Source organism: Pseudoxanthomonas sp. LjRoot143, assembly GCF_964252945.1.
GTDB lineage: Bacteria > Pseudomonadota > Gammaproteobacteria > Xanthomonadales > Xanthomonadaceae > Pseudoxanthomonas_A.
The window spans coordinates 1-56,394 of record NZ_CAXUPM020000002.1; the positions used below are offsets into that span (position 1 = coordinate 1).

The 56,394-nt window shown below is 66.6% G+C and carries 52 protein-coding genes and 1 tRNA gene (1 of these 53 only partly in view); 29 read left to right on the forward strand and 24 right to left on the reverse strand.

The features are described 5' to 3' along the window. Positions 1–215: 215 nt before the first annotated feature. The gene (locus tag ACSQ1W_RS21035) at positions 216–1,190 is read left to right on the forward strand and encodes a hypothetical protein (RefSeq protein ID WP_436046291.1); all 975 of its coding nucleotides are present in this window, start codon (positions 216–218) and stop codon (positions 1,188–1,190) included. An 84-nt stretch (positions 1,191–1,274) separates the two neighbouring features. Further along, complete coding sequence (locus ACSQ1W_RS21040; protein ID WP_436046293.1) at positions 1,275–2,216, forward strand: 5'-nucleotidase; 942 nt, start codon at positions 1,275–1,277, stop codon at positions 2,214–2,216. A gap of 270 nt (positions 2,217–2,486) precedes the next feature. Here the strand turns inward: ACSQ1W_RS21040 and ACSQ1W_RS21045 are convergent. The 5 genes from ACSQ1W_RS21045 to dtd form a co-directional block, all read right to left on the reverse strand. Continuing rightward, a tRNA-Ile gene (locus ACSQ1W_RS21045) sits at positions 2,487–2,562 on the reverse strand. Next, entirely contained in the window at positions 2,525–4,498 is a 1,974-nt protein-coding gene (gene mdoH / locus ACSQ1W_RS21050) for a glucans biosynthesis glucosyltransferase MdoH (RefSeq protein WP_436046377.1), read from the reverse strand. Before mdoH ends, ACSQ1W_RS21045 begins: the two co-directional genes overlap by 38 nt. Next, the gene (locus ACSQ1W_RS21055) at positions 4,495–6,015 is read right to left on the reverse strand and encodes a glucan biosynthesis protein (protein WP_436046294.1); all 1,521 of its coding nucleotides are present in this window, start codon (positions 6,013–6,015) and stop codon (positions 4,495–4,497) included. Before ACSQ1W_RS21055 ends, mdoH begins: the two co-directional genes overlap by 4 nt. 170 nt (positions 6,016–6,185) lie before the next feature. Beyond that, the gene (gene rpoD / locus ACSQ1W_RS21060; protein WP_192271056.1) at positions 6,186–8,039 is read right to left on the reverse strand and encodes an RNA polymerase sigma factor RpoD; all 1,854 of its coding nucleotides are present in this window, start codon (positions 8,037–8,039) and stop codon (positions 6,186–6,188) included. Positions 8,040–8,139: 100 nt separating this feature from the next. After that, on the reverse strand, positions 8,140–8,580 hold the full coding sequence (gene dtd / locus ACSQ1W_RS21065) for a D-aminoacyl-tRNA deacylase (protein WP_436046296.1): 441 nt from the start codon (positions 8,578–8,580) through the stop codon (positions 8,140–8,142). Positions 8,581–8,671: 91 nt separating this feature from the next. Between dtd and ACSQ1W_RS21070 the strand changes: the two genes are divergently transcribed. Genes ACSQ1W_RS21070 through ACSQ1W_RS21095 form a run of 6 tightly spaced genes read left to right on the forward strand, consistent with a single transcriptional unit; the run spans position 8,672 to position 14,915 of the window. Then, entirely contained in the window at positions 8,672–9,571 is a 900-nt protein-coding gene (locus tag ACSQ1W_RS21070; RefSeq protein ID WP_436046298.1) for a lauroyl acyltransferase, read from the forward strand. A gap of 16 nt (positions 9,572–9,587) precedes the next feature. Next, positions 9,588–11,054, forward strand: a complete 1,467-nt coding sequence (locus ACSQ1W_RS21075) for a tetratricopeptide repeat protein (protein WP_436046299.1) — start codon at positions 9,588–9,590, stop codon at positions 11,052–11,054. After that, a complete protein-coding gene (locus tag ACSQ1W_RS21080; RefSeq protein WP_436046301.1) occupies positions 11,051–11,545 on the forward strand; it encodes a PH domain-containing protein in 495 nt (164 codons plus the stop codon). The genes ACSQ1W_RS21075 and ACSQ1W_RS21080 overlap by 4 nt, the downstream gene beginning before the upstream one ends. After that, on the forward strand, positions 11,545–13,077 hold the full coding sequence (locus ACSQ1W_RS21085) for a PH domain-containing protein (protein WP_436046303.1): 1,533 nt from the start codon (positions 11,545–11,547) through the stop codon (positions 13,075–13,077). Before ACSQ1W_RS21080 ends, ACSQ1W_RS21085 begins: the two co-directional genes overlap by 1 nt. A 27-nt stretch (positions 13,078–13,104) precedes the next feature. Beyond that, a complete protein-coding gene (locus ACSQ1W_RS21090) occupies positions 13,105–13,860 on the forward strand; it encodes a glycosyltransferase family 2 protein (RefSeq protein ID WP_436046304.1) in 756 nt (251 codons plus the stop codon). Positions 13,861–13,862: 2 nt separating this feature from the next. Further along, entirely contained in the window at positions 13,863–14,915 is a 1,053-nt protein-coding gene (locus tag ACSQ1W_RS21095) for a glycosyltransferase family 9 protein (protein ID WP_436046378.1), read from the forward strand. Positions 14,916–14,925: 10 nt separating this feature from the next. Here the strand turns inward: ACSQ1W_RS21095 and ACSQ1W_RS21100 are convergent, their stop codons facing one another. From ACSQ1W_RS21100 to ACSQ1W_RS21110, 3 genes are all read right to left on the reverse strand, one after another. After that, entirely contained in the window at positions 14,926–15,756 is an 831-nt protein-coding gene (locus ACSQ1W_RS21100; protein WP_436046306.1) for a glycosyltransferase family 2 protein, read from the reverse strand. Between the two features lie 108 nt (positions 15,757–15,864). After that, positions 15,865–16,893, reverse strand: a complete 1,029-nt coding sequence (locus ACSQ1W_RS21105; RefSeq protein WP_436046307.1) for a CDP-glycerol glycerophosphotransferase family protein — start codon at positions 16,891–16,893, stop codon at positions 15,865–15,867. Next, positions 16,893–17,708, reverse strand: coding sequence for a glycosyltransferase family 2 protein (locus tag ACSQ1W_RS21110; protein ID WP_192271082.1), 816 nt, complete (start codon positions 17,706–17,708; stop codon positions 16,893–16,895). Before ACSQ1W_RS21110 ends, ACSQ1W_RS21105 begins: the two co-directional genes overlap by 1 nt. A 330-nt stretch (positions 17,709–18,038) precedes the next feature. Here ACSQ1W_RS21110 and ACSQ1W_RS21115 point away from each other — a divergent pair, with 330 nt between their 5' ends. Then, positions 18,039–19,277, forward strand: a complete 1,239-nt coding sequence (locus ACSQ1W_RS21115; RefSeq protein WP_436046309.1) for a glycosyltransferase family 4 protein — start codon at positions 18,039–18,041, stop codon at positions 19,275–19,277. After that, complete coding sequence (locus ACSQ1W_RS21120) at positions 19,207–20,664, forward strand: glycosyltransferase family 4 protein (protein ID WP_436046311.1); 1,458 nt, start codon at positions 19,207–19,209, stop codon at positions 20,662–20,664. The genes ACSQ1W_RS21115 and ACSQ1W_RS21120 overlap by 71 nt, the downstream gene beginning before the upstream one ends. 223 nt (positions 20,665–20,887) lie before the next feature. Here the strand turns inward: ACSQ1W_RS21120 and ACSQ1W_RS21125 are convergent, their stop codons facing one another. The 4 genes from ACSQ1W_RS21125 to def all read right to left on the reverse strand — a co-directional run bounded on the left by ACSQ1W_RS21125 (position 20,888) and on the right by def (position 25,144). Beyond that, positions 20,888–22,165 carry an O-antigen ligase family protein gene (locus ACSQ1W_RS21125; protein ID WP_436046312.1) on the reverse strand — a complete coding sequence of 426 codons (1,278 nt, stop codon included), beginning with the start codon at positions 22,163–22,165 and terminating at the stop codon, positions 20,888–20,890. A gap of 178 nt (positions 22,166–22,343) precedes the next feature. After that, a complete protein-coding gene (rsmB, locus tag ACSQ1W_RS21130) occupies positions 22,344–23,639 on the reverse strand; it encodes a 16S rRNA (cytosine(967)-C(5))-methyltransferase RsmB (RefSeq protein ID WP_436046314.1) in 1,296 nt (431 codons plus the stop codon). Further along, positions 23,636–24,556, reverse strand: a complete 921-nt coding sequence (gene fmt / locus ACSQ1W_RS21135; RefSeq protein ID WP_436046316.1) for a methionyl-tRNA formyltransferase — start codon at positions 24,554–24,556, stop codon at positions 23,636–23,638. Before fmt ends, rsmB begins: the two co-directional genes overlap by 4 nt. Positions 24,557–24,631: 75 nt before the next feature. Then, positions 24,632–25,144 carry a peptide deformylase gene (gene def / locus ACSQ1W_RS21140; protein WP_436046318.1) on the reverse strand — a complete coding sequence of 171 codons (513 nt, stop codon included), beginning with the start codon at positions 25,142–25,144 and terminating at the stop codon, positions 24,632–24,634. A gap of 132 nt (positions 25,145–25,276) precedes the next feature. Between def and ACSQ1W_RS21145 the strand changes: the two genes are divergently transcribed. From ACSQ1W_RS21145 to ACSQ1W_RS21190, 10 genes are all read left to right on the forward strand, one after another. Then, entirely contained in the window at positions 25,277–26,401 is a 1,125-nt protein-coding gene (locus tag ACSQ1W_RS21145; RefSeq protein WP_436046320.1) for a LysM peptidoglycan-binding domain-containing protein, read from the forward strand. Between the two features lie 79 nt (positions 26,402–26,480). Further along, on the forward strand, positions 26,481–27,659 hold the full coding sequence (gene dprA, locus ACSQ1W_RS21150; protein WP_436046322.1) for a DNA-processing protein DprA: 1,179 nt from the start codon (positions 26,481–26,483) through the stop codon (positions 27,657–27,659). Further along, positions 27,656–28,129 (forward strand): DUF494 family protein, encoded by a 474-nt coding sequence (locus ACSQ1W_RS21155; RefSeq protein ID WP_055937630.1) that lies wholly within the window; start codon positions 27,656–27,658, stop codon positions 28,127–28,129. Before dprA ends, ACSQ1W_RS21155 begins: the two co-directional genes overlap by 4 nt. A 26-nt stretch (positions 28,130–28,155) precedes the next feature. Next, a complete protein-coding gene (locus ACSQ1W_RS21160; RefSeq protein WP_436046325.1) occupies positions 28,156–28,890 on the forward strand; it encodes a GYF domain-containing protein in 735 nt (244 codons plus the stop codon). 51 nt (positions 28,891–28,941) lie between these two features. Continuing rightward, on the forward strand, positions 28,942–29,835 hold the full coding sequence (locus tag ACSQ1W_RS21165) for an RDD family protein (RefSeq protein WP_436046327.1): 894 nt from the start codon (positions 28,942–28,944) through the stop codon (positions 29,833–29,835). Beyond that, positions 29,832–30,821, forward strand: coding sequence for an RDD family protein (locus tag ACSQ1W_RS21170; RefSeq protein WP_436046328.1), 990 nt, complete (start codon positions 29,832–29,834; stop codon positions 30,819–30,821). Before ACSQ1W_RS21165 ends, ACSQ1W_RS21170 begins: the two co-directional genes overlap by 4 nt. Before the next feature lie 209 nt (positions 30,822–31,030). Then, positions 31,031–33,541, forward strand: coding sequence for a DNA topoisomerase I (locus ACSQ1W_RS21175; protein ID WP_436046330.1), 2,511 nt, complete (start codon positions 31,031–31,033; stop codon positions 33,539–33,541). 22 nt (positions 33,542–33,563) lie between these two features. Next, the gene (locus ACSQ1W_RS21180) at positions 33,564–34,127 is read left to right on the forward strand and encodes an L-threonylcarbamoyladenylate synthase (RefSeq protein ID WP_436046331.1); all 564 of its coding nucleotides are present in this window, start codon (positions 33,564–33,566) and stop codon (positions 34,125–34,127) included. A gap of 60 nt (positions 34,128–34,187) precedes the next feature. Beyond that, a complete protein-coding gene (locus ACSQ1W_RS21185) occupies positions 34,188–34,907 on the forward strand; it encodes a DUF4124 domain-containing protein (RefSeq protein ID WP_436046332.1) in 720 nt (239 codons plus the stop codon). A 2-nt stretch (positions 34,908–34,909) separates the two neighbouring features. Then, positions 34,910–35,575 (forward strand): DUF4124 domain-containing protein, encoded by a 666-nt coding sequence (locus tag ACSQ1W_RS21190; protein WP_436046333.1) that lies wholly within the window; start codon positions 34,910–34,912, stop codon positions 35,573–35,575. A gap of 146 nt (positions 35,576–35,721) precedes the next feature. Here the strand turns inward: ACSQ1W_RS21190 and ACSQ1W_RS21195 are convergent, their stop codons facing one another. After that, on the reverse strand, positions 35,722–36,180 hold the full coding sequence (locus ACSQ1W_RS21195; RefSeq protein ID WP_436046334.1) for a hypothetical protein: 459 nt from the start codon (positions 36,178–36,180) through the stop codon (positions 35,722–35,724). Between the two features lie 104 nt (positions 36,181–36,284). Then, positions 36,285–37,064, reverse strand: a complete 780-nt coding sequence (locus ACSQ1W_RS21200; protein WP_436046335.1) for a hypothetical protein — start codon at positions 37,062–37,064, stop codon at positions 36,285–36,287. 478 nt (positions 37,065–37,542) lie between these two features. On the opposite strand from ACSQ1W_RS21200, the gene ACSQ1W_RS21205 reads away from it, so the two are divergent. Next, on the forward strand, positions 37,543–38,727 hold the full coding sequence (locus ACSQ1W_RS21205; protein ID WP_436046336.1) for a helix-turn-helix transcriptional regulator: 1,185 nt from the start codon (positions 37,543–37,545) through the stop codon (positions 38,725–38,727). A 14-nt stretch (positions 38,728–38,741) separates the two neighbouring features. Here ACSQ1W_RS21205 and ACSQ1W_RS21210 read toward each other — a convergent pair whose 3' ends face one another. Continuing rightward, the gene (locus tag ACSQ1W_RS21210) at positions 38,742–39,797 is read right to left on the reverse strand and encodes a type 1 glutamine amidotransferase domain-containing protein (protein WP_436046338.1); all 1,056 of its coding nucleotides are present in this window, start codon (positions 39,795–39,797) and stop codon (positions 38,742–38,744) included. A gap of 167 nt (positions 39,798–39,964) precedes the next feature. On the opposite strand from ACSQ1W_RS21210, the gene ACSQ1W_RS21215 reads away from it, so the two are divergent. Continuing rightward, on the forward strand, positions 39,965–40,624 hold the full coding sequence (locus tag ACSQ1W_RS21215; protein ID WP_192271126.1) for a hypothetical protein: 660 nt from the start codon (positions 39,965–39,967) through the stop codon (positions 40,622–40,624). Positions 40,625–40,757: 133 nt separating this feature from the next. Next, positions 40,758–41,960 carry a metallophosphoesterase gene (locus ACSQ1W_RS21220; RefSeq protein WP_436046339.1) on the forward strand — a complete coding sequence of 401 codons (1,203 nt, stop codon included), beginning with the start codon at positions 40,758–40,760 and terminating at the stop codon, positions 41,958–41,960. Between the two features lie 48 nt (positions 41,961–42,008). Here ACSQ1W_RS21220 and ACSQ1W_RS21225 read toward each other — a convergent pair whose 3' ends face one another. Both ACSQ1W_RS21225 and ACSQ1W_RS21230 read right to left on the reverse strand, forming a co-directional pair. Further along, the gene (locus tag ACSQ1W_RS21225) at positions 42,009–42,329 is read right to left on the reverse strand and encodes a hypothetical protein (RefSeq protein WP_436046340.1); all 321 of its coding nucleotides are present in this window, start codon (positions 42,327–42,329) and stop codon (positions 42,009–42,011) included. Between the two features lie 5 nt (positions 42,330–42,334). Continuing rightward, entirely contained in the window at positions 42,335–43,111 is a 777-nt protein-coding gene (locus ACSQ1W_RS21230) for an SDR family oxidoreductase (RefSeq protein WP_436046342.1), read from the reverse strand. A 58-nt stretch (positions 43,112–43,169) separates the two neighbouring features. Here ACSQ1W_RS21230 and ACSQ1W_RS21235 point away from each other — a divergent pair, with 58 nt between their 5' ends. Continuing rightward, positions 43,170–43,298, forward strand: a complete 129-nt coding sequence (locus ACSQ1W_RS21235) for a hypothetical protein (protein WP_436046343.1) — start codon at positions 43,170–43,172, stop codon at positions 43,296–43,298. Positions 43,299–43,376: 78 nt separating this feature from the next. Next, a complete protein-coding gene (locus tag ACSQ1W_RS21240; protein ID WP_436046344.1) occupies positions 43,377–43,871 on the forward strand; it encodes a hypothetical protein in 495 nt (164 codons plus the stop codon). A 17-nt stretch (positions 43,872–43,888) separates the two neighbouring features. On the opposite strand, the gene map is transcribed toward ACSQ1W_RS21240, so the two are convergent. The 4 genes from map to ACSQ1W_RS21260 form a co-directional block, all read right to left on the reverse strand. Further along, positions 43,889–44,665, reverse strand: coding sequence for a type I methionyl aminopeptidase (gene map, locus ACSQ1W_RS21245; protein WP_436046345.1), 777 nt, complete (start codon positions 44,663–44,665; stop codon positions 43,889–43,891). Beyond that, positions 44,662–44,874, reverse strand: coding sequence for a ParD-like family protein (locus ACSQ1W_RS21250; RefSeq protein ID WP_192271138.1), 213 nt, complete (start codon positions 44,872–44,874; stop codon positions 44,662–44,664). Before ACSQ1W_RS21250 ends, map begins: the two co-directional genes overlap by 4 nt. Before the next feature lie 701 nt (positions 44,875–45,575). Then, positions 45,576–47,483 (reverse strand): signal peptide peptidase SppA, encoded by a 1,908-nt coding sequence (sppA, locus tag ACSQ1W_RS21255; protein WP_436046347.1) that lies wholly within the window; start codon positions 47,481–47,483, stop codon positions 45,576–45,578. 49 nt (positions 47,484–47,532) lie between these two features. Then, positions 47,533–48,924, reverse strand: a complete 1,392-nt coding sequence (locus ACSQ1W_RS21260; RefSeq protein ID WP_436046349.1) for an MATE family efflux transporter — start codon at positions 48,922–48,924, stop codon at positions 47,533–47,535. A 102-nt stretch (positions 48,925–49,026) separates the two neighbouring features. Between ACSQ1W_RS21260 and ACSQ1W_RS21265 the strand changes: the two genes are divergently transcribed. Beyond that, positions 49,027–50,244, forward strand: coding sequence for a DUF3667 domain-containing protein (locus ACSQ1W_RS21265; RefSeq protein ID WP_436046351.1), 1,218 nt, complete (start codon positions 49,027–49,029; stop codon positions 50,242–50,244). Between the two features lie 17 nt (positions 50,245–50,261). Beyond that, a complete protein-coding gene (locus ACSQ1W_RS21270; RefSeq protein ID WP_436046353.1) occupies positions 50,262–50,732 on the forward strand; it encodes a hypothetical protein in 471 nt (156 codons plus the stop codon). Between the two features lie 51 nt (positions 50,733–50,783). Here ACSQ1W_RS21270 and ACSQ1W_RS21275 read toward each other — a convergent pair whose 3' ends face one another. Continuing rightward, positions 50,784–51,380, reverse strand: a complete 597-nt coding sequence (locus ACSQ1W_RS21275) for a DUF3106 domain-containing protein (RefSeq protein ID WP_436046355.1) — start codon at positions 51,378–51,380, stop codon at positions 50,784–50,786. Then, positions 51,367–52,383, reverse strand: coding sequence for a hypothetical protein (locus ACSQ1W_RS21280; protein ID WP_436046356.1), 1,017 nt, complete (start codon positions 52,381–52,383; stop codon positions 51,367–51,369). Before ACSQ1W_RS21280 ends, ACSQ1W_RS21275 begins: the two co-directional genes overlap by 14 nt. A 415-nt stretch (positions 52,384–52,798) precedes the next feature. Here ACSQ1W_RS21280 and ACSQ1W_RS21285 point away from each other — a divergent pair, with 415 nt between their 5' ends. Together ACSQ1W_RS21285 and ACSQ1W_RS21290 are read left to right on the forward strand one after the other, a co-directional pair. After that, positions 52,799–54,985 carry a primosomal protein N' gene (locus ACSQ1W_RS21285; RefSeq protein ID WP_436046357.1) on the forward strand — a complete coding sequence of 729 codons (2,187 nt, stop codon included), beginning with the start codon at positions 52,799–52,801 and terminating at the stop codon, positions 54,983–54,985. Beyond that, complete coding sequence (locus tag ACSQ1W_RS21290; RefSeq protein ID WP_436046358.1) at positions 54,985–56,304, forward strand: MFS transporter; 1,320 nt, start codon at positions 54,985–54,987, stop codon at positions 56,302–56,304. The genes ACSQ1W_RS21285 and ACSQ1W_RS21290 overlap by 1 nt, the downstream gene beginning before the upstream one ends. Positions 56,305–56,313: 9 nt before the next feature. Here ACSQ1W_RS21290 and ACSQ1W_RS21295 read toward each other — a convergent pair whose 3' ends face one another. Beyond that, positions 56,314–56,394 carry the 3' portion of a hypothetical protein gene (locus ACSQ1W_RS21295; RefSeq protein WP_436046359.1) on the reverse strand. Its footprint extends 87 nt past the window's final position, so 81 of the gene's 168 nt are visible here — the last part of the coding sequence; its start codon lies beyond the right edge, outside the window; it ends in the stop codon at positions 56,314–56,316.

Here is a 56,394-nt window from a genome sequence, read left to right on the forward strand (position 1 = left end):
ACCCAAAGCGGAAATCCGCCTGAGCGCACGCCCTGGCCCCTGCTGGGTCAGGTTATTCATCGGCTTGTTAGCCGGACCCGGGCGCTCTATGATCTTGCCGCATCAAGGGGATGGGCCGCCATACGGTGCGCTGTGGATAAGTCGCATAACCGGACCCAGGGATCCGGCTATTAGGTAGTTGGGTGCGCTGTAAGGATTGTCGCTATCATCCAGAGATGAAGTTCAAGAGTAGAAATCTCCGTGAACTCGCCGAGATGATCATCGGCGACGCCGATCACTTTCACTACAGATCGAGCAGCTACATCACACGATTCTTTGAAGAATGCGATCTTGATTTTGTACATGACGGATCAACTCGATGGAGTTGGACATCCTCAAAGCTTGAGGAACTGCTCCAGGAGCCACAGCCAGGCCCAAACTTGTTGCCGGATAGCTTCGTAAAGGTCTTTCAAGTTCTTATGGAGAGATCTGACGCAACGGATGAAGATCCTGACCGTTCCAAAGCCCTAAGCACCCTCAATAAAACATTGCATAGAGAAGGCTACGAGGCCTTCTACGGAGAAGATGGCCTTCTCTATTTCAAACACATCCGTACACAGTCCGTCTCTGCCGCACCCAATCCGCACCGCCCATTCACCACAGCGGAACTGAAGAAGCGCGACCACTTGTCCAACTACCTAGACAAGTGCTCTGAGGACGAGCTAATTGAGCGCGTACTGCTGCCCCTCTTTCGACAACTCGGCTATCACCGCATATCCGCAGCAGGCCACAAAGACAAAGCACTTGAGTACGGCAAAGATATCTGGATGCGCTACGTTCTACCAACCCAGCATGTTCTGTACTTCGGGTTACAAGCCAAGAAGGGAAAGTTGGACGCATCCGGCATGTCAAGAGCATCAAACGCGAACATCGCGGAGATCCACAATCAAGCCCTAATGATGCTTGGACACGAGATATTCGACCCCGAAACAAGCAAAAAAGTGCTAGTCGATCATGCCTTCATTGTCGCTGGCGGTGAAATTACCAAGCAGGCCAGAAACTGGCTTGGCGGAAAGCTTGACGCCTCTAAGCGGAGCCAGCTGCTTTTTATGGACCGTGAGGACATCTTGAACCTCTACACCGTGAGCAGCCTTCCTCTTCCTGAAGGCGCCATTCCCGTGACACCCTTTATTGATGAGATTCCGTTCTAGTCGCGGCGCACCTAAAACTTCATTCAAGCCGGCGCCGCTTCACGGCGCGGCTTAATTCAAGCGTTAGCAGTCACTGGAGGAATTGTGGCATACGAGTTGAAAGACAGGCTTGTGGTTGGCGTTGCATCAAGCGCCATGTTTGATCTGACTGAATCAGACAAGATTTTCAGGAGTCAGGGGGAGGAGCCGTATCGACAGTATCAAGAGGTTCATAAGAACAACCCGTTGAGTGAGGGGGTCGCCTTCTCATTCATCAAGCGACTGCTCACACTCAATGACCTAAGTCCAGCAGGTACAGGGCCATTGATAGAGGTTGTCTTGCTCTCTCGTAATGATCCAGACACGGGACTTCGCGTGATGAAGTCCATCGAACATCACGGATTAGGAATAACTCGTGCGATCTTTCAGCAAGGCGTGTCTCCATACGACTACATCCCAGCTCTGAATATTTCGTTGTTCCTTTCATCCAACCAGAGCGATGTTCTTGAAGCCATCGCCAAGGGCTTTCCAGCCGGCTACGTGATGGAATCAAAGAAGATTGATGACCCTCAAGACAAAACCTTGCGGATCGCATTCGACTTCGATGGCGTAGTGGCTGATGACACTGCTGAGACCGTTATGCAGCAGACGAAAGACGTCTTAAAGTTCCACGACCATGAGACTGCCAACGTAATGGAGCCACTCGGCGGTGGTCCACTCAAGGAATTTTTGCTTAAAGTGTCAAAGATACAGAAGGTCGAAGAAGAGAAGCGAAAAGCAGATCCAACCTATAAGAATCGTCTTCGCGTATCTATTGTCACGGCAAGGAATGCACCTTCCCATGAGCGGGCTATCAATACGTTGAAGAGTTGGGGAGTAATGGCGAATGATGCATTCTTTCTTGGAGGGGTAGAGAAGAAGCTTGTCTTGGACGTTCTACAACCGCATATCTTCTTTGACGACCAATCCGGGCATCTTGCGACCGCAAGCGAGGTAGCTCCATCAGTCCACATTCCTTTCGGCATCACGAACAAACCAAAAGATTGACTGCTAACAGTTCATTCAAGCCGACGCCTCTTCGCGGCGCGGCCTAGCTCAGGCATTGATGTCCGCTTCTGGCCGATTGCGGCCAACCGGACCGACAAGCCCACTTCCGGCAGGAGGAAAGCCAATCGCACCGGATGCGCCATCAGAGCGCCCCGCCCGGGATCATTTCGAAGGCAAGTCGTTGCAACTATTGCCTTTTTTTTCATCATAAGTTGAAACAATGTTTCAACTTATGGGTCCGGTACCACTTGCGCAGGCGATTGAAGCAATTGGTGGGCCCACCAGGACTCGAACCTGGAACCAAAGGATTATGAGTCCTCTGCTCTAACCATTGAGCTATAGGCCCCCAGCGGCAGAATTGTACCGGAGGCGTCACTCGTCGATGGCGTGCTGTCGTGCCGGGCGCGAAGTCCGAGGGCGCGGTCGAGCACGGGCGGCGGCGTGGTGTCCTCCGGCGTGCGGAACCAGCCCGCCGCGCACAGGCGGCTTCCCACCCGGGGCGAGGCGGTCAGGACATTGATCGGCACGGACAACACCATGCCCAGGATCACCGGCGCCATCCACGCAGCCAAGGCGGGAGACACCAGATAGGCGACGACGCCACTGAAGGCACCGAACAGGGTCAGTCCGGCGTATCGCCGCAGCAGGCTGCCGAGCGACACACTGCCATCGTCGCGGCGCTGCGTTTCCCAACCCGAATCACGGCCTGCGAGGACCTCGGCCACGCCGCGCGACTGCACATACATGGTGACGGGCGCCATCAGCGCCGCCATCGCCGTTTCCAGCAACGCACTGCCGGCGATCCGCGCGCCGCCGCCGCATTGCCGCCGCAGCGCGGGGTCCAGCATCGTGGCGACGCATCCCATCACTTTCGGGGCAAGCAACACCGCCATGGTGAAGTAGAAAACCCACAGGAACCGTTCCGGGTCGCCACCGCGCCAGTACAGCGCAGGGGTGAATCCCGCCAGGTGTGGCTGGTCCAGATGGAACCCCGCCTGCTGCAACGGGATCGCCAGGCCGACCAGCATCAGCATCGCCCACATCGGCGCGGTGAAGTAATGGCCGATGCCCACCAGCAGGTGCAGGCGGCTGATCCAGTGCAGGCCACGCGCGGGCAATACGGCGCCATGCTGCAGGTTGCCCTGGCACCAGCGACGGTCGCGCACGAGCATGTCGGTCAACGATGGCGGGCCCTCTTCGTAACTGCCGCCCAGCCCGGGCGCCATGTGCACCGCCCAGCCACCCCGGCGCAGCAACGCCGCCTCGACGAAGTCGTGGCTCAGCACCGCGCCCTCGAACGGCTTTCCGCCTCCGAGGTGCGGCAGACCCGCGTGCCGCGCGAACGCCGCGGTGCGGATGATGGCGTTGTGTCCCCAGTAGTTGCCTTCGGCACCATGCCACCACGCAATGCCATGTGCGACGACGGGCCCGTACACACGCCCGGCGAACTGCTGCATGCGCGCGAAGAACGTGCGCCCGTTGACGATCATCGGCAGCGTCTGCACGAGCGCCAGCATGGGCTGCCGCTCCATGGCCGCCGCCAGCCTGACCAAGGTGTCACCGGTCATCAGGCTGTCCGCATCCAGGATGAGGAAGTGCGGATAGGCGCCGCCGAAACGGCGGACCCAATCGGCGATGTTGCCGGCCTTCCGTTCGGTGTTCTTCTGGCGACGCCGGTAGAACACGCGCGCGCCACGTCCCAGCCGCTGCAACAGTTCCTGCACGGCCGCGAGTTCCTCCCGCTGCGTCTCCGGCCTGGTCGTATCGCTCAGGATGAAGAAGTCGAAGCGATCCCCCTGACCGCTCTCCCCCAGCGACTCGTGCATCGCCTGGACCCCCGCGAGGACCCGCCACGGATCTTCGTTGTAGGTCGGCACGAGAAGCGCGGTGCGCTGGGTCAGCGCGGGCAACGGCGCGTCCGGATCGATACCCAGCGGATGCGGACGTTTCGCGAGCAGCATGACGAAACCGGCCAGGGCACTGGAGAACGAGAGCGCGATCCAAGCGAACAGCGCGACGAACAGCACGAGCAGGATACCCTCGAGCACGTCGATGCCACCCCCGCGCAGTACCCACCACACCTGGTAGGTCGCGAAGAGCGTCAACATCGCCGCGATGCCCATCACCAGGGCACGACGTCCGCCGATCCCGGCGGGCGACGTGGGCAGCGGGCGTGACGAAAGACGTCCTGTGCGCAGTTCCTGCACCGGCATGGGCAGGGGCGATTCGAGGGGCAGCCACTCACTCTGCGGGGTGGTGGAAGGCGGGGTTCGGTCGTTCATTGCGGGCTCCAGCGGTACAGCCAGGTTTCGGACAGCGGCGTATGCCCCTCCAGCACGCGCGCATGCAGTTCCACATCATGTCCGTCCCCGTGGGGACGGAATTCGAAGCTCAGTCGCCATCCATCCGCTTCCGGATTCGGATACGCGACCGCATTCACGACGTCGCCATGGGCCGCCCAGACGTCGGGCGTCGGCGTCGTGTCATGGGCCATGGACGCCAGGCGCGTCCCCTCCAGATCGATCACCACCAGGCGTCGCGTTGCATCCGGGGCCGCGCCGATGCGGGTGGCGCCGACGGTGGCCAACGCAGGCTCCCATCGGTGCGTGTCGCACCAGTGCATGCGGTAGTCGAAGCGATACTCGCGGCCGGCACGCAGCGGTTGCTGCGGTCGCCAGAACGCCACGATGTTGTCGTGGTACTCGTCGGCGGTGGGAATCTCCACCAGCGTCACCGCGCCGTCTCCCCACTCGCCCACCGGTTCGATCCAGAGACTGGGGCGCTGGTGGTAGCGCGCCTCGGTGTCGGCGTAATCGGCGAAGCGACGCTTGCGCTGCAGTAGTCCGAAACCACGTGGCTGCCGGTCGACGAACCCGCTTGTGCGCACGCGCGGCGGATTTCCCAGCGGCCGCCAGATCTGCTCGCCTTTGCCGTTGAAGATCGCCAGTCCATCCGAGTCGTGCACGGCAGGCCGGTAGTCGTCGACCCCGGCGCGGTCGCCGGCGTCGAACTCGAACATGCTGGTCAACGGCGCGATACCCGCGCGGGCAAGATCCACGCGCGGATACAGGCGCGACTGCACATCGATGACCGTCTCTCCGCCGGGCCGGATCGCGAAACGGAAAGCGCCGGCGACACTCGGACTGTCGAGCAGGGCATGGACGATCAGATGATCCGCATCGGATGCGGGCTGTTCTATCCAGAAGGCGCGGAACACCGGAAACTCCTCGGCGCCGGGATCGCCGCTGCCCAGCGCCAGTCCGCGCGCGGAAAGGCCGTAGAGGTGTCCCTTGCCCAGCGCGCGGAAGTAACTCGCCCCCAGGAAGACGATCAGTTCGTCGTACACCGTCGCCCGGTTGAGCGGCGTATGCACACGGAATCCCGCAAAGCCGGTGTCCGCGCCCAGTTCCGCGCCGACCCCGGGCGGCAGCGAGAACATCGCGGGCGAGTAGACGAGCGGCGTGGCGGCTCCGTCATGCACCAGGTGAAGATCGATGCGCTGTTTGAACAGGAAACCGCGATGGAACATCTGCAGCTGGAACGGCAGGGCTTCGCGGCGCCAGATCGCCTGGCCCGGATCGAAACGCAGGTCGCGATACGCGTCGTAATCGGCCGCCAACGCCGCAGGCAGGCTGTCACCTGGCGCGCGGAAGGGCTGCTTCGCCATCGCCTGCGCGAGGCGTGGAACCGTTTCCAAGTCAAAGCGTGTGGAGGGTGCGGCGGTGTTCGCTGCTGTCGAAACCTGCGCCAGCGCGCGGGGCATGGTGCCCAGCAACGCCATGGCGAGGACGGATTTCACTGCATCCCGTCGCTGCACGCGGAAGTCTTGCTCGTGGGGTGCGCCCAGTCTAGGCATCCACGCGTGACGAAGATGAAAAGGCTGACGTCGTAAAACCTTCTCCCGTACGCCAAAAACAAACGCGGCCCATCGGGGCCGCGTTTATCTGATGCTTATGAAGCCTGGATGCGTCAGTCGATGTCGAGGAAGCTGCGCAGCTGCTCCGAACGCGACGGGTGACGCAGCTTGCGCAGCGCCTTGGCTTCGATCTGGCGGATACGCTCGCGGGTGACGTCGAACTGCTTGCCGACCTCTTCCAGCGTGTGGTCGGTATTCATGTCGATACCGAACCGCATGCGCAGCACCTTCGCTTCCCGCGGGGTCAGGCCGGCGAGCACGTCGCGGACCGTTTCCGACAGGTTGATGTTGGTGGTGTTCTCGATCGGGGACTCCACGTTGGTGTCCTCGATGAAGTCGCCCAGGTGGGAATCCTCATCGTCGCCGATCGGCGTTTCCATGGAGATCGGTTCCTTCGCGATCTTCATGACCTTGCGGATCTTGTCCTCGGGCATGTCCATTTCCTTGGCCAGCTCTTCCGGCGTGGCCTCTCGGCCGTACTGCTGGAGCATCTGGCGGGAAATGCGGTTGAGCTTGTTGATCGTCTCGATCATGTGCACCGGGATACGGATGGTGCGCGCCTGGTCGGCGATCGAGCGGGTGATCGCCTGGCGGATCCACCAGGTGGCGTAGGTCGAGAACTTGTAGCCGCGGCGGTATTCGAACTTGTCCACCGCCTTCATCAGGCCGATGTTGCCTTCCTGGATCAGGTCGAGGAACTGCAGGCCGCGGTTGGTGTACTTCTTGGCGATGGAGATGACCAGGCGCAGGTTGGCCTCGACCATTTCCTTCTTGGCCTTGCGCGCCTTGGCTTCGCCATAGGCCATCGCACGGCTGATTTCCTTGATGTCGGCCAGCGTCAGGTGCATCGCCTGCTCGACGGCGATGGTGGCTTCCTGCTCGGCGACGATCTGCTCGCGCACGTCGCGCAGGCCCGACGACCACTTCTGCTTGCGCTTCAGCACTTCGTCGACCCAGCCGAGGTTGGTCTGGTTGCCCTCCCAGGCGCGAAGGAATTCCTTGCGCGGCATCTTGGCGACATTGGCGCACAGGTGCAGCACGCGGCGCTCATGGTCCTTCACCTGTGCCACGACTTCGCGCAGCTTGCGGACCAGCGTATCGGTCAGCGGCAACGGGAGCTTCAGGGTGACGAAGGTCTCGCCGAGTTCGGCGCGCAGCTTGGTGACGGCCTTGTTGTCCGCGCCATTTTTGGCATAGGACTTCTTGAACTTGGCGTAGCCGTCGGCCAGCACCTGCATGCGGCGCGCGACCTCTTCCGGATCCGGACCGGTCGGCGCGGCTTCCTCGGCGGTATCGTCGTCGCCGTCTTCTTCGTCCTCGGCGTCTTCGGTCGCGTCAGAGGCTTCTTCAGCGGCCGGTACTTCCGGCGCCGGTTCCTCGACATCGTTGAAGCCGACGACGACTTCGGCCAGGCGCTTCTTGCCGGCCTTGTGCAGTTCGTACTCTTCCAGCAGCAGCTCGATCGACCACGGGAAATTGCCGAGAGAGGCCTGCACCTGGCCCAGGCCTTCCTCGATGCGCTTGGCGATGGCGATTTCGCCTTCGCGGGTCAGCAGCTCGACGGTGCCCATCTCGCGCATGTACATGCGCACGGGATCGGTGGTGCGGCCGCCTTCGGTATCCAGCGAGGTCAGCGCGGCAGCGGCTTCTTCGGCCGCGGTCTCGTCGACTTCGCGGTTGCCGGTGTTGCCGTCGGCCAGCAGCAGGGTTTCGGCATCGGGGGCAACTTCATGGACATCGATGCCCATGCCGTTGATCATGCCGATGATGTCCTCGATCTGCTCCGGGTCGACCAGGTCGTCCGGCAGGTGATCGTTGACTTCGGCGTAGGTCAGATAGCCCTGCTCCAAGCCCTTGCTGATCAAGAGCTTGATATCGGACTGCTGCGCAGGACGTTCGTTGGCCATGGAGGTTGCGCCACCGGGAGTGAGGAAGGGAGAACCCCGTATTATACCAGCCCGGACCGGCTTGGGTTCCTGCAACCTGGTGCCCGGCAAGGGGGAAACGTCAGGGGCGGAGCAGGAAGGTCACGGGCCCGTCGTTGACGAGGCTGATCACCATATGGGCACCGAACTGGCCGGTTTCCACCCTCCCGGCATGCCTTTCCCGGCAGATCGAGACCAAGCGGTTGAATCCCTGTTCAGCCTCGACGGGAGGGGCTGCCGTCGTGAAGCTGGGGCGCATCCCCGACCGCGTATCTGCCGCCAGGGTGAACTGGCTGACCAGCAGCAGGCCGCCGCCCGTCTCGGAAAGTGAGCGGTTCATGCGTCCGGCCTCATCGGCGAACACGCGGTAGCCCAGCAAGCGCTCGGCCATGCGCGCGATCTGCGCGTCGCTGTCCCCCGGCTCGACGGCGACCAGCGCGAGCAACCCGCCGTCGATGGCGCCGATTACCCGTTCGTCGACGGCCACGGAAGCCCGGGTCACACGCTGGATCAGGGAAAGCATGGCGGGATGTCCGGACGGGGAGCGACAGGATAACGTCGCTCCGCGCCCTCGCCGCCGGGGGACCGCCATCCGGGTTGGCTACACTCGACGCATGAAACCGGACACCCTCGCCGCCCTCGGCTACCACGCCGCCGCCCTGCTCGGGCGCCTCCCCTGGTCCTGGCTGCGCACCCTCGGCGACCTGATGGCGTGGGCGTGGCGCAAGGCGGACGCACGCGAGAGCCGGGTGACCCGCCGCAACCTCGAGATCGCCTACCCCGATCTGCTGCCGGGGCAGCGCGAGGAACTGCACCGCGCCATCCTGCGGACAACCTCCCGGCAGGCGCTCGAGACCCTTCGCTTCTGGACCCGACCGCCCGCGGAAAACCTCGCCTACCTGCGCGAACGCCACGGCGAGGCGCTATACGACGCGGCGCTGGCCAGCGGCAAGGGCGTGATCGTCGCAGCGCCGCACTTCGGCAACTGGGAACTGCTCAACCAGTGGCTGGCCTCGCGCGGCCCGCTTGCCATCGTCTACCGCCCGCCGGCCTCGCCGACCGGTGATGCGTTCCTGCTGCGCGTGCGCGGCGCCGACAACATCCGCCAGGTGCGCGCGGAAGGCCCGGCCGTACGCCAATTGTGGAAGGTGCTCAAGGAAGGCGGTGCGGTCGGCATCCTTCCGGACCAGCAGCCCAAGGCCGGCGACGGCGAGTTCGCCCCCTTCTTCGGCACGCAGGCGCTGACGATGACGCTGGTCTCGCGGCTCGCCGAGCGCACCGGCGCGGTCGTCCTGTTCGCTTGGTGCGAGCGGATCGGACCCGGACCGGACTTCGCGCTGCACGTCGAACCCGCTCCCCCGGCGATCGCGGATGCGGATCCGGTGGCGGCGGTCACCGCGCTCAACGAAACCGTCGAGCGGATCGCGCGACGCGATCCCGCGCAGTACCAGTGGACCTACAAACGCTATACGCTGCGGCCTGCGGGCAGCGGCGAGGCCAACCCCTACCGCTGAGGTGAACGAACAGGGGATGACGATGCGGATACGGGGATGGCTGACCGGGATGTTGGCTGGCGTGCTGGCGCTGCCGGCATGGGCGACACAGGATGTGTCCGCGATGAACGACGTGTCGCGGACCTGGGAGCGCTACAGCACGCTGAGCAGCCAGGACAAGGTCGAGTCCGTGGACATGCTGTCGGCGTCCAGCCTTGCGCATGTGGGGTTCCTTCGCGACATGGCGCTGTATGCCTCGACGGAGCAGCTGCGCCGCCTTCCGGTCCTCGACCGTATCGTCGTCTACCTCCTGCGCGCATCGCAGTCCGACGACGCCCTGCAGGCCATGGACGCCCGCGCGGTGGCCACGCTTTGCGTGAGCCGCGGTTGGATCAATGTGCGGGCGTCCCAGGCGGGAATGGCGTTGCCGAGCCTGTCGCACGTCACCCTTCTGGGTGACCAGGCCATCGGGGAACTGAGCCCGCCGACGGAGACACAATTCCATTTCGGGCCGGCGTTCGTGCGCGAAGACGGTCATTGGCGCTTCCTCTACATGTCGATGGTGGGGGATATTTCCGTCGTCATGGACGAGCAGATCCGGCGTACCGGGATGAGCGAATCCCGCGTGCTGGAAATGTCGGTCTCCAATGCACTGAAAGGGCCGGCGCCCAGTCTGGCCACCCTGGACCGCGCGCCACTGGACGACGCCGCCAGGCGCACACGGCTCAACGAGGCCTGGCCCGACTACGACCAATGGCAGCAGCTGCGTGTGCGTGCCATTTTCCGCAAGGCGGAGGACGGCGACGCGCTCGCGCAGTACGCGGCGGGCAACATCACCTACCTGGGCGAGATGCCGGCCGTCGCACCCAAGGACGAGGCGGCCGGACTGGCGTGGTGGGAGAAGGCCAGCCAGAACGGACATGGCCTGGCGGCCTGGATGGCCTTCATGGCGATCACCGACGGAAAAGACGGGCAAACGGATGCGGCGGCGCTGCGCGCCCTGCCCCACCTGCAACGCGCGGCCGCCCAGGGCACGCCAGCCGACGCGTTGCTGGCCCAGTCCAACTACTATCTGGATGGCATGGCCGGGCTGCCGCGCGATTGCAGGCAGGCCGCCGAGTGGGCCACGCGCGCCGAGGAAGCCGGCGTGGAAAGCGCGCGCAACGAGCGCGTCTGGATCTGGGCCACCTGCCCGGTGGACGGCCAACGTGATCCTGCCCAGGCACTGGCACTCGCGCAGTACATGATCGGCCGCGAGGACTCCCTCGGATGGGCTGAACTCGACACGGTGGCTGCGGCACTGGCCGCCAACCGCGACTTCCAGCAGGCGGTCCGGTTCCAGCAGCTTGCCGTGACCAAGATGGGCGCGGATCCGGAATACACCGGCCGCGATCGGGCGGCGATCCTGAAGCGGATGAAGGCGCGCCTGAGCCGCTATCGCGGTGGGCGCGACTATGTGCTCGACTACCGCATGATCGACGAACTCAGGGTAGGCAAGCAGTGACATCCCCCGACATAGATGCATCTCCGAACGACGCGTGGCATGCCTTGCCCGGTCGCGGCGCCTGGCTCGCCGCGCTCGGCGGGGCAGCACTGCTGTTCCCGCTCGGCTTCCCGGTGTTCTTCATCTCCCGATCGATGGATGTCGTCTCGCCCTGGCTCGCCGTGCCGGCGGCCGCCCTCATCGGTGCCGCGGTGGGCGCCTGGGTCGCCGTCAAGCGCCACCGGCGCACGCGCTGGCGCCTCGACGATCGCGGATTCGCGGTGCGCCGCGGCAACTGGTGGCAGAGCGAAACGCACGTGCCCATCTCGCGCGTGCAACACCTCGACCTGAAACGCGGGCCGCTGGAGCGCAGCGCCGGACTGTCCACGCTGGTCGTGCACACGGCCGGCACCCGCATGGCCGCCGTCACCGTGTCGGGCCTGGATGCGGACGATGCAGAGCGGCTGCGCGAGCGGCTGGCGACCCAGGTCGACCACGACGACGCCCTGTGATGGACGGAGCACTCCACGGCGCGCCTCCCGACGAACGCCGCCTGCATCCCTGGTCGTGGCTGTTCGTGCTGTTGCAGCAGCTCAAACAGTTCATCTTCCCGCTGGTCGCGCTGGTGGTGTTCGGCGCGCGCAGGAGCAGTGGCGACGGCGAGCTGTGGGCCTCGTTCGCGCCCATCATCGGCATCACGGTGCTGGTGGTGCTGGCCATCCTGCAGTACTTCACCTATCGCTACACGATCGGGCGCGACGGACTGACCGTACGCGAAGGGCTGCTGCACCGGTCGCGCCGCGAGATCCCGTTCTCGCGCATCCACAACGTAGTCGTGCATCAGTCGCTGCTGCACCGCGTGTTCGGCGTGGCCGAAGTCAGGCTGGAATCGGCCGGCGGCACCAAGCCGGAAGCGCAGATGCGCGTGCTCGGCCTGCACGAGGCGCTGGCGCTGGAGGACCTGGTCCGCCACCAGTCGCATGAGGCCGCGCCGGTTGCCCCTGGACAGGAGGCGGTGCCGCGCGACCAGGGCACCACCCTGCTGTCGTTGTCGACGATGGAAGTCCTGCGGCTGGGCCTGATCTCCAATCGCGGGATGATCGTGGTGGCCGCGGGCTTCGGTGCCGCGTGGCAGATCCTGCCCGAGAGCATGATGGAGCAGTTCTTCCGCCAAGGCGCGAAACAGGCCTACGGCTATGCCGAAGGCCTGCACCTGGGCTGGCTGGCCGGCGCCGCGGGCGGCATCGCCCTGATCGGTGTCGCGCTGGCCCTGGTGCGTCTGCTGTCCGTCGCGCTGGCCCTGTCGCAGTTCCACGGATTCCGCCTGACCGAAGAGCCGCGCCGCCTGATGGTGGAACGCGGCCTGTTCGCACGCCTGCGCACCAGCGTCGCGCGCCGGCGCATCCAGGCGTGGACGCTGCACGAAGGCGTGCTGCACCGCCTGTTCGGTCGCCGCTCGCTGCGCATCGACACGGCGGTCGCCGAAAAATCGGGGCAGCAGGACATGCGCGCGCTTAAGGATGTCGCCCCCATCGCAGCACCCGACGCCTGCGATGCGCTGATCTCCCACCTGTTGCCGCAGGCGCAATGGCCGCGCGACGACTGGCAGGCGGTCGATGCGTCCGCGCGCTGGCGCCTGTGGCTGCCTTCGCTCGCATGGCTGCTGCCGGTGACGGCACTGGTCGCCTGGCAGTTCGGCGCCTGGGTGTGGTTGCCCGGGCTGGCGTGGATGCTTGCGGCCGCCTACGCCGCACGCCGGCAGGCGCATCGGATCGGATGGGCGCTGGACGACCATCTGGTCGCCGTGCGCAGCGGCTGGTGGTCCCGCTACTGGCGCTTCGCCGAGATCGACAAGCTGCAGGCGCTACGCCTGTCGCGCTCGCCGCTGGACCATCGCATGGGGACCGCGACGCTGTGGCTGGACACCGCGGGTGCCAGCGGCATGTCCGCACCGCTGGCGCTGCGCTTCATCCCCGAGGCCGACGCCGTAGCCGTCCACGAGCGACTGATCACCGCGCTGGCGCGGCGACGCCTGCACTGGTGACCCGATGCCGATGCCCCTCCCGACGCCATGACGCCTCCTCTTCCCCTATCCGCGGTGATCATCACCAAGAACGAGGCCGACCGGCTGGGTCGCTGCCTCGCGTCGCTGCAGGGCGTGTGCAGCGAGATCCTGGTGCTGGACTGTGGATCCGATGATGGAACGGTCGAACTGGCGCGGTCGCATGGCGCGCGTGTCGAGCACCAGGACTGGCTGGGGTTCGCCGGCCAGAAGAACGAGGCCATCCGCCGCGCCACCCAACCCTGGCTGTTGCTGATGGATGCGGACGAGTGGCTCGCCGACGGCAGCGAGGCGCCGCTGCGCGCGCTGTTCGCCAGCGGCGCCATCGAGCAGGCCGATGTGTGGAAGTTGAAGCGATGCAACTGGTTCCTGGGCCGCATGCTGAGCGGATTCGAGCGCACCGAGCGGCTGGTGCGGCCGGACCATCGCTACCTGCCGATGCGCGTGCATGAGAAACCCGACCTCGCCGGCAAGCGGGTGAAGGACAGCGACATCGTCATCGAGCACAACACGGCGCGCACGCTGGACGCGCATCGCGCCAAGAACGACCGCTATGCGCGCCTGTGGGCCGAACAGCGGCACGAGGACGGCAAGCGCTGCTCCGCGATCAGCCCATGGACGCATGCGGCCGCCTACTGGTTGAAGATGTACCTGCTGCGCGGTGCCTGGCGCGACGGTCGCCAGGGCTGGTGGTTCCATGCCAGCCACGCGCGCGCCGTGATCCGCAAGTATCGACATCTGCATGAGCTGGGGAAGGCCGCTTGACCGTGAACGACATGACCTCCGCGCCGCCCCTGGTCGTGCGCTGCGGCGCCTTCGGCGACGTGGTGATGCTGACCACCATGGTCCGGCTGCTGCATGCACGGTATGGCCAGCGTGTCGACGTGCTGGGCTCCGGGGGTTGGACCGGACCCCTGCTGGAGCCCCTGCCGGAGATTGGACACGTCCGGATCGTCACCAGCCGCAACACGCCCTACCTGCTCTGTCCCAGCCAGTGGGCCGCCGTCCGCTGGCTGCGGGCACGGGGCCGCGGCCCCGTCTACGTCTGCGACACCGATGCCGCGACCCTGCAGCTGCTGACGCGCGCCGGCCTGCATCCGGACGACCGCGTGCAACGCACCCGCGACGACGACGAAAGCGACGGCATCACGCGTCTGTGGCCGGACCGTTGGCTGCGGATCGGCATGCGCGATCCAGACCACACGTATCCGACGCGCGAGGTCGATCCGCTCGCGTACCGCTATCCGCGCCTGCAGATCACCGAAGAGGATCGCCGCGACCTCGCCCAATGGCGTGCCGGACAGGGACTGGAAGGCCCCTGCGTGCTGTTCCAGCCCGGCAACAAGCGCACGCACAAGCGGGGCAATGTGGCGACGGCCTCGCACCCCAAGTACTGGCCGCCGCAGGCATGGGCTGCGCTGGCGGCATCGGTCTGGCGCGATCTGCCCGAGGCGCGCATCGTGCTGTGCGGATCGCCCGCCGAGCACGCGGTACTGGAAGAGATCGCGACCGCAGCCGGTCGCGATCCCCGCATGCACAACGCCGCACGCGAACTGCCGATCCCGCGCCTGCTCGCGCTGCTTGAGCAGGCGCACAGCCTGGTCTCGGTCGACACCGGGCCCGCGCACGCGGCCGCCGCGCTCGGTTGCCCTCTGGTCGTCATGTTCGGCGCCGCCTCTCCGGCGAAATGGCGCCCGATCGGACCCGGCGCGATCACCGTACTCGGCGGCGAGCAGGGCGAGGCCAGCCGTGTGCGCGACATCCCCGCCGCGGACGTGATCGCAGCCTGGGAGGCGCTGCCGACCCGAGCGGCGGGCTGATTCCCCGGATTCAGCCCGCCTTGGACGAGGCGGTCTTGTCGATGCCGTACGGCGTCCAGGTGATGCGCTGCGCGCGCGTCTGCGCGCGGATGGCGAGGTTGCGTTCCACCGACTCGCGGGTCTTGTAGCCACGCGCATGATCCAGGTGCACGCAGATGGCGCGGTGGCGGACCTGCTTGCCGCGGACGCCATGATTCTCCAGCCGTTCGCCCAGCTCGCGATCCGGCCCGCCGTACTTCATCCGCTCGTCGTAGCCGTTGATCGCCAGCAGATCCGACTTCCATGCCGATGAATTGCAGTTGTTGAACGTCGGCCGCGTCGTGGTGACGGTGTCCAGCCATCGGCCTGTCAGCGCGCCCGCGCCCAGTTTCAGCGTGTTCGACAGGCCGAGACGATCCTGTGCGCGCAGCCAGCCGCGATCGAAGGCGCGTCCGTCACGGATATCGTCGGCGCCGATCGCCTTGCTGAGTTTCATGCTCAGCTTGCAGTAACCGCCGGAAAGGAATCGCCCCGGCTCCGCCTGCTCGGCGTGGATCTGCACGAAATCACGCCGCGGGATGCAGTCACCGTCGGTGAACAGGAGGTAGTCGTGCCGCGCTTCCAGGATGGCTACGTTGAGGATTTCCTGGCGCCGATAGCCCTCGTCTTCGTGCCAGACATGCCGCAACGGCACCGGATAGTCGGCGGCGAACCGCTCCACCAGCGCGCGGGTCGATGCGCGCGATCCGTCGTCTGCCACGATCAGCTCGAAATCGCGCCAGGTCTGGCAGCGGTAGCCCAGCAGGACTTTCTCCAGCCATTCCTCGGCGTTGTACGTACTGGCGATGACGGTGATCTTCATGGTGCCCTCCACACGTGCACGGCGTCGATGCCCCCTCGGCTCGACGCTCGTTCCCAAATGGATTGTCCCTCGCCCAGATGACAGCCGGTAGTGCCTTCCGTCCCGGCCTCAGGCCGGACCCCAGTACCCGATGCGCCGGCGAATCTTCAACTTGCGCCACAGGTTCATCGGCTTGGACTTGCGGTTGCGTGAACCCGCCGCGATGAACGCATCGATGGCATCCAGCACGCGCTCGCTGGAGCGGCCGTCGCGGTACGGGTGGATGCTGTCGGCATACGCGACGATGGCCTGCATCAGTTCCGGCGGCCTCGACAGCGCGCGGCGGATCGCCGGCTCGAACTGGGCCGCATCGTCGATGTCGATCAGCTGCGGACCCGGGCGCCGGTTCTTGAACGTCACCACCGGCTTGTGCGTGAGCAGGAACTCGTTGAGCGCGGACGAGGTGTCCGAACACATCATGTCCACCTGCGGAAACAGGTCGAGGATGTTGTCGTCGTCGGCGAAACGCAGGTGCTCGTTCTCGATCGCGCGGAACTTCGCCACGGTGTCCGGATTCATCTTCGGATGGAAGGTCACGATCCACTTCCATTCACCGCCGCGCGACAGCCGCTTCACTTCTTCGTACAGCGTCTCCGCCGCGCTCCAGGAGGGCGAGAACGTGGAGTGATACAGGATGACGGGCGGTTTGCGCACCGGGGGCAGGCCACCGGCGATATCCTGCATGAAGGGGTCGATCTTCGGCCAGCCGGTCTCGACGACCTTGAAATGGCCCACGCGCTCGGCGATCTCGGAGAACGCGCGGGTGTCGTTGGGCCCGGTGGTGCAGTACAGATCGAAGAATCCGCGGATATAGATATGCCGCGGCTTGCCGGCATCGAAACCATGGAAGGTTTCGACCTTCACCCCCGGGAAGAAGTGCGGCACCGCGTTGCTGCCGGTGATCACCGCAATGGCGTTCCAGCGCCGCACCTCTTCGGTCGTGGTCAGCAGCTTCTCGTCCGGACGCAGGTCTTCGGCGCCGGGACCATCGAAGAACCACGCCGCCTCGCCGCCGCGTGCGCGGATGGCGTCCTGCAGCGGGCGCAGGATGGCGAGCGCGTAGCGCTCCGAGCCGTAGAGGAGATAGTGCTTGGCCATCAGTGTTCCAGTTCGTGGCGGGCGAGCTTGCGGTGCGCGGCGTCGACGGAGGCGGGATTGCGCTGCATCTCGTAGTAGCGCATGCGCTTGTAGGTGGCGTAGCTGGCCGCGGTCTGCGCGATGATGAAGCCGCGCCAGCCGTCCAGAAACGCCAGGCGCAACAGGTAGTCCTTGATGAAGCTGGACAGATAGACCAGGGGCGTCAGCCACATGCGGACCGGCCGCTGCTTGTCGCGCCAGTCGAGCGCCTTCAGTTCGCTGTAACGCAACACCTTCAGCTGCTTGTGCACCAGGCTGGGGTTGTCGGCGTGGTTGAACGGCGCCTTGAACTCCACCGTCTCGCCATCGAATCGCAGGGATTCATGCACGCGTGCATCGGTCCAGCGCGCGCGGCCGCGATGGTAGATGCGAGCCGACCGCTCCCCGACCATCGGCCGGTACCAGCGCATCGGCGCCCCCATCAGCCAGGTACGGCGCCGCAACCAGGCACCGGCCTTCCCCGATGCCATCAGTGCAGGCAGCTCCTCCTCGAGTTGCGCGGCAAGTTCCGGAGACAGGAACTCGTCGGCATCCAGGACCAGGATCCAGTCGTGGGCGGCGTGAATGCTCGCGGCATTGCGCTGCGGCCCGAAGCCCAGCCAGTCCTGGTGCACCACCCTGGCGCCATGGGCCTGCGCGATAGCGATGGTGCCGTCGGTGCTGCCGCTGTCAACGATCAGCTTTTCTGCGACGAAGGACACACTATCCAGGCATCTGCCGATGTTGGCCGCCTCGTTCTGGGTGATGACGACTAGGGACAGGGGCAGCGGCGACATGGTCACATTCTAGGGCCCAGACCAGATCGGCGGCGAGCCCCACGAAACCTGCGTTTCGCCGTGTATCTGACTGACGGCTGTCTCACCTGCGGGCGCCACCTAGCGCTGACACGCGCGCCCCGGACAATTGTGACTTCACCCTGACCCCCCCACCCCCCATGCAGCGCACTTTGGTCGTCGGCGGCGCCGGCTCTCCTGCGTCTCGCGGCTCGCACGATTGGTCTCGCCAGCATGACTGATCGCCCCCTGATGCAGCAGGCTGAGAACGCTGGATCTCCTCGCGCCTCCGCCACGGTCGACGCGGATGGCCTTCGTCCCGACCGACCGCCGATGAAGATCGCGGTTGTCTCCATGACACCCGTCTTTCCCGCCAAGGCAGGCCATAGCGTCCGCATTCTGCAACTGTGCAAGGCGATCAAGACGCTCGGCCATGAATTGACGTTCATCCACTTCACATCGAAGCTGGATACACAGAAGCCAGATACGGCTTCTCATGTGGCGTTCTTCGGCACGCAGGATTTCCTGCACCTGGACAACGGAAGACGGCTGTCGCGCGCTGCCTTCTGGTTCCGCGGCAAGCTGTTGCGTCGAAGACGGAAGATTCTGCGCAGGCTGGGAAACGACCGTAGCCACTACTCACGCCTGGATGAGAGCTGGCGGGAGGCCTGGACCCTCCAGCTACAGGGACTGAAGCGGGAATTCGATGCAGTCATCGTCGAGTACGCGGTCAATTCGCGGGCGCTGGATGCATTTCCGGCCACCACGCGCAAATTGCTGGACACGCATGATTCCTTCGCCGACAGGCACCGCGCCTTCGTTGCAAGGGGTTTCCGCAAGGGATACTGGGTTTCACTCACCCGCGACGAGGAAAACAGGGGCCTGCGACGCGCCGATGCCGCCATTGCCATCCAGCGGGAAGAAGCGGAGAACTTCCGCAAACAGCTGGGGGAGAACCACCAGGGCGAACGCAATCCGGATATCGCCGTCGTCAGTCACTTCATCGGCCTTGACCAGGCGGTGTCCGATCATGGCGCCGATCATGTGGCGCTGTACCTCGGCACCAACATGCTCTCGAACCAGATCTCCTTGCGGCAGTTCCTCGATCACGTGTTGCCGCGCGTTGTAAGCGAGATCCCTGATTTCAGGCTGAGAGTCGCCGGCTCCATCTGCAACTGGCTGCCAGATCTTCCGAATGTGGAGAAGCTGGGCTTTGTCGACGACCTCCACCAGGCGTTCGCTCGAACGCCCCTGTCGGTCAACCCGACGGTCGCAGGTACGGGCATCAACATCAAGCTGCTGGACGCCATGGGCTCCGGGATTGCGACCGTTTCAACAGCCACTGGCGTCCGTGGCCTGCCGGAAGACTTCAGGAATGGCGTCGTCGTCGTGGCGGACCAGGATCATCAGGCGTTCGCCGACGAAATCGTCCGCCTGTCCAGGGATGCCGCGGCGCGGCGCACGATGGGCCAGGCCGCCTTTGCCGACGCCCAGCGCTGGAATGCCCGTCAGCTGGCCGCGCTGGAGTGCTGCCTCCGGGGCGGCGAACGCACGCCGGAAGCTGCCCAGTGACGCCCCTGCTCCGCCGACCCGCAGGCACGCTGAGGCGCGCCTCCCGACGGGCAAGAAACACGCGGCGAATCGACGTCCACAAGTTCTACCGGCATCGGGAAGAAGAGCCATTGCGACTCACGATGACGCCCTTTCTCTATTGCGCTTTCACCGGCCGGCTCCCCGCATGAAACTGCTGTACACCAATTTCCACAGCGGTAGCGGTGGCGGCCACACGACGTACATCCGCGAACTGGCGCGCGGGTTGGCGCAGCGCCATGACGTGCATGTGGCAGTCCCCGGAGAGAGCCGCCTGTTCCGCGAAACCCAGGCGTTCCCGAACGTCAGTGCGTTCGCCCAGACCTACCCCAACGGACTGCGCCGCTGGCGGGCGCGCCAGCGCGCTCGCGCGAGGCTGCACGCGTATCTCGCCGAACATCGCTTCGATATCGTGCACGTCAATGGCTCCGCGGACCACCGCCTGGTGATGGCCGCACTGCGGGGATTGAAGCATCGCCCCCGCATCGTCGTTACGAAGCACAACACCAAATCGATGGTGGGGCTGCAGCATCTGTGGCGCGCACGCTTCGGAGCCGACAAGGCCATCGCTGTCTGCGATTACGTTCTCCGCCAGTTGCACGCGACACCCTACCGCCGTTGCGATCCGGAGACCGTTCACAACGGCGTCGACACCGCCTTCTACTCGCCGCCTCTAACGCACCCCAGCCACCGTGGCGGAGTACGGCTGCGGATTGGCAGCAACGCCGGTACGGCGGACTACAAGGGCTGGACCGACCTGGTTTCCGCATTGATGTTGCTGTCCGACGAAGACCGTCGGCGCGTCGATGTCGTCATTGCCGGGCACCCTCCATCGCAGTCGCAACACCAGCTGCTGGAACAGTCGGGCCTGCGCGAGCACTTCCATTTCCCCGGCATGCTTGACGATGTCCGTCCGATGATCGCTTCGCTGGATGCCGGCTTCGTGCTGTCCTACGATGTCGAGACGATCTCGTTCGCTTGCCGCGAAATGATGGCGATGGGAAAACCCGTGATGGTGACCAACTACGCGGGTTTGCCTGAAAACGTGCGTGATGGCGAGGACGGCTGGGTCGTGCCGGTACACGACCACGAGGCGATGGCGAAGGCGTTGCGCTCCATGCTGGAAGACCGCGAGGATCTGTGGCGGCGAGGGCGGGCCGCGCGCGAACACGCAGTGGCCGAGTTCGGCATCGATCGATTCATTCGGCGGACGGAGAACATCTATCTTCAGCTCCTGGTTAGCTCCGAGTCATCGACCGACCCAGGAAGCGACCCGCGCCTTCAGCCTGTCGGGACTGCTCTTCCGGAGAGAGGAAGCAAGCAACACCGACCTCGATGGCCGACGCCGCCATCCACCGACGCCACCTAGTCCCCGCTTCCAGCCCTCACCTCCGACAGGGATAGCGGAGCGCATGCCTGCGGTGGGCCCGCAGCGAGGCCTGCCGCGAAGATCGCCCCCTGTGCCGTTTTGTCGCCGTGCACCTGCCGTCGCAGGAGCGCAGGGATTGTCCCGATGAAGATCGCTGCGCACACACGGCTTCTACGGTCCAGCCAGCGCCGCATGCGCTGGCAGTCCCGTCACCCCCGTTGCGCTACCCGGACACGCCATTGATTTGCTTTGGCGGCAAGGCGCTCCCCAGCAACAGTCCCACGAACACGACGAAGGCACTGGTACTGAGCGCATGGGCGAACATCGACTGTGTCAGTCCCGACACCATGTAGGTAGCTACCAGCATGCAAACCGTCCATGCCGGCCCGATGGGCACATGAAGGTGTTCGCGCCGGATCTGTCGTGCAGCCACCCACAGCGGCGCCAGGTACAGTATCGCCAGGCCGGCGACGCCAATCAGCCCCATTGTCGCCCCCCATTGCGCAAGGTCGTTGTGCGCGTGACCCAGCCCGCAGAAGTGCCGCTGCGCATCCTCGCAATACGTGCTGGCATCGATCCGGTCGGCAAAAGTCCCAACCCCCGCACCTGTCAGCGGCGACTCGCGGAACGCGTCCCACGCGACCGACAACAACGCCATGCGCGCACTGATGGGCTGGTCTACTTCGCCGACAGCGAAGCCGGACACATCGTCGTGAAGTTGGTCGAGCCGGAACTGACTGGACAGCCATGGCACCGTCCACATGGCGACAAACAGCGCACACAGCAGGCAGACCGCGCCCCCCAGACGCCACCAGCGATGGCGGGACGCTGTGCCGACCAGCAGCATCAGCATCACCAGCCCGAGTCCGGGCAGAACCCCGCGACTGCCGCTGAGGATGACCACCACATTGGCGAGCACGATCGCGATGGCCAGCAGCAACTTCAAGGCTCTGCCGTCATGGGCCGGACGACAGAACACGGCGATGACCAGCAGCGCCAGCACCGCATTGGCGAACACGATCGGGTTCGCATCGCTGCTGGCCCGTTCGACGCCCAGCGACATCTGCGCAATGGAAACGACGAACGCGATCAGCAAGCCCGTCAACGCGCCGTACCACAAGCCTGACATGCGCACACGCGTCGTCCATGCGAGCCACGCACACCACGGCAGCAGCAACGCGCGCGATGGATTGTCCAGCACCGATAACGGCGCGCCATCCATCCACATGGACACTGCCACGACCGCAACCACCCCCAGCGCGGCCGCCAACAGGATGTACAGCGCCTGCGGCACAGGCCGCCGGCTCCGCCAGGCGTTGGGCAAGGCCAGCACCGTTGCGGCCAGCATCAACACGGCGAAGACCGAAAGGCCTTTCGGCACCACCAGCAACGCGGCTGCGCTGAATCCGGCAAGCCACGCCAACCCGCGCGCGACATCCTGTCGACGTGTACTCCTTTCCTGCATGTCCTCGGGTCCTGCGAATGGCAACAGCACGATCATGAAAGCAGCGGCCCGGAAACCTCCTGGGTCAGGAAGTCTGCGCCATCCCCTTCGCCACAACGTCAACGTGGCGTGAATCGATGGCCTGCCGGCACGCGGGAAGTATGCCGCATGCCAAGAATCCGCGAACGCCCGTTACCGTGAGATGGGAGATCGGCGCGGCATCCTGCAACGCGACTCACGCTTTGCGCATCGACGCGTAGAAGAATCCATCCATGTCCTGTTCGCCGGGCAGGCGCTGGCGCCCTGCGCCGTCGAGATGACCCCAATGCTCTCCCACGGGCTCGATCCGTGCGTCAGGATGTCGCACGCGGAAAGCATCGATCTGATCCGCGTTCTCCCTGCGCAGCAGGGAACAGGTCGCGTAGACCAATCGCCCCCCCGGACGCAGCACGTGCCAGGCCGCATCGAGCAGGCGCGCCTGCAGAGCGACCAGCGCCGCCAGGTCTTCGGGGCGCCGGTGCAGCAGCACGTCCGGCTGGCGGCGCACGATGCCGGTCGCCGAACAGGGCGCATCCAGCAACACCGCATCGAAAAACTGCCCGTCCCACCATGCCACCGTGTCCGCGGCATCCGCGGCGCGCAGCTGCGCATCCGCACCCACGCGCTGCAGCGTTTCGCGCACGCGCTGCAGGCGCCGGTCGTCGACATCCAGCGCGAGCACCTGCAGCGTCGGGTCGCGCTCGAGCAGATGCGCGGTCTTGCCCCCGGGTGCCGCGCACATATCGAGTACGCGTGCACCCTGCGGCAGATCGTGGAACAGATCGGCAACGCACTGCGCCGCCCCATCCTGCACGGAGACATCGCCAGCGGCGAAGCCCGGCAATGCCGTGGCCGCCACCGGTGCATCCAGTACCAGGGCATCGAGCACGCCATCCGCCGGCGCGGCGGTGATGCCCGCCTCCTCCAGGCGTTCCAGGTAGGCCTCACGGGTAAGACGCCGCCGGTTGACCCGCAACCAGAGCGGTGCCTCCTGGTGGCTGGCCGCGAAGATCGCGTCCGCCTGCGCCGGCCAGTCCTCGCGTACCTGCTGCCGCAGCCAGACCGGCCACAGGGCGTCGGCAGGCGCGGAGGGCAACCCTTCGCGTTGCGCGCGCCGGAGCAGCGCGTTCACCAGCTTGTCCTGATGGGGACGGCCGAGGGCACGCACCGCCTCGACGGTGGCCGACAGGGCCGCATGCGCCGGCAATCCCATCACCACCACCTGCGCGAAGCCCACATGCAGCAACGCGCGTAGTTCGTTGTCGGCGCGCCCCAGCGGCTTGGACATCCACGACGTCAATGCCGCCTCGCTGCGGGCGCGCGATCGCAGTGCCGCGAAACAGATCGCCTCAAGCAGCGCGCGATCGCGGGCGTCCTCAATGCGGGGCAGGTTCGTGGCCAGTTCCGCCTTCAGCGAGCGGCCGCGGTGCATCACCGCATCCACCACCCTGGCGGCCATCACGCGCACCGCGACGCCGGCCTGCGTACTCACGGCGACACCAGGTCCCGTCGCGCGTTGAGGTAATCCGCGACCGTGATCGCCTTGCCGCCCTCGCGCTGGACGACGCGCACGCGCAGCACGCCCTCGCCACAGGCGATATCCAGGCCCTGTCGGCTGGCGGCCAGCAAGCTGCCCGGCGACGCGGCATGCGCCTGCCCGACCGCCACGGCGCCGTGGATGCGCAGACGTTCGCCGGCGACCTGCGCTTCGGCGATCGGCCATGGGTTGAAGGCGCGCACCTTGCGCGCCAGCACCTCGGCAGGCTGCGTCCAGTCCAGCTTCGCCTCTGCCTTGTCCAGCTTGTGCGCGTACTCGACGCCCACCTCCGACTGCGGGTGCGGCGGCAGACGGACACCCGCGCGCAGCAGACCCAGCGCATCGCGCAGCACCTGCGCGCCAAGGTCCGACAGACGGTCATGCAACTGACCACCCGTGTCGTCCGGCCCGATCGGCAGGCTCTGAGCCAGTAGCACCGGTCCGGTGTCCAGGCCCGCTTCCATCTGCATCAGGCAGACGCCGGTCTCGTCATCACCGGCCTCGATCGCACGCTGGATGGGAGCCGCACCGCGCCACCGCGGCAGCAGCGAGGCGTGTACGTTCCAGCAACCGTACTGCGGGATGTCGAGCACCGCCTGCGGCAGGATCAGACCGTAGGCGACCACGATCATCACGTCCGGCTGCATCTCGCGCAGCGCGTCCTGGGTGGATTTCTTCTTCAGCGACAGCGGCTGCAGCACCGGGATGCCGCGCTGGATCGCTTCCAGCTTCACCGGCGACGGCGTCAGCCCGCGCCCGCGACCGGCAGGACGGTCGGGCTGGGTATAGACCGCGACCACCTCATGGTGGGCATGCGCCGCGCGGAGGCTGGGCACGGCAAACGCCGGCGTGCCGGCGAAGATGATTCTCATGGGAGTGCGGGTTCCGGAAAGGGGGATGAAGCGGGCGGGGACACCCCGGTCACCCGATCCCGCCGCAGGTGCACGTCAGGCGACGTGCTTGCGCTGCTTGGCCAGCTTCTTGCGCACCATCTCGCGCTTCAGCGGCGAGAGGTAGTCGACGAACAACTTGCCATCCAGGTGGTCCATCTCGTGCTGGATGCACACCGCCAGCAGGCCGTCGGCACGCAGCTCCTGCGGTTGGCCCTGGCGGTCAAGAAAACTTACGGTGATCTCGTCGGCGCGGGTAACGTCCGCGAAGATGCCGGGCACCGACAGGCAGCCTTCCTGGTAGACCTGTTCGCCCAGCTTGTCGCTCAGTTCGGGGTTGATGAAGACCTGCGGCTGGTTCTTCTCTTCGCTGATGTCGATGACCATGAAGCGCTGGTGCACGTCCACCTGGCTGGCGGCCAGGCCGATGCCGGGCGCGTCGTACATGGTCTCGAACATGTCGTCGAGCAGGCGCTGGAATGCGGGCGTCGTCACATGTCCGGCGTCGACCGCTGCCGCCTTCGTGCGCAGGCGCGGATCGGGGAATTCGAGGATGGGGAGCAGGGCCATGGTACGTCTCGGTATGGGGGCGCCAGTGGAATCCGGCAAGGCCTCACGAATTCTAACGCGGGCGCTTGCGTTGCGCCGGGTTTTCTGGACTATAGTGCTGACCACCTGTCGGGGAATCAGGTAGATACCGCCATGTTTAAATGTTTTCGTACGGTTTTCGCCGTTGCGGTGCTGACCGTCGGCACCTATGCGGCTGCCGCCGAGATGGCGGAACGCCATCCTGATACCTACGTGGTCAAGCGTGGCGACACGCTGTGGGACATCTCGGCCCGCTTCCTCAAGAAGCCGTGGCTGTGGCCGGAGATCTGGCAGGCCAACCCGCAGATCCAGAACCCGCACCTGATCTATCCGGGCGACGTCATCAGCCTGGCCTACCTGGACCGCGTCGCGGTGCAGCCGGGTCCGCGCCAGGAAGCGCCGCTCAATGCCATTCCGCTGTCCGACATCGAGGCCTACCTGAAGGATCGCCGCATCGTCGACAGCTTCGACCACCTGCCGCATGTGGCAGCGCTGGAAGAGGACCGCCTGCGCGGTTCCGGTGGCCACAACATCTACGTGCGTGGCCTCGATGGCGCGCAGGCCGGCCAGCGCTTCCTGGTCGTGCGTCCCACCGCCCGGTTCACCGACAACCCGCGCGCCCAGGACCTGGATTTCCGCGGCAAGTCCATCCGCGGCGAAGTGGACCAGTGGAAGGACATCGTCGAGCAGACAGGCAAGGGTGCTTTCCTGGGCTACGAACTTGCCAAGGTCAACGTGGCGACCTTCACCCGCGGCGTCGTGCCGGGCACCGAAGTCAGCACGCTGGTGGCCGATATCGGCGGCCATGAAGTGCGCGTCGGCGATCGACTGATCCCGGTCGATGCCCAGCCCTACGATCTGCACTTCTTCCCGCACCCGCCCGCCGCCGATCCGGCCGGCAAGCTGCGTGTGCTGGCGGTGGCTGATGCCCTCACCTCCGGAGGCACCCGCGACGTGATCGCCATTTCCGGCGGCCGCCTGGATGGCGTGGACAACGGCACGGTGTTCTCTATCTGGCGCAACGGCAACCACACCGCCAACCGCATGGCGCATCCGGAATCCTCACGCATCAGCGAGTCGACGAAGTCGGGTGCCGGTCGCGTGAGCCTGCCGGACGAGTACGCCAGCCATGCGATGGTGTTCCGCACGTTCGACAAGGTCAGCTACGCGCTGGTGATGGAAGGCGTGGACGTCACGCGTGTCGGCTACGAGCTGAAGCACCCCGACGCGACGTACTGACGCGGGTCAGGCAAGTCCTACGCAACACCGCGACGGCGCCCGAGGGCGCCGTCGTCGTTCCGGGCCTACGCTGGCCCGCATGCCCAACGAAGACACGATGGCCCTGGCCCGGCTGGTCCTGGCCGGCGGCCCCGTCCTGCCCCGCCGCCGCCTGCTGGAGCGGTGGCGATCGCCTGCCGCCGCGGTCGCGGCGGGTGCGCGCGCATGGCGGGAGGAAGGACTGGACGCGGCCCAGACAGCGCGCCTGCAGGGCGACGACATCCACCCTGCACTTGCTCGTACGCAGCATTGGCTGCAGGTCTCCGGCCACCATCTGCTGGGCTGGCAGGATGCGGACTACCCCGCCCAGTTGCGCGCGATGTCCAGCCCACCGCTCGCGCTGTTCGTCGATGGCGACCCCACCCTGCTCTGGCGCCCCGCGGTCGCCATCGTTGGCAGCCGCAGCCCGACCAGCGGCGGCCGCGACAATGCCCACTACTTCGCGCGCGCGCTCGCTTCGGCAGGGATCGTCGTGGTCAGCGGCATGGCACGGGGTATCGATGCGGCAGCACACGAAGCCGCACTGGCAGCGGGCAGCGGCACGACGGTGGCGGTGGTCGGCACGGGTCCCGACATCGCCTATCCGCCCACCCACGACCGCCTCCGCGACCGGCTGGCCATGCAGGGCGCCGTGGTCAGCGAGCATCCTCCCGGTACGCCCGCGGTGCGCAGCCACTTCCCGGCCCGCAACCGGATCCTCGCCGGGCTGGCGCTGGGCACGCTGGTCATCGAGGCGGCCGAACAATCCGGGGCGCTGATTACCGCCCGACAAGCCGGTGAAGCCGGACGCGAGGTCTTTGCCGTTCCCGGCTCGATCCACAACCCCAAGGCCCGTGGCTGCCATCGGCTGATCCGCGACGGCGCCGCCCTCGTCGAAGACCCCCGTGAAGTCGTCGATGCCCTCGTCCACTTGGCGGCGGACCTCGCCGACGCCCTGCGTGCCCGGCTTGGCGAGGCTGAATCGGGGGTGATCGCAGGCCCGGGAGAGACGCCCCTGCGTCTGGATGCCGACTACCAGCGATTGTGGGACGCACTCGGTCATGACCCAACAGGTATGGATCAGCTCGTCTCACGGACCGGATTGACGGCCGCAGAACTGTCCTCCATGCTGCTGGTCATGGAACTGGATGGCTTAGTAACGGCGGAACACGGCCGATACCAGAGAAAGACCGGTTTCTTCACCTCCACAGCGTCGTTGACGCAGGCCGAGGGGCAATGAAAGAGAGCATCCTGGATGTACTGCTGTACCTGTTCGAACACTACTTCACCGAAGATGCGGACCCCGTCCGCGACCGCGACTCTCTCCAGAACGGCCTGATCCAGGCCGGCTTCAGCCCCACCGAGATCAGCAAGGCCTTCGACTGGCTCGACGCGCTCGCCGACCAGCGGCCCGCGGCATCCACGCCGCGCGTCGGTGGCCCGACCCGCGTCTTCCACGGTCCGGAACTCGAGAAGCTGGACGTCGACTGCCGCGGCTTCCTGCTGTTCCTGGAACAGCATGGCGTCCTCGACGCGGACCAGCGCGAGCTGGTGCTGGACCGCGCCATGGCGCTGGACCAGGACGAGCTGGACCTGGACGACCTGAAGTGGGTCGTGCTGATGGTGCTGTTCAACCAGCCGGGTTCCGAAGCCGCCTACGCGTGGATGGAAACCCAGATGTTTGCCGACGAGCCCGAGCCGGTACACTGAGGCGTTGATCCGCTTCAGGGGGAAGCATGTCGGGTTGGTATTACGCCGACCGGAACCGTGAGCAGCACGGTCCGGTCTCGTCGGATGAACTGGTCACCCACTTCCGTTACGGACGCGTCGCGCTGGACAGCCTGGTCTGGCGCGACGGCATGTCGCAATGGCAGCCACTGCGCGATTTCGCCGACGAGCTCGGCCTGAATCCCTCCCCTGCGGAAGCGACCATCACGCCGCCCCCGGTGCCGCCTACGCCCTCCGCGCCCGCCGGCACCTCGCCGCACGACCGTCTTTTGCGTACCCCCGTGGCGCCTGCACCCAAGCCGCGCATGTCGGGCGGCAAGATCGCGCTGATCGTTATCGCTGTGCTGCTGGTGCCCTGCCTGGGCATCGGCGCGATCCTCGCCGCGATCTCGATTCCCGCGTACAACGACTACACGATGCGCGCCAAAGTGACGCAGGCCATCGCCGAGAGCCAGACGCTCAAGCAGCACGTGGAGGCCGTCCGCGTCGGCGGTGGGCGTTGCCCTGGCAATGGCGAGGACGGCATCGGTACGCCGGAGAGCTACGCCAGCACCTACATCACGCGCGCGACCGTCGGCGAGTTCGACGATGGCACCTGCGGCTTCGAGCTGGAATTCCGCAACACCGGCAACACCGAGATCGATGGCGGCAAACTGTGGTGGGATCTGGGCAGCGAGCACAGCCAATGGCAGTGCTCGTCGGAGATCCCAGACAAGTGGCTGCCGCTGGACTGCCGCGGCTGAACAACGTCAGCGTGGCGACGCGGGCCACGCTTTTCATCGGGGAATGATGCAATGACGCAGTGGTACTACGCCGACGCCGGTGGGCATCGGCAGGGGCCGTTCTCGGCCGAGGAACTGGAAAGCCACGTGCGCCACGCGCGCCTGCACGCGGCATCGCTGGTGTGGCGCGACGGCCTGCAGGAGTGGCAGCCGTTGTCCACGGTCGCGGCGGAACTCAACCTGCAGCTCGACGCACCGGCCGCCCCCATCGCGGACGCCGCGGTGCCGGCGGCGGATGCGCCGTATACGCCGCCGACCGCCGACCTGGCCGCGTTGCAGCCCGTCATCGCTGGCGGCCACATCGTGCACGCGGGCTTGTGGAAGCGCTTCGCCGCCAGCTTCATCGACAGCATCGTCACCACCATCATCAGCTATGCGCTGATGATCCCGCTGATGCTCATCGGCGTCGGCGTGATGGGGGCCGGCGGCTCCGACAATCCGTTCGCTGCCGGGGCTGGCATCGCCTCGATGCTCGCGATCTATCCGATCCTGTTCCTCGCGCCCTGCATCTACTTCGGCTGGATGCAGTCGTCCTCACTGCAGGCCAGCCTGGGTAAGCTGGCGGTCGGCATCAAGGTGGTCCGCACTGACGGCCAGCGCACCAGCTTCTGGCGCGGCTTCCTGCGCTCGCTGGCGTATCTGGTCTTCAGCATGGTCACCTGCGGCCTGGGCGTACTGATCTCCGGCCTGATGGTCGCGTTCACCGAGCGCAAGCAGGCGCTGCACGACATGATCTGCGACACGCTGGTGGTCGACAAATGGGCCTTCACTGCGTTCCCGGAACGCCAGCGCGACGAACTGGGCGTGGTGACCATCGTGATCCTGGTCCTGGCCGCGCTGATGATCCTCGGCAGCCTGGCGATCTACGGCTTCATGGGCGCGATGATGATGAAGGGAATGTCATGACGCAGTGGTATTACGTGGATGCGCAGCAACAGCGCCATGGTCCGGTCGATCCCCGCGTGGTGGGCGACCTGTTCCGCGACGGCACGCTCGGCCGGACCTCGCTGGTCTGGCGCGAAGGCATGCAGGAATGGACGGCGCTGATCAACGTGGCACCGGAGCTGCGTCTGGACATGACGCCGCCACCGCCGCCCGTGCCCGACGCGATCGAGGCTCCCGCCGCGGCGACGCTGGAAACCGAGCGCCCGCTCACCGGCCGCGCGGTGTTCACGGCAAGCGAGCCCACCTATCTGTCCGCTGACACGGTCGTGCGTCCGGAACCCACGCTCGCGACCGGACATTCGCCCTACGCGGCGCCGCGCGCGGATATCGGCGCCCATGCCTACGCCGCTGCGGTACACGAAGGGCACGTGGTCTACGCGGGCTTCTGGAAGCGGGTGGCAGCCAGCCTCATCGATGGCTTCGCCATCGGCCTTCCGGTCGCCATCATCGTGGCGATCGTCGGCGGCCTGCTCGGCTGGGGAAGCAGCTTCAGCGGCGACCTGATGGCGAGCAATCAGTTCAATCCCGGCGAAACCGTCCTGTCCTGGGTGCTGAGCGCCCTGGTGTTCGCATGGTTTCACTCCAGTGCTGGCCTGCTGGCCACTCCCGGCAAGCTGGCGATCGGCATCAAGGTAGTGCGTGCGGACGGCGAAAAGATCAGCTTCCTGCGCGGCTTCGGCCGCTACTGGGCCTACCTGCTGAGCGCCATGCTGCTCTGCATCGGCCTGCTCATGGCCGCCTTCACCGGCCGCAAGCAGGGCCTGCACGACTTCATGTGCGACACGCTGGTGGTCGACAAGTGGGCCTTCACGTCGCAACCGGAGCGCCAGCGCGACGAACTGGGGACCGTGACCGTGGTCGTCCTGGTGGTGGGTGGCCTGATGGTGGCCGGCGTCTTGGTCCTGGCAGTACTGGCCGGCTTCGCCCTGGCATCGATGGGCCGCTGAGACGGCCTGCCGGGGCGTGACCGGGGTCGCGGCCCTGGCGTCTGGCCGCCCGCCGCGGCTTGACAGGCCGGGCCCGGCCGTGACACCACTATAAAAAGGAAAACTGAACGCCCGGGGCCCCCGCCCCGGGCGTCCGCTTCTCTGGCGCCCGCGTCCGGGGCACCCTAGCCGACCCTGCCGGCCCACCCGAACTCCCCTGAATCCCTGACATGCCCAAGCACCTGCTCATCGTCGAGTCGCCCGCCAAGGCCAAGACGATCAACAAATACCTCGGCAAGGACTTCACCGTCCTCGCGTCCTACGGCCACGTCCGTGACCTAGTGCCGAAGGAAGGGGCGGTGGACCCGGCCAACGGGTTCGCGATGCGGTACGACCTGATCGAGAAGAACGAAAAGCACGTCGATGCGATCGCCAAGGCCGCCAAGGGCGCCGACGACATCTTCCTGGCGACCGACCCGGACCGCGAAGGCGAGGCGATCAGCTGGCACATCGCGGAGATCCTCAAGGAACGTGGCCTGCTCAAGGACAAGCCGCTGCACCGCGTGGTGTTCACCGAAATCACCCCACGCGCCATCAAGGAAGCCATGGGCCAGCCGCGGCAGATCGCCGACGACCTGGTCGATGCGCAGCAGGCGCGCCGCGCGCTGGACTACCTGGTCGGCTTCAACCTGTCGCCGGTGCTGTGGCGCAAGGTGCAGCGCGGCCTGTCCGCCGGCCGCGTGCAGTCGCCGGCGCTGCGCATGATCGTCGAGCGCGAGGAGGAGATCGAAGCCTTCATCGCCCGCGAGTACTGGAGCATCGAGGCCGAGTGCGCGCATCCGCGCCAGGCGTTCACCGCCAAGCTCACCAAGCTGGACGGGCAGAAGTTCGAACAGTTCACCGTCACCGACGGCGATACCGCCGAAGCCGCGCGCCTGCGCATCCAGCAGGCCGCACAGGGCACGCTGCACGTCACCGACGTGACCAGCAAGGAACGCAAGCGCCGTCCCGCGCCGCCGTTCACCACTTCGACGCTGCAGCAGGAAGCCTCGCGCAAGCTCGGCTTCACCACCCGCAAGACCATGCAGGTCGCGCAGAAGCTGTACGAGGGCGTCGCCATCGGCGACGAGGGCACCGTCGGCCTGATCAGCTACATGCGTACCGACTCGGTGACGCTGTCGCAGGACGCGCTGGCCGAGATCCGCGACGTCATCGCGCGCGACTACGGCACCCAGGCGCTGCCGGACAAGCCGAACGTCTACGTCACCAAGTCGAAGAACGCGCAGGAAGCGCACGAAGCCGTGCGCCCGACCAGTGCGCTGCGCACCCCGGCGCAGGTGGCCAAGTACCTGAGCGACGATGAGCGCAAGCTCTACGACCTCATCTGGAAGCGCGCCGTCGCCTGCCAGATGGTGCCGGCCACGCTGAACACCGTCAGCGTCGACCTCGCCGCCGGCAGCCAGCACAGCTTCCGCGCCAGCGGCACCACCGTGGTCGACCCGGGCTTCCTGGCCGTCTACGAGGAAGGCAAGGACCAGAAGGCCGCCGAGGACGACGACGAAGGCCGCAAGCTGCCGCCGATGAAGCCCGGCGACACCGTTCCGCTGGACCGCATCCACGCCGACCAGCATTTCACCCAGCCGCCGCCGCGCTTCACCGAAGCGGCGCTGGTGAAGGCGCTGGAGGAGTACGGCATCGGCCGTCCCTCCACCTACGCCTCGATCATCCAGACGCTGATCTTCCGCAAATACGTGGAAATGGAAGGCCGCGCGTTCAAGCCCAGCGATGTCGGCCGCGCGGTCAGCAAGTTCCTGTCCGGCCACTTCACCCAGTACGTCGACTACGACTTCACCGCCAAGCTGGAGGACGAGCTCGACGCCGTCTCCCGCGGCGAGGAGGAGTGGGTGCCGTTGATGGAGAAGTTCTGGGGCCCGTTCAAGGAACTGGTGGACGAGAAGGCCGAGACGGTTGATCGCAGCGAAGCCACCGGCGCGCGCGAACTCGGCACCGATCCCAAGTCCGGCAAGCCGGTCAGCGTGCGCCTGGGCCGCTACGGGCCGTATGCGCAGATCGGCGACAAGGACACCGACGAGAAGCTGGAGTTCGCCTCGCTGCGTCCCGGCCAGTCGATGCACACCATCAGCCTGGAAGACGCGCTGGAGCTGTTCAAGCTGCCGCGCAAGCTCGGCCAGGACAAGGACCAGGAAGTGAGCGTCGGTATCGGCCGCTTCGGTCCGTTCGCCAAGCGCGGCAGCACCTATGCCTCGCTGAAGAAGGAAGACGATCCGTACACGATCGACCTGGCGCGCGCGGTGTTCCTGATCGAAGAGAAGGAAGAGATCGCGCGCAACCGCATCATCAAGGAATTCGACGGCAGCGATATCCAGGTGCTCAACGGCCGCTTCGGCCCGTACATCAGCGACGGCAAGCTCAACGGCAAGATCCCCAAGGACCGCGAGCCCGCCTCGCTGACGTTCGAGGAAGTGCAGAAGCTGCTGGAGGAAACCGGCAAGCCGGTGCGCAAGGGCTTCGGCAAGAAGGCAGCGACCAAGAAGGCCGCGGTGAAGAAGGAAGCCGCGCCGAAGAAGGAAGCGGCCAAGAAAGCGCCAGCCAAGAAGGCCGCGAAGAAGGCGACCAAGAAGACGGCGGCGAAGAAAACCGCAACAAAGAAGACTGCGACCAAGAAGACCACGGTGAAGAAGGCCGGCAAGCCTGCGGCCGACGACGACGCGCCGTTCTGACACCGCTCGAAGGACCCGGGCCATGCCGATCGAAAGGACCATCGAGGAAGCGGCGGAAGTGATCCGCAGCGGCGGCGTGGTCGCCTACCCCACCGAGGCCGTGTGGGGACTGGGCTGCGATCCGTTCGATGAAGGCGCCGTGCTGCGCCTGCTGGCGATCAAGCAGCGCCCGGTCGAGAAGGGCCTGATCCTGATCGCCGCCACGCTGGAGCAGCTCAAGCCGCTGATCGACGTGGCCGCCGTGCCGACCGACCGCCTGGCCGAGGTGCTGTCCAGCTGGCCCGGTCCGCATACCTGGATCATGCCCGCCACCGCGCAGGCACCGCGCTGGGTCACCGGTGCGCACCGCGGCATCGCCGTGCGCGTCAGCCAGCATCCGGTCGTGACCGGTCTGTGCCAGGCCTATGGCGGCGCGCTGGTGTCCACGAGTGCCAACCTCAGCGGCCAGCCCCCGGTCAGCGAGCAGGCGGCGCTGGATCGCGCCCTGCTGGCGCGCGTGGACGCCGTGGTACCGGGTGCTACCGGCGGCCTGGAGCGCCCCACCGCCATCCGCGATGCGCTGACCGGCCAATCGCTGCGTGACTGACGGCCATACGGGCCGCGCTTTCACCTTCCCATCCCCTGCCCCGGCGCGCACCATGGGGACATGCCCCGTGTCGTCCTGCCCCTGCTGGTCCTGCTGACCGCCTTGCCGTCCGGCGCGCACGCGCAGGCGCCGGCGGGCACCCAGGTCACCATCTACCGCTGCGTCGCGGCCAACGGCACCGTGGCCTTGCGCGATTCGCCCTGCCTGAAAGGCGAGAAGCAGGAAGTCCGCGCGATGCAGCGGCCGCAGGATCCACCGCCGCGTGCGGCCGCCAACACGCCCGCCCCCGTGCCGCAACAGGCCCCGCCCCCAGCGCCGGCGACGCGCGTGGTCTACCTCACGCCGCCGAAGCCGATGTACGAATGCACCACCCCCGAGGGCCAGACCTATACCAGCGACAACGATGACGGCAATCCGCGCTGGATGCCGTATGGCGGCGTCTATTCCGGCTATCCGGTATACCCGCGCAGCGGCGGCAGCGTGTCGGGCAACGTGTCGATCGGCAACGGCAACCTCTCCTTCCACAGCGGCGATCGCCCTCCGCCACGACCTCCCGGTGGTGGCGGCCATCATCCTGGTCCCCGCCCGGTCTTCGTTCCTGGCGGCGCCTGGGTGCGCGACACCTGCCATCCGCTTCCGCAACAGGAAGTCTGTGCCCGCCTGTCCGACCGCCGTTACGAAATCCTTCGCCGCTATGGCGCGGCGCTGCCCAGCGAGCGCCGCACGCTAGACTTGGAACAGCGCGGCATCGATGCGCGCATGTCCAACGATTGCAGGTAATGATGAGCGCCTTTCCACGTCCCTTGGCATGTCTGCTGCTCGCCCTGGCGTGCGGCAGTGCCGGCATCGACACGGCGACAGCCGCCGAAATCACCATCTACCGCTGCACCGATGCCAGTGGCGCCCTGACGCTGCAGAACTCGCCATGCCCCAAGGGCATGAAACAGGAAGCCCGCACCATGCAGGGCGTGAACACCGTGCCGATGGCACCGGGCCAGTCGGGCACCGCGGCGACGCCTGCCCTCGCACCTGCTGCGCCCGCACCCGCGACGACCTCCGCGGAACCGCCGACCACCCCGGAGATCGCCACACCGCCTGCATCGCCGACCAGCAACACCCGACGCCTGCCGCCTCCCGTCATGTTCCAGTGCACGACCTACGACAAGGGGCGCTACGTCACCGAAGATCCCGAACCGGCATCCCGCTGCGTCACGCTGCAGACCATCGGGCTGGATGGCAACCCGCAGTCCGGCGCCGGCCAGGCCTGCGAAGTGGTGCGCGACATCTGCGCACGCGTGCCCGATGGTGCGCTGTGCGAGGCCTGGCAGAAGCGCCGCGACGAAACCGAAGTCGCCTTCCGCTTCGCGCGCCCCGAGAATGCCGAGAAGAACCGCGCCGACTACGAGCGCGTCGCGCGCATCGTCGCCGAGAGCAGCTGCGGGCTGTAACAGTCGTTCAAGCTGCCCGATATCCGTGTGGGCCTGCTCGCCCGACACAGAGCCATAGGTTGGTGTGAGCTTGTGAACGCCAACGCTGGGATGTCGGACAAAATGCGATGCCCGGGTTAACTTCGTTCACCCCGAACCTATCGCACTCACTCGGAACAGGCTTGGATGCGCTGCATGCAGGCCTCCACGCTTCCGCATAGCGCCGTCATCGCACGCATGCTGGCTTCGGCATTCTGTACGTCCACATTCTTTCCGATCTCTGCCATGCGTGCCAGAAAGGCGTCGCAACTGGCACTGGCGGCCCCTCCCCTGCCTTCATCGGGAAAGAGTTGCCTCGGCTTACGCGCCGCGGCGTCGTTCGCCTTCTCGTCCTTGCAGACGCGACATGATTCCACGGAAATGGACTGCTGTCCGGAGAACCTGGCAACGGATTCCCATTCCTTGCCACCCCAGAATACCGAGACTTGCGGGGAGCCGCCGAGATACCAGTCGACGCGAGAGCACTGCGTGCTTGACGAGGTGATCAGCACTCCCTCGCGATCCGGCTTGATCGTCGCGGTGCAACCAGAAATCCAGCCATTGCTGCTGCAATCGCAGCGTGCCATGGCTCCGCCACTTACGGACATGGCAAAAATTAGGAACAGGCAGAGCGCTGTTACTCTCATTGCACATTCCCCCTAGACCAGTAAAAGCAAACAGTGAAATCCGGTCATCTCGTGACAATTATGCTTGCAGATGTTCCGGCTCCGCCTCTCACGGAATAGGTTCTCGTTGACGAACTATTCGTATCTGTGGCTCTTACGGATATTGACCCCGTGTTGGCATTGGCATAACTGCAATTACCTTTGTGGCCACTCCCGTTCACGGCAGTTGCAACAATGGAATTCCTGCCGAAATTGATATTCATGCTTCTACACTGCTTTCTATTCAATAATTCAGCGGTGAATATCTGCCCATTGACACCCACAGAAAGAATATCTCCATCCTCACACTCGTGATCCCATATGCAAACCTCAACCTGCCCCGATCCTGCGGATTTGATGTTGAAATCCTGAAGAAGCTCCTGCCTAAAGCCATCATTACTGGCAAAAGATGCACTTGGTGCGGCACAGGCAATGACACCCCCTGAGGGATTACCAGGCCTGACCGCCCACCAGCCCGGAGTTGAGTCTCCTGCGCCATATGTGCACCTGCATGTGTATCCCTCTGGCCCCGATCCAAAGGTTTGCAATGGATATCCATCGCAGGTCTTCGAGTTCCTTTTGCTGGCAGTCGTAGGCGCGGTGTACGTCGGGATAGGCGTCGTCGGAGCCAAAACCCCGCTCTTGGCGCCCTCATATCCGACATACCCCGCCATCCCGAGCGTCAACAGCGTAAACGTCCCATCCCAATCCACGTCGCGGTCCTTGACCGTCGCAGCGAGCACGATTCTTCCGTTCTCCGCGAAGACAATGCAGTCCTTGCTGCCACTGTTCTTGCAATTCTTCATTGCCTGCTCTTTGGCTTGAGACAGCCTCCCACCTTCCGCACCAAAGCAACTCCGGTTGTTCGCACTGACGGCAGTCACATAGTGCTCGCCCGTGCTACCGGTTCGGCCCCTGTCGTGGTGAGAAGCGCAGTCAACGTAACGAGGATTCTTCACCATACTGGTCGTCCAGCAACCTTGGAGCAGAAGACTCGCAACGCAAAGCAGCACAACCAGTGTCTTGTTCATAACGCCCCCATGCGCCAGCCTAACCTTGGCATCTACGTCAGCCGCCACTCGCCACCCGCCATACCCCAAGCTTTCACCACAGGCGATGCCATTCGCCCCAGACCAGGGAATACAGCCCACGGCCGACGTATCGGGCTATATGAAAGAGCGTGCGACCCATCCAGGCTCGACGCATCATCAAACTTAATGATCTGCCATGGCCTGCCACTGACCCACCCTCCGTTGCCGGGAGTGGGGACACCATCTGAATGGCATGCCGATGCGCAACGGGACCAAAGCTCCTAGCGATGACCGGTACCAGCACGCCCTTGGCGCGCTCTATGGGCGCGTATCGGAGGGGGCGTCTTTCATTGAGGCTGCCGGGGCGGCCAACAGCCTTCTTGGCTGCCACATGATGGGCCTGCACGTCGAAGACGTTGAGTCGCGAACGAGCGTGGTGCAGATATCAGGGCCCGCCACATCGCACGACATGAGCCGCTTGATGATGGAGTACCAGCGTCATTGGCAAGGCGAGAATGCCTGGCTCCATCGTGGCATGGCCCGCCTTCAGAGATACGGGTTCAGCGATGGCGATGACGCCGTGACCGAGAGCGAATTATCGCAGATACCGTACTACACGCGCTTCCTGTCGCCACTCGATATACGGCACGGTGTGGCTTTCCTCCTGGAGGGAGGCGTTACGGGATCAGTCACGGTGCTGTCGGTCAACCGATCACGCAACGTCGGCCACTTCCAAGCGAACGAGAAAGCACAGCTACCGCTGCTTCTCCCCCATCTTCGATCTGCCTACCGCCTGTCGAAAATACTCCAAGAAGAAAGACAGGCTTCGGCGTCATTGCGAGCATTGCTCAATGCCGCCGGGCCGGGGATTTCCTTGATCTCGGGCGATGGGGCGCTCTGCGAAATCAACGAAGCAGCCCGCCACGCGATCGGCGCCGTCGGCTGCACGCACCCACCAAGAAAAGGGGTCATGCTTGCCTTTTCCGCGACCGCAACCCAGGAACGCTTCCTCAAAGCATTGGCCCGAGCACGCAACAATGCATCCGGCAGCGCTTCCTTCCATGCGCCCTGCTACCGGTTGCCCGGCGTCCGCTACGCTGTCGAGCTCCTGAGAATGTCGGATGCGAAGACGCCCGGCCCCGCCAATGTTTGTCTACTCATAAACCCGTTGGATATCGCAGAAGCCGGGCAGGAAGACGAGGCGCGTCTCATGCAGGTGTTCGGCTTCACCGCTAGCGAGGCCTTGGTGGTCGCGCAACTCGTCGTGTTGGGATCAGTCGAAAAAGTAGCCCACCGCCTGCGACTATCCCTGCCTACGGTCCGCACACACATACAACATGCCTTTCAGAAAACCTGCGTCAGCAAGCAGACTGAACTGGTGCTGCTAGCCGAACGTGTTGTCCGCCGAACTACTGTGTCCAGCCATACAAGCTACTGATAGCCCACTGGCGCTCACCCAAGCGCCAGCGTCTGCAGCTGCCACGCCTCGCCGAGGCGCCCCTGCATGCCGGCCACCAGCGCATGCATCAGCAGCAGGCGCTTGTCCGCGTCCGGCCGCGCCGTCCGCGCACGGCGCGCGGCGTCGATGCCGTCACGGTGGTAGGCCGCCAGCACCTGCACGGCGAGTTCGTCGCGTCCCGGCGCACGCGCGACCGGTTCATGGCCCAGCGCGCGCACCATCGCCTCGGCGGTGGACCAGGTCGACCACGGGTTCTGCCCGGTCACCAGCCGGCCATCGACGACCGTGGTGTCCACGTACATCGGGCCTTCGACGTACTGCGCGCCCTTCTCCTGCAGGCGATCCTGTAGCAGGTAGGGGAAACGCGCGCGCGCATCCTTGATCAGGAACAGCTCCTCGGCATTGCTGAAGCCGGCCACGCGACGGTTGCGCAGCAGCGGCGTGCCGTCGTCCAGCACCACCTCCAGCAGCGCAGCGGGACCATGACACACCGCGCCGATCACGCCACCCGCCTGGTAGACCGTACGCACGATGCCTTGCAGGTCGGCATTGTCGGGGAAGTCGAACATCGTGCCCTTGCCGCCGACGAAGTAGACCGCGGCGTAGTGCGCAGGATCCACCTCCGCCAGGCGCAGGCTGTCATCGAGTTTCCTGCGCGCATCAGTGTCGTTGAGGAAGGCGTAGTCGGCAGCCACCATGTCCTCGTCGTCCAGCCGCATCGGCGGTGACCCGCCCTGTGGACTGGCGATGTCGACCTCGTACCCGTTGGCGCGGAACACGTAGTACGCCCGCGCCAGCTCGGTCAGTTCGAAACCCGCCTTCTTCTCCCCGCCGGGAAAGTGCGACGTACTGGTCACCACGGCGAGGATCTTCCCCCGCGTCGCCGGCATCGCATCCCGCATGAAATCCAGGTCCGCCACCGTGCTGTCCGCACGCGCCGGCGGTTGGCTGTCCAGGTCCAGCGCATGTACGTAGGCGAAGCCGCCGACAACAGCCACCACCAGCCCCGCCGCACAGGCCAGCAGGCCGCGCTTGATCCATCGCTTCATGTCCGCTCCCGCTTCCGTCGATGCAGGCACGCTACGCATCGTGTGTAAAACGAACTTCAATCGCGCCGCCGATGGCGGCCCGGCTCGCCGGCATTGCGGACACGCGTGAGGCCCATGCGCACGGCACGCTCGCTAGAATCGGCGGTTTCCCACCGCAAGGACCTCCGATGCCGCACGACCCGATGCCTCGCCTGCTGCGCGAAATGCGCCTGTTGCGCCTTTATGCCGGCGCGCTGACCCTCGCCTTCGTCGCCGTGCTGCTGACCGCCTTCAAGACGCCGGACCCGCACTACGCGCGACTGTCGGTGGAACGCCTGGACATCGTGGATGCCGACGGCACGCCGCGCGTGGTGCTGGCCAACCAGCAGCGCTTCCCGCCACCGATGTTGAACGGCGAGACGTTCAAGCGCGCCGTCACGCCCGCGGGCCTGGTGTTCTACGACCGCAAGGGCAACGAGGTCGGCGGGCTGGCGCTGACCGATGTGGAGGCCGGCAAGGTCTCCGCCCTCGCCTTCGACAATCCCAACATGGATGCCATCGGCCTGATGACACGCATCGGCGCCGACGGCGAGCCGATCAGCAGCGGCCTGCAGATCAACCAGGCCGTGCCGTCGCACGTGAAGGTGCTGGATGCGGCCAAGCAGGCCACGCGCCGCATCGCCATCCAGAACGAACACAACGACGCCGAGATCCTGCTGGCCGATGCCAGCGGCAAGGACCGCATCCGCCTGCGCGTGGACCGCGCCGGCGACGCACGCATCGAAGTGCTGGATGCCAACGGCCGCGTGGTATTCAGCGCGCCGGAGGCGGCGACCCGGAAGCCGTAGCGCGGACACGCGATGCGCGCATGCCGCCGCGCATCGCATCGCATAGCCTCACACTCAGGCATGGCTTCCTGCCCATGGAGCGGCACGCCTGCGGCGCGTAACGTCATCCGCGTTCCGGGGAAGGGCGTGCGCGATGGCGAAGTGGATGAAGCGGTTGGCGCTGGTGTTCGCACTTGCCAGCGCGGCGTTGATCGGCCTGGTGGTGTTCGGTGGTTTCCGCCTGAAGGATCCGCACGGCAACGTCGCGTTCGGCTGGGATGCGGACGCGCGGCGCTTCCAGATCATGGAGAAGCCGGCGCTGGCGGTGGAGGGCCCGCATGTGTTCCTTCATGACAGCGGCTACGAGGTGCTTGCCACGCAGCAGGATGCGCACGTCTGGCGACTGGTCCGTACGCGCCTGCCCGCGTCGCCGTTGCCGACGCTCACCGTGCAGGTCGGCAATGCCGCGAAGACGCGCTTCCCGGTGCCGTTGCGCCCGGCCTCGCCCGCCCGTAGCGCGGTACATGCCGACAACCCCTCGCGCCTGCTGATGCTGTCGGACATCGAGGGCGAGTTCGACAAGTTCACCTCGCTGTTGCGCGCGCAGGGCGTCATCGACGACGCCCTGCACTGGCGCTACGGCGACGGCCATGTCGCGCTGGTCGGCGACTTCGTCGATCGCGGCGACGACATGACGGCCGTGCTGTGGCTGATCTACCGGCTGCAGGTCGAAGCCGATGCCGCCGGCGGACGTGTGCACTACGTGCTCGGCAACCACGAACACCTCGCGATGTCGGGCCGCAAGAAGTACTGGCCCAGCGGCCTGGTCGCGTTCGCGCAGGCCCTGGGCGACGACGGCGACGAGCGCCTGTTCTCCGCGCAGTCGGTGCTCGGCACCTGGCTGGCGGAACAGCCGGTGGTCGCGCGTGTCGGCGATCATCTTTTCGTGCACGGCGGCATCAGCCAGGACGTGCTCGCACTCGACCTGGACATCGACCAGATCAACGCGCTCGCGCAACCGCACCTGCACGATGAACCGGAAGGCCTGCACGGCGACGCCGACATCCTGCTCGGGCGCAGCGGGCTGACCTGGTACCGTGGCATGGCGTTGCCCGACGATGCCAACCATCGTCGCGAAGCCGATCCTGCCGCCCATCTGCAGCGCGCGCTCGCGCGCTACGGCGCCAAGCGAATCGCCATCGGCCACACACTGGTCCCCGATATCAGGCTGGAACAGCAAGGCCGCCTGCTGCGGCTGGATGTCCACCATGCCGATCAGACATCGCAGGCGGCGCTGTACGAAGACGGCGTGTTGTGGCGCGTGGATGCGGAAGGTGGGCGCGCTCGTCTGCAGTAGAAGCTCAGCACGCCAGCGAGGGCCATCGTCGACCCAGGAAAATGCACTCTACGTGGTCGGGCGGCCGCGGATCCAAGCGATGCCGGCAGCCACGCCATTGGCCGACAGGATCAACAGCGCATTCCAGAAGAAGAAGGCGATGGCCTTGAAGCCACCGTCCTTGTGCATGGCAGTCAACGATGTCTCTGCATCCTGGCCGGCGTAGTACGAACAGGCCGCAAACAGCGCAAGCGAAGACACGACACACCAGATCGACACGATCCGCCACCAGCGGCCGAACACCCCTCTGCTTGCCAGCAGGCGATCGACCCGGCGCGTGACCCATAGCGCCAGCAGCATCGGCAGGACGACGAAGAGGAGGATCTCCATCTGTCTCAGAACCCGTACCGCAAGAACCCGCCATCCACCGCGATGCACTCGCCGGTGACATAGCTGGACGCGGGCAGGCACAGGAAGGCGACGGCGCCAGCGACTTCCTCGGGTTCGCCGATGCGGCGCATCGGCGTGCGTTCGATCACTTCGTCGTAGTAGTCCGCGTCCGACAGCGGGCCGGACGTGCGGCGCGTGCGGATGTACCACGGCGCCACCGCGTTCACGCGCACGCCGTCCTCGGCCCATTCGGCGGCGAGGTTGCGGGTGAGCTGGTGCAGCGCGGCTTTTGTCATGCCGTAGGGCGCGCCGCTGCGCACGGCGGTGATGCCGGACACGCTGCCGACGTTGACGATGCACGAGGCGGCGTGGCGCGTGAGTAGCGGATGCGCGTAGCGCGAGAGTTCGAACGCGGAGAACAGGTTGGTCTCGAAGATGCCGCGCCACTCGTCCTCGGTGTAGTCCACCGCGGCGCGGGTGACGTTGCCACCGGCGTTGTTGACCAGGATGTTGAGGCCGTCGCCGTGGTCTTCGACCCAGTCGAGGATGGCGCGCCGGTCCTCGTCGTCGGCCACGTCGGCGGCCAGCGTGCCGATCTCGCGCTCGGGGAATTCCTCACCCAGGTCGGCACGCGCCTCCTGCAGGGCGTCGACGTCGCGCGCCACCATCAGCACGTCGGCGCCCAGACCCAGCAGTTCGCGCGTGATCGCCAGCCCGATGCCCGCGCTCGCGCCGGTCACCAGTGCCCGTTGTCCGTCCAGCCGCCACCGGTTCGCCGCCACATGCGCCTCCTTCATCGATGGGCGTAGCATAGCGCCACGTCACAGGAGGACCGTCGCCATGACCCGGATCCGCCTCACCCTGCTCGCCGCGTTGCTGCTGGCCTGCGCCGCCTGCCGCGCCCCCGAGCCTCCCCCTACCGACAAGCCGCCGGAGCCTCAGGCGAACGCGGACAGCGTCGCGGCCTGAGTCGCAAGAGCCCCGGGACGTTGGCGTCATGGATGTCGTGAAGGTCCGCACCATTTGCCCGGCTCTTCGCTTGTTGCCTTGGCAGCACCTGGCAACTTGATGCACTCTGCTTTACCTTCACTGCCGCAACGCGGCGCGGATGGTCTCGGCGGTGCCTGGAAGATGCACGATCGGAGCATTCCCACCAAAGTCTTGCTGACGGAGACGGCCCGGCTTATTCCGCGTTTCCTGCTGGTCTTCGTGGCGTTGTCGTTGGCCTACGCGATAGCGGGCATCGCACTTGGCCACGGGAATGTCTTGCATGTGGTGGCCGCGCTCTTCTGGGCACTCATCTTCTTTGCAGCTCTGCTCACCGCATCTTCCGTCCGCGCAAGACGCGGCACGCGCCTGCTCACACCGGCAGGCATCAAGACGCTGCTGTTCTGTTCTGCATGGGGAGCGATCGTGGTTGCGGGTTTCATCGCCACACTTCAGGTGTGGCAAGGCATGGGCGCAACCCTGCTGAACTATGCTGCGGCCGTCGCGGCGGGCGGCGCATTCTGCGCACTGATGGCAACGATTCCGAACCGCTAGGACGATGCCGTCGCCTCTCAGGCGACTTTGCACAACGGCACTTCATCCGACCGCAGCGTCAGCACGCGCGCGCCGTCGCGCGTCACCGCGACCGTGTGTTCGAACTGCGCGGAGAGTTTGCCGTCGCGCGTGTACACCGGCCACTCGTCCGGCGTGTGGCGCACGGCGGCACGGCCTTCGTTGAGCATCGGTTCGATGGTGAACACCATGCCTTCCTCCAGCACCTGGCCGGTGCCGGGCCGGCCGTAGTGATGGACGTGCGGGGCCTCGTGCATCTCGCGGCCGATGCCGTGGCCGCCGTACTCCTTCACTACGCTGTAGCCCTGCGAGCGCGCGTAGTGCGCGATCGCGTGGCCGACATCGCCCAGGCGCGCGCCGGGACGCACGGCGGCGATGCCTTTCCACATGGCGTGGTACGCGGCCTGCACCAGCCGGCGCGCGGGATACGCGACCTCGCCCACCAGGTAGGTGGTGCTGGAGTCGGCGATGTAGCCGTTCTTTTCCAGCGTGATGTCGAAGTTGACGATCTGCCCGCTGCGCAGCACGTCGTCGTGCGAGGGCATGCCATGGCAGACCACGTGGTCGATCGACGCGTTGAGCACGTACGGGAAGTCGTACTGCCCCTTGCTTGCCGGCCGCGCGTGCAGCTCGTCGGCGATCATGCGTTCGGCCAGGTCGTTGACCGCCATCGTGCTCATGCCTTCCAGCGTGAGCGTGCTGAGCCGGTCGAACACGGATGCCAGCAGCGCGCCGGCCTCCGCCATCAGCGCGAGCTCGGCCTCGGTCTTGATCATGTGTGGCCCGAGCGCAGCGGCGCCGGTTGCACGCCGGCCGCGCGCAGTTCGTTGGCGACGATGTCCTGGAAGCTCAGCTCCGGATGCATCTCGCAGAGCATGCCGACCTTGATCCAGAAGTTGGCCTGCGCGTTGATCGAGCGATGGCTGACGGTGCAGGCACGACGCAGCTGGTCGTGCAGCGCGTCGTCGATGTTGACGATGCCCATGGGGAACCTCGTGGAGCGGGAATATATGAATTATATACGAATCATGTATTCCGCTCCAGCCTCCGTCCTCGCAACCCCGCCACCGGAGTTCAGCAGGCCATGTCCCGGGCGTCGGATGTGACCCCTGGCGAAGCACGCCCCACGTGTCCTGCCTGCCATCCCCTGCGCCACCGAAGACAGCGGACCGACGCTGTCGGCGGTCCTGCTCCCGCTGTTGCCTACCCGGCGCGTCGCGCGTAGCGCCCGATCCGCCGCGTTCGGCGCGCGACAGATCGCGTTCCCAACGCGGTATCCGGTGTCCGGAACGCGGTGCGCGGAGTTGTCCTGCCCGATGTTCCGCGTTCCAAACGCGAAGTGTCCGGTTGGCGAACGCGGTGCGCGAAGCAGTGAACGCGAAGCGCTGCATTCCGAACGCGGCGTGCGGGGTTGCGGACGCGGTGTGTCGCGTTGCCCTACGTCGCATGCGGCGTTCGCCACGCAGCACTTCGGGTAGCGAACGCGGTGCACGACACATCCTGCACCGCGCTTCGCGTTACGGACGCGGGGCATCGCGTTCGCGACCTGGCGTGCCGCACTGCCGACGCGACGCGAGTCCTGGCCGACGCGGCATGCGGCGACGCGACGGCGTCCTTCGGCGACGCAAACGCAACGGGCCGCGCGGTTTCCCGCGCGGCCCGTCGATCAAACGATGGCGATGAGGCTCAGAACCCGCAGAAGCAGTACGCCAGGCTCTTCACCGGGGCGCCGTTGCGGTCGTTCACGGCCTCGTCGACGAAGCGCAGCTGCGCTTCCATCTCCGGCAGGCTGCGCGCCAGCAGCGCGCGGGCGAAGTCGGAATCCTTCAGCCAGGCCGCACCGATGCGGCTGCCGGCGAAGCCACCCATGAACTGCGAGAACGGCGAGGACATCTTCTCGATGTAGCGCACGCGATAGGCATCGGCGTCGCCCAGCTTGGCACGCTTGGCAGCATCGGCCACCGCGGCATCGAAGCCGGCGAGTTCATCGACCAGACCACGCTCCTTCGCCTGCGCACCGCTCCACACGCGACCGCGGGCGACGGCGTCGACGTCCTCGACCGGCTTCTTGCGCGCCTCGGCGACCTTGCCGGTGAAGTCGGCGTAGCCCTTGTCGATGACCGACTGGATCACCTGGCCCACGGCCGGGTCCAGCGGACGGGTGATGTCGAAGGCGCCGGCGAAGCGGGTGGTGCCCACGCCGTCGGTGCGCACGCCGATCTTCTCCAGCGTACGCGGCAGGGTGGGGATCACGCCGAAGATGCCGATGGAACCGGTGATCGTGGACGGATCGGCATAGATGCGGTCGGCATTCATGCTGATCCAGTAACCGCCGGAGGCGGCCAGGTCGCCCATCGAGACGACCACCGGCTTGCCGGCCTTCTTCAGCGCGGCCACTTCGCGGCGGATCTGCTCGGAGGCGTACACGCCGCCGCCGGGCGAATCCACACGCAGCACCACGGCCTTCACGTCGTCGTCGTCGCGCGCCTCGCGCAGCAGCGCCGAGGTGGACAGGCCACCGATGCGGCCGGCCGGCTGGTCGCCGTCGGTGATCTCGCCTTCGGCCACGACCACGGCGATCTGCGGACGCTTGTCGAGCGGATTCTTCTTGGCGTCGACCTGGGTCAGGTAGCCGGTCAGGCCGATGGCGCGGAAGCCGGTCTCGGAATCCTCGTCGGCCACGCCGCGCTCGATCAGCAGGTTCTCGACTTCTTCCTGCGTCTTCAGGCCGTCCACCAGCTTCTGCTGCAGGGCGTACTTGGCCAGGTCGCCACCGGCGGCGGCGATGCCTTCGGGCAGCGTGTCGATGCCGGCGGCCAACGCTTCCGGCGTGGTCTTGCGGACCTTCGCGATGTCGGCCAGCAGGCGCTGCCACACATCGTTCATCCAGAACAGGTCAGCTTCCTTGGCCTCCTTGGACGCGGCATCCAGCACGTAGGGTTCGGCGGCGGACTTGTATTCGCCCACCTTGAACAGGTGCACGTCCACGCCCAGCTTTTCCTGCAGACCCTGGCGGTAGTACTGGCGGTAACGGCCCAGGCCCTCGAGCATCAGGCTGCCCATCGGATCCAGGTAGACCTCGTCGGCCTGCGCGGCCAGCAGGTACTGGGTCTGGCTGATGTTCTCGCCGAAGGCGACGATCTGCTTGCCCGATGCGCGGAACTTGGCCAGCGCCGCGGCGACTTCACGCAGCGAGGCGTAGCCGGTGGGCTGCAGCTGGTCCACGCGCAGCAGCATGCGTTCGATCTTCTCGTCCTTCTGCGCCGCGTCGATGGCGCGCAGCAGGTCGCGCAACTGCACCTCTTCCCCACTCTTGTCGCCCAGCGCCTTGGCCAGCGCGCGCGTGGCGGGATCGGAGGTGAACTGCTCCACCAGGCGGCCTTCCGGCGCCAGCACGAAGGTGGTGCGCTCCATCAGCGGCTTCACCCCGCCACTGCCGGCGGCGATGACGAAGACGATGAAGACCAGGAACAGCAACCCGAAGAAGATCAGGTTGAGGACCAGCTTGCGGGTGAAGTTCATCACGTCCCACAGGCCGACGAAGAAGGCGACGACCGGGCTGCGGCGGGGGGCGGCGGGTGCGACTTGGCTCATGGAAAACTCCGGGAAACTGGGGTCACTGTAGCGTGCGCGTGTGAGGCTTTCATGTTCCGTTGGTCACCGTGCCTGCGGACGGGGCCACGGCCGGCCAGCGCCTGCTGCTGCGCTCGAAGCGCCAGCCCAGCAGCACGGCCGCGGCGGTCAGGCCCACGATCAGGCCCAGCCACATGCCCTGCGGGCCCCAACCGAGCCCCAGGCCCAGCCCGGCGCCCAGCGGCATGCCCAGACCCCAGTAGGCAGCCACGGCCAGCCACATGGGCACGCGGGTGTCCTTCAGCCCGCGCAGGGCACCGGCCGACAGCACCTGGATGCCGTCGGGGAACTGGAACGCCGCCGCGAACAGCAGCAGCGTGCCGGCCAGCGCGGCCACCGCCAGGTCGTCGGTGTACAGCGACACCACCAGGTCGTGGCCCAGCAGCAGGAACAGCGCGGAGATCGCCTGCGTGGCCAGCACGATGACGTAGCCGGCGTGCGCGGCGCGGCGGATGCCCAGCGTGTTGCCCGCGCCGACCGCATGGCCCACGCGCACGGTGGTGGCCTCGGCCACGCCCATCGGGATCATGAAGCACAGCGCCGACACGTTGATGGCGATCTGGTGCGCGGCTGCCGGTACGGCGCCGAGGCGCGCGATCAGCAGCGCAGTGACGATGAAGAGGCTGCCTTCCATCAGCACGGTGATGCCGATCGGCAGGCCGGTGCGCAGCAGCTGCATGATCGGCGCACGGCGCGGCGGGTCGAAGTGCGCGAACAGCTGCAGGTCGGCGAAGCGGCGCGCGCGCGTCAGGTAGATCGCGAACGCGATCGCCTGCATCCACATGGTCAGCGCCGAGGCGATACCCAGCCCGCCCGCGCCCATCTCCGGGAAGCCGAACTTGCCGAACGCCAGCACGTAACCCACCGGCGCCAGCACCAGCAGGCCGCCGAAGCCGAGGATCATGGTCGGCAGCGTCCAGTGCGTGCCCTCGCTGAGGTAGCGCATGCAGAAATAGAACGTCAGCGCCGGCACGCCCCAGCGGATGCCGTGCAGGAAGGCGGTGGCGCCGGGAATGATGTCCGGCGCGATGCCGAACGCCGCCAGCGCGTACGGCGCCACGCTGAGGAAGGCGAACATCAGCAGGCCCAGACCCAGCGACAGCCACAGCGCCTGGCGGAACAGCGGGGCGATCTCGCTGCGGCGGTTGGCGCCGTCGAGCTGCGAGACCGAGGCGGTCAGCGAGATCAGCGTGCCGATCGGCACCATCATCGGCAGCCACAGCAGCGCGGTGCCCACGGTCACGGCCGCCAGCGTGGCGGTGGCATGGTGGCCGGCGATGACGTTGTCGACGAAGCCGATCAGGCCCGTGGAGACATGACCCAGTACCAGGGGCAGGGCGAGCGTGCCCGTGGCGCGCACTTCCTGGCCGAAGCGCGGGGTCGGGGAGGGGGAGACGGACATGAGGATCAACCGCCGGACTGCGGTCGCGCGGAGTCGCGCTGGCACCGGGTCACGGGAGGCCGGTATCTTACCCGCTCGCCCGCCGCGCCACCCGAACGCCCCATGACCCCATCGCACGATGCCGACGCCGTGCACGCCAGTGCGTGCGACAACTGCAAGACGCCGCTGCAGGGGGGCTACTGCCACGTGTGCGGGCAGAACGCGCACAACCCGCTGCGCAGCTTCGGGCATGCGGTGGAAGAGGTGTTCGAGTCGTTCTGGCACCTGGACGGGCGCATCTTCCGCACCCTGCGCACGCTGCTGTCGCCCGGCAAGCTGGCCAACGCCTATCTGGGCGGCCACCGCGCGCCGTTCGTGGCGCCCCTGCGGCTGTTCGTGATCCTGAGCGTGCTGACGTTCTTCGTGGCCAAGCTGACCCTGCACTTCGAGGAAGTGAGGTTGCCGAACCCACCGGCGACGGCCGACGGCAAGACCAACCTGGTCGCTCCGCCGGACGAATCGGGCATCACCTTCTCGAAGCAGACGACCGTCGACGCGGTCATCAAGGAGCGCGACAAGACGCTGGATGGACTGGTCTCGGCACGCGCGGGCATCCCTCGCGGCCTGGGCTTCGTGCGCAAGCCGATCGAAGAGAACATCTACGCCACCCAGCGGCTGGCGCGCGAGCGGATCATGCAGTTGCAGCCGGATCATCCGTCGCTGGCGCAGCCCGATCGCTTCCCTGTCGGCGCACCACTGCCCGAAATCCCCATGCGCGCCCTGATCACCATCGACGGCAAGCCGTTCGATGCCGAGACCAACCCGGTGCGCGTGGGCTGGCTGCCCGGCTTCGCCAATCGCTGGTTCAACAGGAAGCTGGCGCGGGCGGAAGAGAACGTGCCGCGCGTGGCGCAGGATCCGGATTACTTCTTCACGCGCCTGATCGGCTCGGTGCCGTCGGCCCTGTTCGTGCTGGTGCCGGTGTTCGCGCTGCTGCTGAAGCTGGCGTACATCGGAACACGGCGCGTCTACCTGGAACACCTGGTGGTGGCGTTGTACAGCCACGCCTACCTGTGCCTGTGCGTCCTGGCGCTCTGCCTGACCCAGGCGTTCGGCAGCCTGGTCACGGCCGACAGTTACTGGTGGAAGATCCCCTACTGGACGGTGCTGACCGCGATCCTGGTGTGGATGCCGATCTACCTGCTGAAGATGCAGCAGCGCGTGTACCGGCAGCACCGGATCGTCACCCTGCTCAAGTTCTCGGTGCTCGGTGCGCTGTATTTCATGATGCTGGTGACGGCGCTGATCTTCCTGATGCTGACGACGTGGGTGAACGTGTAGCGAAAAGCGGAGCCGCCATGAAGGGACACCTGATCGCCACGACGCTCCTCGCGCTTTTCCTGCCGACGCTCCTCCACGCTGCGGCGAACGTCGCCCAGTCCCCACAAGCCATCCGGCAAACGTACGCGGATGGGAGCGCTACCGAGCTGGCCTGCGACGCGCGCCTCGCGCCGCCATCCTGCACGTTCAAGACCACCTCCGCCGAAAGCACTCGCTCTTACGTCATCGAGCTGGGCCGCATCGACCTGCAGATTCGCCTGAGCGAATACTGGTTCTGGCCTGACGCAGGGGAAGGCGGATTGACGATCGCCATTCCGGTAACGTGTTCCGAGCAAGACCTGGCACTCCTTGAAGGTCGTCATCGTGACCACGCCGAGTGCCGCGCAGTCCTCGAAAGCACCGGCGATCATCTCCGCCCCACCAGGGTCGAAATCGCTTCTCTGCTCGAACCGCATGTGCGACAGGATCGCGCGTTGCGCCAACGCTGACAGCTCACTCGACCCGATATCGCGTCGCGAAGCGACTTGGCCAGGTAACGCCTAGCGATCCCGCCGCTGCCGCAGCCACGCGCGGCGCTGTGCCTCGGGCACGGCCAGCAGCTCGCGACGGAATGCGTCGCGATCCTGCGGCGGCAGGCGCTGCGCCAGCGCGGCGAGGTCGTCGCGCTGTTCCGCGTCCAGCCGGCGCAGCAGCGCCAGCAGGCCATCGCGCTCGGCGGGCGGCACGAAGGCGAACAGCGGCTGCAGGCGCGGCCAGTCGGCGCCGAGTTCCGGCCCCAATCGCCAGCCCTGCCGCTGCATGCCGTCGAGCACGCTGAACTGCGTGCGCAGCGCGGCCTGGTGTTCCTGCGGCAGCGCCGCGATCTCGCTGGCGGCGGCGCGCAGGCGCGCACGCTGCACCTCGTCCAGCGCGCGCCACGCCGCGTAACGCGCGCGCCGGTCCTCGCGCTCCTGCCGCGGCAACGCGTCCCACGCCAGGCGACGCTGCTGCCAGTCCGCCTGCGCCGCCGGCGACATCGCCGCCCAGCGGGCCGCATCCGCGCTGTCCTGCGCGGACGAGGCCGCAATACCCGTCGCGACGACGATGACGGCGAGCGCGCCGGCGACGACGCGACGCCGGCGGTCAGCGCGCTGCATCAGGGGCTCCTGCATCCGCATCGGAGGTCGGCAACGCAGTCGCCGGCGTCGCACCGGCACCAGCGACGTACCAGGCCAGGAAATCCGCTTCGCGCGCACGCGCCTCGTCATCGGCATCGGCCAGCAGCGCGAAATCGGCGTGCGCTTCGGCAGCGATGACGTCATCCGCCCGCACGGCGGGGGCGCCTGCGGCAGGTAATGCGGCGGTCGTTATCTCCGGATCGGGCGGCAGCGCTACCACGCCGTCCTCTTCGATGGATGCCGGTGCCTGCGCCGATGGCGGCGCCAGCAGGGCCTGGCCGCGCCACCACCACAGTCCAGCGCCCACGGCCGCCAGCAGCAGGACCGCGGCCAGCACGATCCACGGCCAGCGCCGGGGGGCCGGGGTCGCGGCGAACGTGGGTGTCTTGACCGAAGGCGGCTGGCGGGTGCCGGCGAGGGCGTCCTCGCGCAGGCGCGCGAGCTTGGCCAGGCGGTCGGCGGGCAGTTCGCGCAGGTGGTGCTGAATGGCATCGGCCAGCGCACGCCAAGCACCGGCATCCGGATGTCCCAGCGCATCGCGCGGGCAGGCGCGGGCCAAGGCGTCGCGGTAGGCCGCACCGTCGAGACCGAGCGCGTCGGCCGCTTCGGCCTCCTGCAGCCCGCCGGCAAGGCGCAACAGCAGCGCCGCCCGGTCGGCCGTGGCAGGCCGGGCCAGCGCGGCGAAGGCGTCGGGCCAGCCGGCGCCGGGACCGTCCACGCGCAGTTGCGGCGTCGCCGCCAGCAGCGCCCAGAAGCGCACCGGCCAGTCCGCCATCGGCAGCGCGGCGGCCTTGCCCCGGAACGCGCGCAGGGCGGCAGCCAGGGCCACGTCGCCCCGGTCGGCGTCGCCGCACTGCAGTTCGGCGAACACGGCGCCGCGGCGTTCGCAGCCACGGAGGAATGCGGCAAGCGCGGGGGGTGCGGCAGGTGTCGGAGCGTTGGAAGCGGCCATCGTGGAACCGGTCTGGGATGCGTGGATCATAGTCACCCGTCCCGCCCGTACGGACGCTTGACAGCCTGTCGAAACCTGCTCTCCCCGGCGCCGCAAGGGTTTCCAAGAAAAACGTTGTGCACAGCAGTCACCAAATCGTCACGGGGCGCCACCGGCACCTCTTCCCTCGCATTGTGTCAGTCGGGTTTCACGGCTAACTATATGATTCTAATAAGAAAAGCCTTGCTGGCACTTTTTTGACCAACCTGACCCGGATGCTTGCGGCAGCGTCATCGCGCCGTGAAGCATTCCCGCCATGCACAGATTTATCCACAGCACGTGTGGATAAATCGGAATCTCCTTCCGGGATCAGCACTTGCGTGAATTTCGTCAAGATTCTGACAGGACATGGATGCAACTGCGTGAGATGTTACCCGTGCCCGGACGGGCCGATACACTGCCCGGAATGTCAGCCGCTTCCGTCCTCCAGATCGCCCTGCCCGTGCCTCTGCCGCGGCTGTTCGACTACCTGCCGCCGCCTGGTCGCGAGGCCGCACCCGGCGACATCGGCAAGCGGGTGAAGGTGATGTTCGGCAACCGGGCGCTGACCGGCTTCGTCGCCGGGGTCGCCGCACCGGCCGACCCCGGGCTGGAGCTGCGCCCGGCCGATGCCCTGCTCGACGAGACCCCGCTCCTGCTCGGCGAGCTGCTGGACTCGCTGCACTGGCTGGCGCGCTACACCCATGCGCCGCTGGGCGAAGTGGTCGCGACCGCCCTGCCCGTCGCGCTGCGCCAGGGCGAGCCGTTGCCGGACACCCATGCCTGGCACTGGCGCCTGACCGAAGCCGGCCAGTTGCAGCACGACCGCCTGCGGGCCGGCAGCCGGCCGCGCCGCCTCGCCGACCTGCTGGCTCAGCACACGTCCCTCGACGAAGACACGCTGGACCTGCACCTGGATGCGGGCCGCGCCACCGCCCGCGACCTGGGCAAGCGCGGCCTGGCCGAACGCTTTCCCGCGGCGGCGGCACAGACGGCCCCCGCGCCACGCCCCGGGCCCGCCCTCAACGACGAACAGCAGGCAGCGGCCGACGCGATCGTCGGCACGGCCGGCTTCGGCGCCCTGTTGCTCGACGGCGTGACCGGCAGCGGCAAGACCGAGGTCTACCTGCACGCCATCGCCGACTGCCTGCAGCGCGGCCGGCAGGCGCTGGTGCTGGTGCCGGAGATCGGCCTCACCCCGCAGACACTGGCGCGCTTCCGGGAACGCCTGGGCGTGCCGGTGCACGCGCTGCACTCCGGCCTCAACGACGGCGAGCGCGCACGCACGTGGGCGGCCTGCCTGCGCGGCGAGGCGCGGGTGATCGTCGGCACGCGCTCGGCGGTGTTCACGCCGCTGCCGGAGGCTGGCCTGATCGTGATCGACGAGGAACACGACGGCAGCTACAAGCAACAGGACGGCATCCGCTATCACGCGCGCGACTTCGCGCTGGTGCGCGGCAAGGCGCTGGACGTGCCGGTGGTGCTGGGCAGTGCCACGCCATCGCTGGAGACGCTGCACAACGCACGCAGTGGTCGCTACGCGCACCTGCGGCTGTCGCGGCGTGCCGGCGAAGCGCAGCCGCCGTCGGTGCGCGTGCTGGACGTGCGCAAGCGTGTGCAACAGGCCGGCCTGCTGGCGGATACGCTGCAGGCGATCCGCCAGGCGCTGGACGCTGGCGGCCAGGTGCTCGTTTTCAAGAATCGCCGCGGCTACGCACCGGTGCTGCTCTGCCACGACTGCGGCTGGAGCGCGCACTGCAAGCGCTGCGACAGCCCGATGACGGTGCACGCCGGCGGCAAGCGCCTGCAGTGCCATCACTGCGGCGCGCGCCAGGCGGCGCCACCGGCCTGTCCCGATTGCGGCGGGCTCGCGCTGCAGCCGCAGGGCATCGGCACGGAGCGCCTGGAAGAGCTGCTAACCGAACAGTTCACCGATGTGCCGGTGCTGCGCGTGGACCGTGGCACCACCCAGAAGCGCGATGGCCTGGCGCAGCAACTCGCCAAGCTGGGCGACGCGCCCGGCATCCTTGTCGGCACGCAGATCCTCGCCAAGGGCCACGACCTGCCGCACCTGACGCGCGTGGCGGTGGTCGGCGTGGACGAAGGCCTGTTCTCCACCGATTTCCGCGCCGGCGAAAAGCTGGCGCAGCAGCTGATCCAGGTCGCGGGCCGCGCCGGCCGTGCAGGCAAGCGCGGCGATGTGTGGCTGCAGACGCATCATCCCGATCATCCGCTGTTGAACACGCTGATCAGTGGCGGCTACCACGCCTTCGCCGAGGCGGAGCTGGAGCAGCGCCGCATGGCGGGCTTCCCGCCGTTCGCCCACCTGGCGCTGCTGCGCGCCGAAGCCCAGCACGTCGATGCCGCGCAGCAGTTCCTGCAGGCCGCGAAGCACGCGCTGCGCGCGCACGACGCCACGCTGGAGATGCACGGTCCGCTGCCGGCCCCCATGCCGCGCCGCGCCGGCCTGCATCGTGTCCACCTGCTGCTGTCCTCGCCGGATCGCCGCACGCTGCACCGCCTGCTGGATCTCGCCCTCCCGCATATCCATGCCCTGCCGGAGGCGCGCCGCACGCGCTGGTCGCTCGATATCGATCCCATGGACCTGTACTGATGACGACAGCCTCGCGTGCCACGCTCACTCCCGCCCAGCGCCTGCGCAGCATCTTCAGCGGTTCGGTCGGCAACCTGGTGGAGTGGTACGACTGGTACGTGTACGCGGCGTTCTCGCTGTACTTCGCCGAGGTGTTCTTCCCGGGTGGCGACCGCACCAGCCAGTTGCTGAAGACCGCCGCGATCTTCGCGGTCGGTTTCCTGATGCGCCCGCTCGGCGGCTGGCTGCTCGGCCGCTATGCCGACCGTCACGGCCGCAAGCGTGCGCTGATGCTGTCGGTGGTGATGATGTGCGGCGGCTCGCTGATCATCGCCTGCACGCCAGGCTACGCGACCATCGGCGTGGCTGCACCGATCCTGCTCGTGTTGGCGCGACTGCTGCAGGGCCTGTCGGTCGGCGGCGAGTACGGCACGTCGGCGACGTACCTCAGCGAGATGGCCACGCGCGAGCGCCGCGGCTTCTGGTCCAGCTTCCAGTACGTGACGCTGGTGATGGGCCACCTGATCGCACTGGCCGTGCTGATCGCCCTGCAGCGCGTGTTCCTGACCGACGAACAGCTACGCGAGTGGGGCTGGCGCATCCCGTTCGCGATCGGCGCGGTGGCCGCGCTGGTGGCGTTGTGGCTGCGCCGGAACATGGTGGAAACCGAGTCGTTCCAGCGCAACGAAGCCACCGGCGCGGCGAACCAGCAAAAAGCCCAGGGCACGTTGCGCGCGTTGATGCAGCACCCGCGCGCGGTGCTCTCGGTGATCGGCCTGACGATGGGCGGCACGCTGGCGTTCTACACGTACACCACCTACGTGCACAAATTCCTCGTCAACAGCGCCGGCATGGCCGCGGAAACCGCGAGCCTGATCAACGCGTCCACGCTGTTCGTCTACATGCTGCTGCAGCCCGTGGTCGGCGCGCTGTCGGACCGCATCGGCCGTCGCCGCATCCTGATCGCGTTCGGGGTGCTGGGCACGCTGTTCACCGTGCCCATCCTCAGCCAGCTGCAGGACGTGCAGAGCGCCGCGCACGCGTTCTGGCTGGTGATGGTGGCGCTGGTGATCGTCAGTGGCTATACCGCGATCAATGCGGTGGTGAAGGCGGAGCTGTTCCCGGTCGAGATCCGCGCGCTCGGCGTCGGCCTTCCCTACGCGCTGACCGTGGCGACCTTCGGCGGCACCGCCGACATGGTGGCGCTGTGGTTCAAGGACATCGGCCACGAGACCGGCTTCTACTGGTACGTCACCGCCTGCATCGCCTGTTCGCTGCTGGTCTACCTGTGGATGCCGGACACGCGCGAGACCTCGCTGATCGACCGCGATCCGGACTGACGCCATCCGCTACTGCGGCGGCGCCGGGTCCACCAGCAGGAGCGGCGGCGCCGTCAGCGGTACGTCGCTGTCGACCAGGATCCATGGCAG

Bases quoted from the DNA above. Each gene is read 5' to 3' on its own strand.
- ACSQ1W_RS21200 (WP_436046335.1), bottom strand. From the start codon at position 37,064: ATGAAGAATTGCAAGAACAGTGGCAGCAAGGACTGCATTGTCTTCGCG.
- ACSQ1W_RS21090 (WP_436046304.1), top strand. From the start codon at position 13,105: ATGACGCCTCCTCTTCCCCTATCCGCGGTGATCATCACCAAGAACGAG.
- map (WP_436046345.1), bottom strand. From the start codon at position 44,665: ATGATCAAGACCGAGGCCGAGCTCGCGCTGATGGCGGAGGCCGGCGCG.
- ACSQ1W_RS21190 (WP_436046333.1), top strand. From the start codon at position 34,910: ATGAGCGCCTTTCCACGTCCCTTGGCATGTCTGCTGCTCGCCCTGGCG.
- rpoD (WP_192271056.1), bottom strand. From the start codon at position 8,039: ATGGCCAACGAACGTCCTGCGCAGCAGTCCGATATCAAGCTCTTGATC.
- ACSQ1W_RS21205 (WP_436046336.1), top strand. From the start codon at position 37,543: ATGCCGATGCGCAACGGGACCAAAGCTCCTAGCGATGACCGGTACCAG.
- ACSQ1W_RS21155 (WP_055937630.1), top strand. From the start codon at position 27,656: ATGAAAGAGAGCATCCTGGATGTACTGCTGTACCTGTTCGAACACTAC.
- ACSQ1W_RS21075 (WP_436046299.1), top strand. From the start codon at position 9,588: ATGACGATGCGGATACGGGGATGGCTGACCGGGATGTTGGCTGGCGTG.
- ACSQ1W_RS21270 (WP_436046353.1), top strand. From the start codon at position 50,262: ATGAAGGGACACCTGATCGCCACGACGCTCCTCGCGCTTTTCCTGCCG.
- ACSQ1W_RS21250 (WP_192271138.1), bottom strand. From the start codon at position 44,874: ATGGGCATCGTCAACATCGACGACGCGCTGCACGACCAGCTGCGTCGT.
- ACSQ1W_RS21180 (WP_436046331.1), top strand. From the start codon at position 33,564: ATGCCGATCGAAAGGACCATCGAGGAAGCGGCGGAAGTGATCCGCAGC.
- ACSQ1W_RS21210 (WP_436046338.1), bottom strand. From the start codon at position 39,797: ATGAAGCGATGGATCAAGCGCGGCCTGCTGGCCTGTGCGGCGGGGCTG.
- ACSQ1W_RS21185 (WP_436046332.1), top strand. From the start codon at position 34,188: ATGCCCCGTGTCGTCCTGCCCCTGCTGGTCCTGCTGACCGCCTTGCCG.
- ACSQ1W_RS21265 (WP_436046351.1), top strand. From the start codon at position 49,027: ATGACCCCATCGCACGATGCCGACGCCGTGCACGCCAGTGCGTGCGAC.
- ACSQ1W_RS21125 (WP_436046312.1), bottom strand. From the start codon at position 22,165: ATGATCGTGCTGTTGCCATTCGCAGGACCCGAGGACATGCAGGAAAGG.
- dtd (WP_436046296.1), bottom strand. From the start codon at position 8,580: ATGCTTTCCCTGATCCAGCGTGTGACCCGGGCTTCCGTGGCCGTCGAC.
- ACSQ1W_RS21290 (WP_436046358.1), top strand. From the start codon at position 54,985: ATGACGACAGCCTCGCGTGCCACGCTCACTCCCGCCCAGCGCCTGCGC.
- ACSQ1W_RS21145 (WP_436046320.1), top strand. From the start codon at position 25,277: ATGTTTAAATGTTTTCGTACGGTTTTCGCCGTTGCGGTGCTGACCGTC.
- ACSQ1W_RS21225 (WP_436046340.1), bottom strand. From the start codon at position 42,329: ATGGAGATCCTCCTCTTCGTCGTCCTGCCGATGCTGCTGGCGCTATGG.
- ACSQ1W_RS21105 (WP_436046307.1), bottom strand. From the start codon at position 16,893: ATGGCCAAGCACTATCTCCTCTACGGCTCGGAGCGCTACGCGCTCGCC.
- ACSQ1W_RS21165 (WP_436046327.1), top strand. From the start codon at position 28,942: ATGACGCAGTGGTACTACGCCGACGCCGGTGGGCATCGGCAGGGGCCG.
- mdoH (WP_436046377.1), bottom strand. From the start codon at position 4,498: ATGAACGACCGAACCCCGCCTTCCACCACCCCGCAGAGTGAGTGGCTG.
- ACSQ1W_RS21160 (WP_436046325.1), top strand. From the start codon at position 28,156: ATGTCGGGTTGGTATTACGCCGACCGGAACCGTGAGCAGCACGGTCCG.
- ACSQ1W_RS21170 (WP_436046328.1), top strand. From the start codon at position 29,832: ATGACGCAGTGGTATTACGTGGATGCGCAGCAACAGCGCCATGGTCCG.
- ACSQ1W_RS21100 (WP_436046306.1), bottom strand. From the start codon at position 15,756: ATGAAGATCACCGTCATCGCCAGTACGTACAACGCCGAGGAATGGCTG.
- ACSQ1W_RS21035 (WP_436046291.1), top strand. From the start codon at position 216: ATGAAGTTCAAGAGTAGAAATCTCCGTGAACTCGCCGAGATGATCATC.
- ACSQ1W_RS21120 (WP_436046311.1), top strand. From the start codon at position 19,207: ATGCCCGTCAGCTGGCCGCGCTGGAGTGCTGCCTCCGGGGCGGCGAAC.
- sppA (WP_436046347.1), bottom strand. From the start codon at position 47,483: ATGAGCCAAGTCGCACCCGCCGCCCCCCGCCGCAGCCCGGTCGTCGCC.
- ACSQ1W_RS21285 (WP_436046357.1), top strand. From the start codon at position 52,799: ATGTCAGCCGCTTCCGTCCTCCAGATCGCCCTGCCCGTGCCTCTGCCG.
- ACSQ1W_RS21085 (WP_436046303.1), top strand. From the start codon at position 11,545: ATGGACGGAGCACTCCACGGCGCGCCTCCCGACGAACGCCGCCTGCAT.
- ACSQ1W_RS21235 (WP_436046343.1), top strand. From the start codon at position 43,170: ATGACCCGGATCCGCCTCACCCTGCTCGCCGCGTTGCTGCTGGCCTGC.
- ACSQ1W_RS21215 (WP_192271126.1), top strand. From the start codon at position 39,965: ATGCCGCACGACCCGATGCCTCGCCTGCTGCGCGAAATGCGCCTGTTG.
- ACSQ1W_RS21070 (WP_436046298.1), top strand. From the start codon at position 8,672: ATGAAACCGGACACCCTCGCCGCCCTCGGCTACCACGCCGCCGCCCTG.
- dprA (WP_436046322.1), top strand. From the start codon at position 26,481: ATGCCCAACGAAGACACGATGGCCCTGGCCCGGCTGGTCCTGGCCGGC.
- ACSQ1W_RS21220 (WP_436046339.1), top strand. From the start codon at position 40,758: ATGGCGAAGTGGATGAAGCGGTTGGCGCTGGTGTTCGCACTTGCCAGC.
- ACSQ1W_RS21175 (WP_436046330.1), top strand. From the start codon at position 31,031: ATGCCCAAGCACCTGCTCATCGTCGAGTCGCCCGCCAAGGCCAAGACG.
- ACSQ1W_RS21260 (WP_436046349.1), bottom strand. From the start codon at position 48,924: ATGTCCGTCTCCCCCTCCCCGACCCCGCGCTTCGGCCAGGAAGTGCGC.
- ACSQ1W_RS21275 (WP_436046355.1), bottom strand. From the start codon at position 51,380: ATGCAGCGCGCTGACCGCCGGCGTCGCGTCGTCGCCGGCGCGCTCGCC.
- ACSQ1W_RS21110 (WP_192271082.1), bottom strand. From the start codon at position 17,708: ATGTCGCCGCTGCCCCTGTCCCTAGTCGTCATCACCCAGAACGAGGCG.
- ACSQ1W_RS21280 (WP_436046356.1), bottom strand. From the start codon at position 52,383: ATGATCCACGCATCCCAGACCGGTTCCACGATGGCCGCTTCCAACGCT.
- ACSQ1W_RS21115 (WP_436046309.1), top strand. From the start codon at position 18,039: ATGAAGATCGCGGTTGTCTCCATGACACCCGTCTTTCCCGCCAAGGCA.
- fmt (WP_436046316.1), bottom strand. From the start codon at position 24,556: ATGAGAATCATCTTCGCCGGCACGCCGGCGTTTGCCGTGCCCAGCCTC.
- def (WP_436046318.1), bottom strand. From the start codon at position 25,144: ATGGCCCTGCTCCCCATCCTCGAATTCCCCGATCCGCGCCTGCGCACG.
- ACSQ1W_RS21195 (WP_436046334.1), bottom strand. From the start codon at position 36,180: ATGGCACGCTGCGATTGCAGCAGCAATGGCTGGATTTCTGGTTGCACC.